Consider the following 56,281-nt stretch of genomic DNA (forward strand, 5'->3'; position numbering starts at 1 on the left):
ATGATTTTGAAGAAAAGAAGTTTTATTCGCTTTACGGTCATTTAAGTAAAGCTTCGTTAGAGGGTCTTGCTCCCGGGAGACCCGTAAAGAAAGGCGAAAAAATTGCGGAATTGGGGACGCCTGAAGAAAACGGTGATTACGCGCCACATTTACATTTTCAGATTATAGAAGATTTAAGCGAAAAAATTGGAGATTTTCCCGGGGTAACTTCCAGAAGGGAGCTTGATTTTTACCTGCAAAACTGCCCCGATCCCAATTATTTACTGAAATTAAGAAATTCCTAATTACTTTTTTCTTAAAATTAAAGCGACTATTGCTGAGGTTACAACTCCCATCATTAGTGCACCGGCTATAGATTGTACGATGTATGAGCTTAAATTAAAATAGGCTTCAGCGTCTTCACGTTTCATAGCATTTCTTTCCACGCTGCTTTCTATGGCATTTTCAAAAAAACCAGGGGAGATAAGATAGTGAGTAATTACTTGGCCAATTGGGGATAACAGTGCGATAACGATACTTAAAATTACTCCGGAAACGAATCCCTGTTTCCAGCTCATTTTTCCACGGAAAAAATTCTTTCTTTTATCGTGAATAGCAAATAGATAAATGGCAATCGCGACTATGCCGAAAAGGTTGCTGTAGATTGGATGTTTGTCAATTAAAACATCGTGCCAGCCCATGAGTTTCTCAAAATACATCCAAAGTAAGGAAGCCGCGAAGAAAATTACTCCCCACTTTATTTCTATCTGGTAGTTTCTCATTTTTTGATCGGTTTGTTGGAAAGCTAATTTACTCAAAAAAAGAAAGGGCTGTCTAAAAGCTCCATTATTTTGGAATTTAGACAGCCCTTTTTATAAGGATTTAAACTGGATTATTGATTTACAACCACCCAATCTCCTTTTTCAATAAGCGGGATTGCTTGCTTGTATTTAAGGGTTTTATTTTCACCGCTCATCACATTTTTAATAGTCACTTTATCATTACGACCAATCTTTGGTTGATCCCTCGTAATGGTTTCAGTCACCTGTGGGCGACGTTGCTGTTGGGTATTTCCGGCAGCGCGGCTTTGAGCAGCTCTTTCGTCTATATTAGGAATTTCTTCCTTCTGGGTTTCTACTTTCTCTTTTCTACGTTGTCTCGCTTCCTGGATATTTGAAACATTTCCTTCCGGAATTTCACCTTTGAAAAGAAAAGAAATCACATCACGGTTTACCTGGTCCAGCATAGATTTAAACAATTCAAAAGCTTCAAATTTATAGATCAATAAAGGATCTTTTTGCTCGTGAACCGCCAACTGAACGCTCTGTTTCAACTCATCCATCTTACGAAGGTGGGTTTTCCAGGCATCATCAATAATGGCAAGACTTATATTTTTCTCGAAATCTTTTACCAATTGAACACCTTCGGTTTCGTAAGCTTTTTCAAGATTAGTAACTACCTGAAGCGTTTTTTGACCGTCTGAAAATGGAACTGAAATTCTTTCAAAATTGTTACTTTCGTCTTCATAAACTTGCTTAATTACTGGGAAAGCCCTGGAAGCGCTGTGCTTCATCTTTTCCTGGTAATGCTGGTAGGCTTCTTTATAAACGATTCCGGAAATTTTTTGCACTCCCATTTTCTCAAAATCCTCCTCAGAAACCGGAGCACTCATGGAGAAATACCTGATCAGTTCAAATTCAAAGTTTTTATAATCCTGGGCAATTTTATTGTTTTCGGTAATCGCTTCAGAAGTATCAAAGATCATATTGGCGATATCAACCTTAAGCCTGTCGCCAAATAATGCGTGGTATCGACGTTTGTAAATCACTTCCCGCTGGGCGTTCATTACATCATCATATTCCAGCAAACGCTTTCTAATTCCAAAGTTATTTTCCTCAACTTTTTTCTGGGCACGCTCAATAGATTTTGAGATCATAGAATGCTGAATTACTTCACCTTCTTCCAGCCCCATTTTATCCATTAATTTCGCGATTCTTTCCGATCCGAATAAACGCATCAGGTTGTCCTCAAGCGACACATAGAACTGGGAGCTTCCCGGATCTCCTTGACGACCGGCACGACCTCTTAACTGCCGGTCTACACGGCGTGAATCGTGACGCTCTGTCCCTACAATAGCTAAACCACCTGCTTCTTTAACTTCTTTGCTTAATTTAATATCGGTACCACGACCTGCCATGTTGGTGGCGATGGTCACAATACCCGATTTACCTGCTTCAGCCACAATATCGGCTTCTCTTTTATGCAGTTTCGCATTAAGTACGTTATGTGGAACATTCCGCAATTTCAGCATTCGGGAAAGTAATTCTGAAATTTCTACCGAAGTTGTACCAATAAGTACCGGCCTCCCGGCATTAGAAAGATCGGTTACGTGGTCTATCACCGCGTTATATTTTTCCCGTTTGGTTTTGTAAACCAAATCGTCTTTATCGTTTCTTGCAATGGGGCGGTTGGTAGGAATTTCTACCACATCCAGTTTGTAAATTTCCCAGAATTCTCCTGCTTCAGTAACCGCAGTACCGGTCATACCCGATAATTTACCATACATTCTAAAGTAATTTTGAAGGGTTACCGTAGCAAAAGTTTGGGTGGCATCTTCAATTTTTACGTTTTCCTTGGCTTCAATTGCCTGGTGTAAACCATCACTGTAACGGCGCCCGTCCATAATACGGCCGGTTTGCTCGTCTACAATCTTAACTTTATTGTCTATTACCACATATTCGTCATCTTTTTCGAATAGGGTATAAGCTTTAAGCAACTGGCGTAGGGTGTGAATACGTTCACTTTTTACACTGTAATCTCTAAAAAGTTCTTCTTTTTTCTCAGCTTCTTCTTCTTTGGGAAGACCTTCTTTTTCAATCTTGGCGATTTCCATTCCCATTTCGGGCATTACAAAGAAATCGGTATCCCCATCGGCTGAAAGGAACTCAATACCTTTATCGGTAAGATCTATCTGGTTGCTTTTTTCTTCAATAGTGAAATAAAGATCCGCGTCGACCTTAGGCATTTCGCGGTTATTATCCTGCATATAATGATTTTCAGTCTTTTGCAGTAACTGTTTTATACCTTCTTCACTTAAGAATTTTATTAAAGCTTTATTCTTCGGAAGTCCGCGGTAAACTCTAAGCAATAAGAATGCTCCATCTTTGGTATTTCCTTCTTTAATAAGTTTTTTAGCTTCAGCCAGAACTTTTGTAAGATGTTTACGCTGGAGTTCTACAATATTTGAAATTGCAGGTTTTAGCTCATTAAATTCGTGAACATCTCCTTTTGGAATTGGCCCTGAAATAATAAGCGGTGTACGGGCATCATCAATTAATACCGAATCCACCTCATCTACGATCGCGAAGTTATGAGGACGCTGTACTAAATCGTTAGGAGCGTGCGACATATTATCACGTAAATAATCGAAACCGAATTCATTATTGGTTCCGTAAGTGATATCAGCATTGTAAGCTTTTCTTCTTGATGCAGAGTTCGGCCGGTGATAATCTATACAATCTACACTTAAGCCGTGGAATTCAAAAATAGGGGCCATCCAGGCGCTATCCCGTTTTGCCAGGTAATCGTTTACCGTTACCAGGTGAACGCCGTTTCCGGTAAGTGCGTTAAGATACATTGGTAAGGTTGCCACAAGGGTTTTACCTTCACCGGTTTGCATCTCTGCGATTTTGCCCTGGTGCATTGCCACACCACCAATAAGCTGAACATCGTAATGAATCATATCCCAGGTAACCGGTTTCCCGGCAGCATCCCAAGAGTTATTCCAGATGGCGTGATCTCCTTCAAGATTTACATAATCTTTTTCAGCAGAAATCTCACGATCAAATTCTGATGCGGTAACCTTAATTTGTTCGTTATGGAAAAAGCGTTTTGCGGTTTCTTTTACGGTAGCAAAAGCTTCGGGTAGAATATCGTTGAGAACCCCTTCAGATATTTCGTAAGATTTAGCTTTTAGCGCATCAATTTCAGCGTAAATATCTTCTTTTCGGGTAATATCGTCACTGGCATCAGCCTCGGCTTCCAGCTCTTCAATTTGTTTGTTTATATCTTTTAAAGCTTCAGCGATCTTCGCCTTAAAGCTTGCAGTTTTTGCCCTTAGTTCGTCTATAGACAGGGCTTCAAACTCACCTTCCAGCGCCTTTATCTTTTCAACTATGGGTTGTATTTCCTTGACGTCTTTTTTAGATTTATCGCCAACAAATACTTTTAATACAGAATTTAAAAAACTCATAATAGTTTTTGTTTAATACGGGGTTCAAATGTACGCAAAAAAAAAGCCTCACTTTGGAGACTTTTTTCTATTTTTTGCGTGTTGTTATTTAATATTCATCCTCATTCCAAAGATAATCTTCATCAGTTGGATAATCGGGCCAAATTTCCTCAATAGAATCATACGAATCTCCTTCATCTTCAATCGCCTGCAGGTTTTCTACTACTTCTAGTGGAGCTCCTGTTCTAATGGCGTAATCAATTAATTCGTCTTTAGTTGCAGGCCAGGGTGCATCACTTAAATAAGATGCTAATTCTAAAGTCCAATACATGGGTTGCTCAGGTTTATTATTTTTGCAAAAATAAATTTTTTGTGGTAATAGCCAAGAAAAAAATCTATTATTTAATCAATACCGTTAAGAACATACGCTAAAATTATAGATTTTACTGTATAATCCTTGCTTAAGCCTTAAAAAGGAATTAAGATTTTTCTGGAATCCATTTCACCTCTTCGGCCTCTAGTTTTTTAGACAACATCCGTGCCAGCACAAATAGGTAGTCAGAAAGTCTATTAAGATATTGTAAAACCTTATCATCAAAAGCTTCAATTTCGTGTAAAGCGGTTGCAAGTCGCTCTGCGCGGCGGCAAACGCAACGAGCTATGTGACAGAATGACACGCTTTGATGCCCTCCCGGAAGCACAAAATGGGTCATTGGAGGAAGATCCTCATTCATTTTATCTATTTCTTTTTCCAGCATTTCTATATCTTCTGCAGAAATTTTGGGGATGTTTAAGCGCTCTTTACCGTTCTTTAATTTCTGTTTTTCTGGGTCTGTAGCTAGGGTAGAACCAATGGTAAAAAGTCTATCCTGAATTCTGCTTAAAACCTTTCTTGAATGTTCGCCGGTATCCTGATCTCGCACAAGCCCAATGTGGGAGTTAAGTTCGTCTACAGTGCCGTAACTTTCTATGCGAATATGGTGTTTGGGAACCCGGGTGCCTCCAAAAAGGGCAGTAGTACCTTTATCACCGGTTTTGGTATAAATCTTCATATAAATGTTTGTTTTTCAATAATACATTTTTGGGTTTGCCCCAAAGTAGATTACTTAAGACTTTGCAGTCATAATGCAAGCAATTTACCTTTCAAAGGTACAAAATGAAGAATTAAGCCTGTAAAAAGTGAAGATTAGAAATTAAATATGAGTTTCTGACTTTTCCTCTCTTCGGCGCTCCATGTATCGCCTTCTAAAATTTCTGTTCTTACGAGCCTTTCGGTTCTTTTTTGCCCGGCGGGAATTCCAAATAAAATACACGAGAAAAGCCGCAATAAGTGCGAAGTAAATCCAGGTTTCCTGGTCAAACTCAAACATGATAAGTTGTTAATTTTTTACAAGATAAGAAATTCTTGTTTTTTCTCCTAAAGTGAGCGTAATAATCCAATAGGCTTAAACATAATAAGACCCTCTGAAAAGTTCCAAATTTCGTCAAATTGATTTAATTCCGAATTAAAAAAACAGGATGAAATTTATGAGCTATTCAGAAAGTCTCTTAAAATTTATTTTTTCTCGATAATCGAGATTTAAATACTTCAAGGCTTGCCTCGAAAATTAAACAATGGTTCTCAATGAATGCCTCGTGAACTTGTTTGTAGGTATCTTACATTCAGATAATTAAAGTCCGAAACTTACCGATAAAATCACTTTGGAAAGGTCTCTATCTATATTGGCCGTATTAGTTAAGCCGGTTTCGTAAAGCCTTGCATTTTCCTCGTAATTCGCGTTAGTGTAGGCAAGGTCTAACTTCATACTTCCAAAATCGTAACCAATACCACCAGAGTAGCCGGTTAAATCGCCCACAGTAGACTCATCAGCATAAGGGCTTTGTTCAAAACGATAACCACCTCTTAAACTCCAGTTATTAATTCTATATTCTCCACCTAATCTAAAGGTAGAAGCAGCCTGAAGTTCTTCTGAGATTAGGCTATTCTGAAAATCGAATTCAGGATCATCTGTAGGTCTAAACTCAGTAGCAGAATAATCTTTATAAGAATAATCAAAACTAATTAAACCTTTAGTGCCAAATAACACGGCAAGGCTACCAGTAAGTTTACTGGGAGTTTTAAGATTATAATCAGGGTAAAGATTCAAGACGTTGGGATCTACAATTACGCGCTCATTAGCGTCGTTATTTGTTTCAAGATATTGGGTGGCTTCTTCTACAATATTAAACCAGGTAGGAGAATGGTAAGATGCTCCAACTCTAAAACGGTTACTTACTTTTGCAATGGCTCCCAATTGAAAAGAAAAACCGTCTCCGGTTGTACTTAGGTTATTATTAAAAATCACCTGATTAGTACCACTGCCTGAGTTACTATTATTTTCTCTAAACCTTGTAGTACGATCATAATTCAAGAAATGGGTATTTAAGTTAGCGCCCAGGTATAAGAAATCTTTAAACTGCGTGCCGAAGTTGAAAGAAAATTTTCCGTTTAAACCTGTAGCCACAGAGCGATATTCCTGGTTAAAATTACCCGGGCTTATAAACGAATTATATTCGGTATTATCTGGTGAATCTTCTGCTTGATCTATAACATAACCCTGATATCCTAAAAAGGCCTGTTGTGCTCTAAAACCTTCGTTTTCTCCGAGGTAAGAATAAAGATCAGAGATACTTTCGTCTTCACGGGTTTGTAGCAAGTCTAAGGGTATGCCGTTAGCATAATTTAGAAAGTACTGGTCTATAGAAGTTTGGCTGGTTCCTGTAGCCAGGAAAGTATCGTCAAAATTATTTGTCTGACTATAATTTAAGCCTAAACTGAATTTTCTCCAGGGGCTTTCACTTCTGGTGTCAAAAACAAGTACTCCACCGGCCTGATTAAAATTAAAATCTGAATTTTCATTAGTAGTACCTGTTCCAAAATAATCTACATTTTTATTAGTAGAACGATGGGAAAATGTCATCGTTCCAAAAGAATTAAGGAAGACGGCAGAACTGGCCGGGTTTACAGTAATGGCTGATAAATCTCCTCCCAGTGCACCAAAAGCACCGCTAAGGGCCTGGAACCTTGCGGTCCCGTTCAACTCTTCAGAACTGTATCTATAAGCATCGGTAATATTCTGGGCCTGGGCGCCTCCTGCTATAAAAAGGACGCTCATTATTATAAATATCTTTTTCATAAACTATTTTTAATTCCTTTTACGGTTTTTTTCCAGCCTTTAGACCGGCTGTATAATTAATGATTTCAGAAAAAACCTTACAGCGGATGACTGTAAGGTTGATTCAATAATTTTTTAAAATACTTTCAAACCAGAAGTAGATTATTATCCTCTACCGCCTCCTCTAGATGAGGAAGAACGACCTCCACCTGAACTTCTTGTTCCAGAACTTCTTGAACTACTAGAGCTACTGCGAACAGTACCACTACTTCTTGAAGAACTATTAGAAGATCTATTATAAGTAGAGTTAGATCTTGAACTTCTATTAGACCTGTTTATAGCCGAATTTCTTCGGGTAGAAGAAGTGTTGACTCTCGCTGGTTCGCTTCTTCTGTTAGATCGTGAATAAATATTTGAATTATCAGAATTACTTCTGGTATAACTTCTGGTTCTTGAAGCATTCTCATTGCTTCTAATATTTCTGATGCTTCTGGAGTAAGAAGATTCATTACTTCTTAAGCGGGAAACATTGTCTCTTGAATTAGTGCCATAATCTGAATAGCTGGCCCTTCTACCACTATTATAAGCTACATCTCTGTAATTATTACGATGGCCATAATATGGGTTGTTTACAAAACCTCTTCCCCAGTGGCCGTTATAAAATCCACCGAAGCCGCCATATCCAAATCCGTAGCCAAAGCGATTACCCCAGCCCCATCCAGGGCCGTATGCAAAACCGCCACCCCATGGGCCAAAACCAGCACCCCAGTATCCAGGGCCGTAAAATGGATCCCACATAAATGGATCATAATAACCTCCAAACCCGTAACCGTATCCAAAACGATTCCATCTCCATGGATTGTAAAATCCACCGTGGAAACCGGTGTTGTAAATATTTATGGTATATTGATCTGGATCTTCACCCCAGGGAGCTCTTCCGCCAACATAAGCTTGTTGGTCTTCATAATAAATTTCATCCTCTCCACCTTCAGCAGAAGAGTAAGATTCTACATCGGTAAAGATGATATTATCGGCCATCTGGCCGTAAAATTCTGATTTTTCTGAAAAAAGGTTCTTATAATATGAATTTCCCTGATCCTGATTATTATTAGCATATTGGGATGGCTCTTCAGCAGTTGATTGCTGTTGGTTAGAATCACCATAGATCCCATCCTCATAACCAGAATACTGGTAAGAACCGCAAGATGCTAACAATAGCAAGAACATAGGAGCAACAAACAGAATTGCTTTCTTGTGTAAGTCGTAATTGCGTATCATTAGCTTAGTATTTTATTGTTGAACATTACAAAAATAGTTAGTTTTGCGCTAACTAAACCTGCATTTAGATTGTGTTTAACAAAATACAAGATTTATGCCAAATTCAGAGAATGAGTAAAAAGTTAACCAAAAGAAGCGAAGATTATTCAAAATGGTACAACGAATTGGTGGTAAAAGCCGATTTAGCTGAAAATTCCGCAGTGCGGGGTTGTATGGTTATTAAACCTTACGGATTCGCCATTTGGGAAAAAATGCAGGCCCAGCTTGATAAAATGTTCAAGGAAACCGGCCACCAAAATGCTTATTTTCCGCTTTTTGTTCCTAAGCATCTCTTTGAAGCTGAAGAAAAAAATGCCGAAGGTTTCGCGAAAGAATGTGCCGTGGTTACTCATTACAGGCTTAAGACAGATCCTAACGATAAATCTAAATTAATAGTAGATCCTGATGCTAAACTGGAAGAGGAACTTGTAGTGAGACCAACCTCTGAAGCTATTATATGGAATACTTACAAAAACTGGATTCAATCTTACAGAGATCTTCCTATTAAAATCAACCAATGGGCCAATGTGGTTCGCTGGGAAATGCGAACCCGTTTGTTTTTAAGAACATCAGAATTTCTCTGGCAGGAAGGGCATACTGCTCACGCCACCAAACAGGAAGCCCTGGAGGAAACTGAATTAATGAATAATATTTATGCCGAATTTGCCGAGAAATTTATGGCAATGCCGGTTATAAAGGGAAGTAAAACCGAAAGTGAGCGCTTTGCCGGGGCTGTAGAAACTTATTGCATTGAAGCAATGATGCAGGACGGGAAAGCACTGCAAGCAGGAACTTCTCACTTTTTAGGTCAGAACTTTGCAAAAGCTTTTGATGTAAAATTTACTTCTAAAGAAGGGAAATTAGAAAATGTATGGGCAACTTCCTGGGGTGTTTCGACACGGTTAATGGGAGCACTTATTATGACGCATAGTGATGATAACGGTTTAGTGCTTCCTCCAAATTTAGCGCCTACTCAGGTAGTAATTGTTCCTATATATAAAGGAGAAGAACAATTAGAAGAAATTTCTAAAGTAGCCAACAAACTGGCTGATGATCTAAAAGAAGCTGGTATTTCGGTGAAATACGATGATAGAGATACCCAAAAACCAGGTTGGAAGTTTGCTCAATACGAATTACAGGGAGTTCCGGTAAGATTAGCTATCGGGCCAAAGGATATAGAAAAAGGAAGTGTTGAACTTGCAAGGAGAGATACGCTTACCAAAGAATTTATAAGTCAGGCTGAAGTAGTGGAGAAAGTGAAGCACCTTATGGTGGAAATGCAGGAAACTTTATATGAGATAGCTTTCAATTTTAGAAACGATCATATCACCGAAGTAGATTCTTTTGATGAATTTAAAAAAGTTTTAAAAGAAAAAGGAGGATTTATTTCTGCGCATTGGGATGGAACTCCAGAGACAGAAAACAAGATAAAAGGGCTTACCAAAGCTACAATTCGCTGTATACCATTTAATTCCGAAAAAGAGTCGGGAAGCTGTGTACTTACAGGGAAACCGTCTGAGCAAAGGGTACTTTTTGCGAAGGCTTATTAAATTTTAAATTTTTTTTGTGGAACTCTTGCGGCATTCAAAAATAGTTGTATTTTTGCATCCGCATTGAAACAAAAAAATGGTCCGTTCGTCTAGGGGTTAGGACGCCAGGTTTTCATCCTGGTAACAGGGGTTCGATTCCCCTACGGACTACAAAAGAACACAGGTTTTAGTTTTGTGTTTTTAAAGTCCTGAAAAGGCAATTTGAAATAAATTAATGGTCCGTTCGTCTAGGGGTTAGGACGCCAGGTTTTCATCCTGGTAACAGGGGTTCGATTCCCCTACGGACTACTTTTAAAAAATAATTAAAGCAATTTTGTAATGGCAAATCACAAGTCAGCATTGAAGAGGATTCGTAGCAATGAGACCAAACGTCTTAGAAACCGCTACCAGCATAAAACTACCAGAAACGCAATTAAAAAGTTGAAGGAGTCTGAGAAGAAAGAAGCTGAAGCTCTTTTGCCTTCTGTTATCTCTATGGTAGATAAATTGGCAAAGAAAAATATTATACATGATAATAAAGCTGCGAACTTAAAATCGCAACTTGCAAAGCACGTAGCTGCGCTTTAATAAATATTACAGTGTTCAATTATAAAAAAATGCTTTCTGCGTTTGCGGAAAGCATTTTTTTATTTTCAATAGTTTTTTGGTTTAAAAAACCGAAAGACCGGTTAGGGAAGTAAGGCGTTCTAAAGCTTTCATTCCTAATTCTGAATTTCCTTTTTCATTTAAAATGGGACTCCAAACCGCAACAGAATATTGGTCTGGATGAATGGCAACAATGCCTCCGCCAACCCCACTTTTTCCGGGTAATCCTACTTCAAAACTAAATTCCCCGGCTTCATCATAGAAACCACAGGTTTGCATTAAAGAATTAATCCTTTTTACCGAGGTAGGAGTTAAAATTTCTTCATCCGTACTTAATATTTTACCCTTATTGGCGAAAATCATAAAGGCCTGGGCTAATTGTTTGCAAGACATTGCCAGCGAACAGAGATGAAAGTAAAAATCTACAATGGGCTCTACTTCACATTTAATATTTCCAAGCGCTTTCATATAATTTACCAGGGCAACATTTCTATAACCCGTAGAACGTTCTGAAGCTGCAATTTTGGGATCAAAATTAATGCTGTTGTCTTCGGTAATTTTTCTGACAAAATCCAATAATTCCTGTTTTGGATCTTCTAATTGATCTACCAGGATATCTGAAATCACCAATGCCCCGGCGTTAATAAAGGGATTACGTGGTACACCGCTTTCGTATTCTAACTGACTTAAAGAATTAAAAGGGTCTCCAGAGGGTTCTACATCTACCCGGTCCCAGAGATCTTCTCCCATAATACGCATAGCCATAGAAAGGCTAAAAACCTTAGAAATACTCTGAATTGAAAAGAGTTCTTCGCTATCTCCAAAACTAAAATGTTGCCGGTCTCCACAGTAAACGTGCATCCCAAATTTACGCGGATCTATTTTTGCAAGCTCCGGAATATAGGAGGCCACCTTCCCCGTTACATCCCGGTAACTCAACTCATCGTTTATGGTATTTAGTATACTTTGGTAATCCATATTAGTTTAATTCGCTTAAGTCTGAATTGGTTTCTATCTCGAAAGGTAATTTTTCTGATTTAAAAATACGAGCGCTCAAGCTACCTTTTAACTCAATTTTATTATCCGAAACCAATATCCAGCTGCCTTCCCTAAGTCCAATTACCGGTTGTGTATTTATGGTATGAAATTCTTTTATACGGGTTTCCCGGGTTTCTCCTTTATGTGTTGAATTTGTATCGGGATCTAAATAATGTGGATTAATATTAAAAGGAACCACTCCCAAAGTTTTAAAACTCGGTGGATAAACTATGGGCATATCATTGGTGGTTTGCATCGTTAAGCCTGCAATATTAGTACCTGCACTGGTACCCATATAAGCTGCTCCATTTTGAATACTTTCTTTAAGCGGTTGTATTAGCTTATTTCTGTACAGTTCAGAAACTAATAGAAAAGTATTACCACCACCGGTAAAAATTCCTTTAGCTGAAGTTATTGCTTCACGCATATTATCAAACTCGTGAATTCCGCGAAGCGTAATTCCGGCTTTATTGAAAGCTTCTGAAGCTTTTTTAGTGTATTTATCGTGAGAAATTCCGCCGGGACGGGCAAAAGGAATAAAAATTACTTCTTCGGTATTGCTGAAAAACGTTTTTAGTTCCGGAATTAGGTATTCCAGGTATTCCTGCCCGTGTAAAGTTGAGGTGCTGGCTAATAATGCTTTGCTCATATTTAAATAATTTTTTGTGCTGCGAGTATAATATTTATTGACTTAAAATTAGTCTAAATAGGGGTTTTAACAAAAGTTTACAAGCTGCTGTACTATAAATAAGGAGTAAGAATTGTTACTTTATTAGTAGGAAAACCACAACTATGTTAAAGAATACATTTTTTATTATTTTTATTTTATTCAGCAGTATTTTAATCGCCCAGGAAAAGGAACGCACCCTGGTGAATGGTAAAATCATTGTTCCCGAAGAAGATACTCCAGAGGGAATGACCATTTTTAACCAGAACACATCACGCGGTACCATAGCCAATCCCGACGGGGAATTTAAATTGAGTGTTGGGCTTAATGACACGGTAGTATTTTCTTCCATTCAATTTGAAGAATTCAGAGTGGTGGTAGAAGAAGGCGTTGTCAACTCCGGAGAGATGAATGTTTTTCTTACCGAATCTGTTACCGAATTACCGGAAGTACTTTTATCTGATAATCAACTCTCCGGAGATATTAGGGTAGATGTAGCGAGGATTGAAGTTAGTGATCCCGATGTTCCCCGGTATTCTGCAGCCGATTTAGAGGCGATGAATGTTAGAAGACAACCCGATTCCTTGATGGGCCCGGGGAGAAATGCTGCCCTTGCCGCTGGAAATACGAGGCTCGTAAACGGACTCAACTTTGTGAATATTTTTAAATTCCTTGTGGGCGCCGAACTTGAAAATAATCCTTTTACAAAACAGGAGCTGGACGAGAAATTACGGGATCTGTATGACGATGAATTTTTTAGGACTAACCTGGATATTGAAAAAGACAAAATAAATGACTTTATTTACTACGTCACAGATCACGGTTTGGATAATGACTTGCTGGAAGATGGAAATGAACTAAGCCTGATTGAATTTTTAATAGAAAAAAGTGAAGAATATAAAGCATTTCATGAAAGGGAATAACTTTTAAAATCATCATCAATCATCAGTAATCATCATCAACATCAATCAATGAAATATTTTTTATCTGTTTTATCGTTTTGTTGCGTGCTTGCGGTAAACGCCCAGGAAAAAAAGCAGCTCAGTGGTAAAATTAAAGCCGACAGTATTGAAGCTCCTATTCATATTATCAATTTAACGAAGGAGAAAGGGAGTGTAACCGATAAAAAGGGAAATTTTGAAATTGAAGTGTCAGAAAACGATTTACTGCTAATTTCTTCGGTACAATTTCAGCGAAAAGAAATTAAGATCACTTCTAAAATTCTTAAAGAAGAAGCACTAATTATAGAATTACTCCCTGCAATAACCGAATTGGAGCAAGTTCGGATTCATAATCTTAGTGGAAACCTGGGAGAAGATATTGCCAATATTAAGGTAATAGCTATGCCGGTTATTAGTGTACCGCCTTCCCCTTCTAATGTGCTACCAAGAGGCACTCCAAACGCAGCATTTAATGCCAGTCAAACTCAGGCGCCGGCCGGTATGAATATTTTAGGTTTGGTAGGATTAATTTCGGGGAAACCAAATTTTGGATCATTAGGCGGCAAATCTGTACCTCCTGTTAAACGTGAAAGGGAGGTAGTTAATAGCCTTCGTAACAAATTTGACGATTACTTTTTTACCAATCATTTAAAAATTGATTCTACTCATATAATGAATTTCCTGACATATATTTTTGAAAATGGTTTTCAGGAAAAATTATTAAAAGAAGAACGCGCTTTAGAGCTTGTAGTTTTTTTGGAAAAGAAAAGCGAAGCTTATCGCAAATTTATTAACGAATAGATGAAAAGCAGCTTTTTTCTTATTTGTACGCTGATATTTTCATCTCACTTATTTTCCCAACAACGTATATTACTGAAGGGGGAAATTCTGGCGGACTCTATTGAAGCTCCCATTCATATTATAAATATTACTGCTGAAAAAGGAACGGTCACCGAAGCAAGTGGTGAATTTTCGGTAGAAGTAAAACAAAATGACTTACTATTATTTTCATCGGTGCAATTTCAGAAAAAAGAAATTTTAATTACTGCTGAAATTTTATCTTCCGAAGTTTTAAAAGTTGAATTGCAAAAAGACCTTACAGAATTAGACGAAGTTAGGCTACACCAATTAAGCGGAAACCTTGCAAATGATATTAATGATATTAAAACCTTTGATCCAGGAATTATTGGTTATGCCCTTTCAGATAAAGAACCTTTAAGTGTGGAGGAGCGAAAACTGTTTGCAATTACCAGACCCGATGATCCTGTGGGAACGCTTTACGGGATCATTTCAGGGCAAAAAAAAATGTATGAAAAAGCGATAAAAAATAACAGGTTAAGTGCATTGGTTTATAAAGCCAGGGAATTTATCCCTGATGAATATTTTACCGAAACTTTACTATTACCCCAGCATAAAATTATGGATTTTCTTTACTATTGTAGTTTAAAGCCAGATTTTAAAGAACTGGTCAATAAAAATGATCCCCTGGTTTTAATAGAATATCTTAAAGGAATGATCATTGAATATAATGAGTTTATCGAGGAATAAATGGGTTTTTCTGGTAGTGTTGGGGATGATAACTGTTTCAGTTTTTTCGCAAGAGAAAGAAGTGTTATCAGGCCAGATTATTACAGATGAAACTCTTTCTTCTCCCGTTCATATTATTAATGTTACCCGTCGAAAAGGCGGTGTAAGTGAACTTTCGGGTTATTTTTCCGTCGAAGTAAATATTGGAGATTCTTTGGTGTTTTCTTCAGTTCAATATAAAAAAGAGACTTTGGTAGTAACTCGCCAGACTCTTCAGGATAACAATTTCACCATTAAGCTAAAGGAAGATCTGACGGAATTAGATGAAGTAAAACTTCATAAATTATCCGGAAATTTAGCAAATGATATTTCAGGAATTAAAACATTTAATAAATTCGATTTAAATGCTCCAATGCGCAGAAAACCTCCTCCATCTCAGGTTGAGAGGCAATTATATACAGCTACAACAGGTCCCGGTGGTACCAGGCTTAGCGTTTTGGGTGTATTGACCGGGACTATACCTTTAGATCCGGTTATAAATGCCATTAGTGGCAGGACGGCAAGACTAAAGAAGATAAAGGCAAAGAACGAATTTAAATTTATTATTGAAAAAGCCATTTATTTAATTCCTGAAAATACTCTAATTGAAGACTTCGAAATAGAGGAAACTGAGGTGATGATTTTTGTGTATTATTGTGCTGAAAATTATGATTTGGAAATTCTTCTGGATAATCCTTTAGAATTATATGAATTTTTTAAATCCAAATCCATTGAATTTAATGCTTTAGGTGCTTTGGATTAATATTTGTTAGAGAAGAGAAAAAGATTAATGAAAAAAATAAGCCTGATCCTGGCCAGCTTTTTTTTGCTTTCGGCATTTAAATCTGGCGCTCACGAGTTTTACCTAAGTGTTACAGAGATTGAATACAACAATGAAGAGCAAAGTCTGCAAATTATTACCCGCGTTTTTATAGACGATTTTCAGAAGGTTTTAAATGAACGTTATGATGCCGATATTCAGCTTTCTGAAGAAGCAGAAGAGGGCGCGGTTACTGAATATATTTCTAAATATCTTAATCAAAAATTAAGATTGAAAACCAATGGTGAAGAGCTTCAGCTTAATTATTTGGGAAAAGAATACGATGCCGATCAACTAGTGCTTTATATTGAAGTTGAAAACGTAGCTTCTTTTAACCAAATTGAAGTCACCAACGAGATTTTAACCGATTTGTTTGATGACCAGAAAAACGTGGTGCACGTAAAAGTAAATAACAAAACCAAAAGTTTATTACTTATGCGTCAACAGGAAACAGAAAAACTCACTTTTCCTTAAGGAAAACCTGATTAAAATATTTATTTTTAGCAATTTTTAAATTAAAACATAATTAATGAACAAATTAAGACTCTTAAGTTTCGCTTTTGTGATGCTTTTTGTAAGTGGTGTTCAGGCCCAGGAATCGGAAGCCGAAGAGCAGCAACCAAAACAGGAAGGTCACGAGAATAACAATAAGTTTAAACAACTTTACGAGACTTTCGCAACTCCCAATCAGTACCGAACCGGTGCCGGAGCTCCCGGGGAAGCTTATTATCAAAACCAGGCTGATTATAAAATGGATATCGTTTTAGACGATAAAAATACCCGTTTAGATGGTGAGGCCGAGGTTACTTATTATAATAATTCTCCCGACAAATTAGAATATTTATGGGTGCAATTAGACCAGAATGTACGAAAAAAAGATGCACCGGCTTTAGAGCGAAATCCTAGTGGAATGAGTCCCGTGACTACTCCGCAGCGATTTGTAAATCAGCATATGGAAGAGTCTTTTGACGGCGGTTTCAATATTGTAGGTTTAACTCATAATGGCGATAAATTAAATTACACCATAAATCAAACGATGTTAAGAATAGATTTAGAAAAGGCTTTAGAGCCCGGTGAATCTTTTCAGTTTGAAATGAAATGGTGGTATAATATCAATAACCATATTACCGATAGGGCGAGAAGTGGTTACGAGCATTTCCCAAAAGACGGGAACAATGCTTATGTAATTGCACAATTCTTCCCAAGAATGGCGGTTTATAACGATGTTGAAGGTTGGCAAAATATGCAATTTTGGGGTAGTGGTGAGTTTGCCCTTCCTTTTGGTGACTACGAAGTAGATATTACCGTTCCTGCCGATCATATTATGGAGGCTACAGGAGAACTTCAAAACCGCAAGGATGTTTATACCAAAGAAATGATGAGCCGCTATGAGCAGGCTAAAAAGTCTTACGATGAGCCTGTAATAGTTAGAACTCAGGCTGAAGCCGAAGAAGCCGAAAAGTCTTTTTCTAACAAAACCAAAACCTGGAAATATAAAGCCGAAATGGTTAGGGATTTTGGATTCTCTACTTCAAGAAAATTTATTCTTGATATGATGGCTACAGATGTTGGTGGAAAAGATGTAATGGCGGTTTCTTTATACCCCAAAGAAGGAAATCCACTTTGGGAAGAATGGTCTACAAAAGCCGTGGCCAGTACCTTAAAATCTTATTCAGATCAAACTTTTCAATATCCATATCATAAAGCGGTTTCAGTTCACGCTAGAAACCAGGGAATGGAATATCCTATGATTTGCTGGAATTATGGCCGTCCCGATGAAGATGGAACCTATTCAGATCGTGTGAAATTCGGGATGATAAGCGTTATTATTCATGAAATTGGACATAACTTCTTCCCGATGATCGTAAACAGTGACGAACGTCAATGGGGTTGGATGGACGAAGGTTTAAATACCTTTAGCCAATATCTTGCCGAGCAGGATTTCGGAAAGAAATATCCAGAAGCTATCGTTCCTCTGGAACAGTATCCTTCAAGAAGAGGAATTCCGGCGAAAATTGTTCCTTATATGAAAGGAAATCAAAAATATATTGCCCCAATTATGTCTAATCCAGAGAATGTTTACCAGTTAGGAAATAACGCCTACGGGAAACCGGCAACCGCCTTAAATATTCTCAGGGAAACTGTAATGGGTCACGATCTTTTTGATCACGCATATAAAACCTTTGCTCACCGTTGGATGTTTAAGCACCCAACGCCAGAGGATTTCTTCAGAACTATTGAAGATGCTTCAGCAGTAGATTTAGACTGGTTTTGGAGAGGTTGGTTTTATACAACGCATAATGTAGATATGGGAATTAAAGAAGTTCAAAAGCTTTATATTACCGATAATGCCACTAAAGAAGGAAAAGAATTCCTTGAGCGTTACGGTGCAGATCCCGAAGAAATTGATGCAATTTACGTAGTGGAAGAGGAAAGCGAAGAATTTGATGAAAATTTAAAAGGAAAACCAGTTTTAGAGAATTCGCCTACTTTAAAAGAGTATGTGATGGATAATTTTCCTGAAGAAGAAAGAGCTAAACTGAAAGATCCTAAATATTTCTACCAGGTAACATTTGAAAAACCGGGAGGAATCCCAATGCCATTAATCGTAGAATTCACTTATGCCGATGGTTCTACAGAAATGAAAAGATATCCCGTACAGCTTTGGAGAATGAATGATGAGATGGCTACAAAAGCAATCGCCACCAGTAAGGAAATCGTAAAAATGGTGGTAGATCCAAATCTTGAAACCGCTGATGTTGATGTAAGCAACAATACCTGGCCTAAAGAAGAAACCACCAGTAAATTTGAAGAATTCAAGGAAAGCCTTGGAAATTAAAATCTAAAATAAATTTAGCCGACTTTAACGAGTCGGCTTTTTTTATACTTAAATTTGTGGCTATATTTGTTTTGCTATGAACATCATACCTCTTTTTATTAGTGGTGCCGAAATTGCCTTTATCCTGTTTATTCTGGTGATGGTTTTTGGTGCCGATAAGATTCCCGATATTGCCCGTGGTATGGGTAAAGGGATGAAAATGCTTCGTAACGCCTCTAACGATATTAAAACCGAAATTCAGAAAAGTGCCGAAAAACAAGGCATTGATACCGATATTTCTAAAGATGTGAGAGGTGAGATTGATAAGGTGAAAGAAGATATAGATGAAATTACCGGTTCAGTAAAACGTAGATTTTAATCACATTTTATGTTAGAACAGCTAAAACAATGGGATCGCGAGCTGTTTGTTTATCTCAACGGACTGGGAATTGAAACCTACGATAATTTCTGGATTACCGTAACTACCATTCAAAACTGGATTCCGCTTTACGTAACTTTCTTTATTATTTATTTTCTGGCTTTTCACTGGAAAAAAGCACTTTTTACAAGTTTGTTTATTTTGGCCACAGCGCTTTCTACTTATGGTTTTACCAATGTTGTGAAGAACTTTTTTTTACGTCTCAGGCCTAATAACGAACCCGAAATAGCCGATATTATTAGAATCCTGCAAACGCCAGATAATTATAGTTTTTTCTCTGGTCATTCCGCGGTATCTATGGCTGCAGCACTTTTTTTAATTCTTTCTTTAAAAGATAAATATCCCTGGATTTGGGCAGTACTCATTTGGCCGCTCTTATTTATGCTAAGCCGCATTTACGTGGGAGTTCATTACCCGGGAGACGTGCTGGTTGGTGCAGCAGTTGGTGTTATTTTCGCAATTATTTTCTTCTTGTTGTATCAACGTTCGGGAAAACGCTTTATTTAACCCGCGTTAAAGTTAATCCGTCACGAATAGGTAAGATCACGGTTTCTACGCGTTCATCTTCGGCCAGCATTTTATTGTATTTTAAAAGTGCTCGCGTAGATTCATCTTCGGGTTTGACCGGTTCTACAACTTTTCCGCTCCATAAAACATTATCTGATAATATTACTCCTCCGGGAATCATTTTCCCAATAATTAAATCGAAATAAGCGGGATAATTAGGTTTATCGGCATCAATAAAAACTAAATCGAATTTCGCATCTATTTCAGGAATTATCTCCCGCGCATCGCCAATATATTGCTTAATCTGATTTTTATATTCTGAAGCCTGAAAATATTTCTGCTGAAAATCGTATAATTCTTCATTAATATCTATAGTGTGTAATATTCCATCTTTCGTCAAACCTTCTGCAAGACATAAAGCCGAATACCCGGTATACGTTCCAATTTCCAGGATTGATTTTGGAGCTATTATTTTTGAAATCAGGCTTAAAATTCTTCCCTGGTAATTTCCGCTTAACATTCGCGGTTGCAATACTTTTTGATTTGTTTCCCGGTTAAGTTTCGCTAAAAACTCGGGTTCTTTAACTGAATGTTCTAAAATATACTGGTCTATGGCTTCAGGAAGAAAATGCATAAGATTTAATTTTCACCAAATTTAGAGAATTTAATGTTTCTGAAATAATAGCTTTCAGCACAAATACAGAATGGTTTAAGTTGAAGCGATTTCTGTCAATAAATTGTATTTTTACTTTCAAATAAACCACACATGCAATTTCAGAATACACTAGAATATGCCCGGGAACTGGATTTTCAGGATAAAATATCATCATACCGCGACCAATTTATTTTTCCGCAGCACGAAGGGAAAAATGTGATTTATTTCACCGGAAATTCTTTGGGGCTGCAACCAAAAACAGCAAAAAAATATGTAGACGAAATAATGACCGATTGGGCAAATCTTGCTGTGGAAGGTCATTTTTATGCCGAAAAACCCTGGTGGGATTATCACGAAAGGTTTTCAGCAAAACTAGCGAAAGTTGTAGGTGCTAAGACTACTGAAGTTACGGTAATGAATACGCTTACTGTAAACCTACATTTGTTGATGGTTTCTTTTTACAGGCCAAAGGGAAAGCGCTATAAAATTATTTGTGAAGAAAAAGCCTTTCCCAGCGACCAGTATATGATCTCGAGCCAGGTGCGTTTTCACGGTTATGATCCAAAGAATGCTATTGTTGAAATTAAAAGGCGCGAAGGTGAAAATAATTTTAGAACCGAAGATATTATAGCGAAGGTCAATGAAGTAGGTGATGAGTGCGCTTTGGTTTTAATCGGCGGTGTAAATTACTATACCGGGCAGGTACTGGAGATGGAAAAAATCACAAAAGAAGGTCGAAAAATTGGCGCATTTGTAGGGTGGGATCTTGCCCACGCAGCCGGAAATATTGAGCTTAAACTTAGTGACTGGAATGTTGATTTTGCTGCCTGGTGCAGTTATAAATATATGAATAGTGGGCCCGGTAATGCTTCAGGATGTTTTATTAATGAGAAGTATCACAACCAAAAAGACATTCCGCGTTTTGAGGGCTGGTGGGGACATAACAAGGAACGTCGTTTCTTAATGGAACCCGAATTTCAACCCGAAAAAGGTGCCGATGCCTGGCAAATATCTAATGCCCCGGTTTTGGCACTAGCGCCATATTTGGCTTCCTTGGAAATGTTTGATGAAGTTGGTATGCCGGCTTTAATTGAAAAACGAAATAAGATCGTTGCCTACCTGGAATTTGTTTTACACGAAATTGACAAAGAAGTAGATAGCAGTTTTGAAATTATTACTCCTTCTAATCAGGAAGAACGCGGTACCCAGCTTTCGGTATTTTTACACGGGGAAGGAAGGGAATTATTTAATTATTTAATGGAAAACGGCGTAGTAACTGACTGGCGAGAACCGAATGTAATCAGGCTGGCTCCAGCACCATTTTATTGTTCTTTTGAGGATATGTACCAATTTGGACAAGTTCTGAAGAGAGGAATTCTTGAATAGCGAGAAGAGAAGATAGAGAAAAGAAAAATGAATAATATCATTATATAATTTGAAACTTTTTAGAATGAAAAAACTTATATCTACAATCTTTATGACGGTTTTATGTGTTGCCCTAAGTCGAGCGCAAGAGGTTGAAATCGATACGAAACTTGAGCAAAAACTAAAAGAACTAACCGAATCGTTTAAAGGTGATGTTGGTGTTTATGTAAAACACTTAAAAACAGGAAAAGAAGCGACGATAAACGCCGATACTATTTTCCCTACTGCCAGTATTGTAAAAGTACCTATCCTCCTAAAGATTTTTGATAAAATTGAGAATGGAGAATTAAGCTATAAGGATTCGCTGGTTTATTCTGAAGATCGTATTTATGGTGGTTCGGGTTTGATGCAATTTTATAAAGACAGCACCACAACCGATCTTAGAACGCTGGTGGCTTTAATGATTAGTTACAGCGATAACGTCACATCACTCTGGAACCAGGAACTAGCAGGAGGCGGCAAAGCGATTAATGAGTTAATGGCTGAAATAGGCCTGGAGCATACCCGCGTAAATTCCAGAACAGTGGGTCGCGATAAAGACTGGGAAAAATATGGATGGGGGCAAACTACTCCGCGAGAGATGGCTTCAATTTTAGAAAAAATTAGAAATCGTGAACTGGTAAGTGCTGCGGCGAGTGGCGAAATGTACAGGTTGCTCGGTAATTCTTTTTACCAGGATTATGCTTTATCTCAAGTTCCGCCATACGTGCAGGCCGCGGCAAAGCAAGGAATGGTTAATAAATCCCGTTCTGAGCTTTTTATGGTGAATGCCCCTTCCGGAGATTATGTGTGTTATATAGCAACCAAAAATAATGAAGACGATTCCTGGGATGAGAATAATGAAGCCTGGCAATTACAAAAGGAAATTTCAGCCTTGCTATGGAATTATTTTGAACCCAGCTCTAAATGGAAACCGGCAGAAGGAGCCGAAGAGATTCTTAGTGGATTAAAATATTAATATCTCGTTCAGAAAAATAAAAAAAGCCACGAATGCACTAATTATTACTGAATTCGTGGCTTAAATATTTATTTCAAGAGGTTACTTTACCTCAATATCGGTAAAAAACAATTCAAAACTTCCATCGGGAGATTTATGGGATTTTGAAATTTTTAAACCCTGGAAATCTTCAAAATCTTCCCAGGTAGTTGGCATTTCCCGCTGCCCATCTGCCGATTTGTAGATCCATTCTTCCAGTAAGTAATCATCGTTATAATAAACAACATAAGTATCACCGGGAGTGTAACCGCCTTCATCTTTGTAAGACACTTCAAGATATTTCATCTCTTCTTTACTAATCGGTGCTATACCGGTTTTTTCTTCTGAAATTTCAGCATCGCTCCAAACCATCTGGAAGGGAAATAAGAACCAGTAAGAGTCGTTGATAAACTTCTGGTCTATATCTTTATCGTCTTCCGCAATATTGTCGGTTCTGGTGTAATTCCGGCTAATATCACCTTCAGTAAGCCTAATCTCATCGGTTTGAGGTTTCCAGGTCCATTCGCGGCTGGTTCTGAGAGAATCTTCAACCCTCACATTAAATGTGAATTGAATTTCTTCAACCTCATCAAAATTATTTAATCCGTGGGCTTCAGCGATTTGTTGTGCAATGCTTTTTTCGGCTTCAGTTTCAACTTCCTGCCCGATTTTGGTTTCGTTATTTTTGCAGCTAATAAATGCTGAAAATAGAAAAGTAAAAAGTAGTAATTTTTTCATGGTGTTGGTTTTCCATTAAAGATACAAAAAACTGCGTTTATATAGCATTAATGCTCATTCCGCCATCTGCAACAATATTTTGTCCGGTTATGTAAGAAGATTTGTCCATTGCCAGAAAGGCAACGATAGAAGCCATTTCTTGAGCTTCAGCCACTCGTTTTAAGGGCGTTCTTTTTATAATAGGATCCATTCTGTCACTTTCACTTAAAAGTCCTTTGGTAAGTGGCGTAACCGTAAACCAGGGCGAAACTGCGTTTACGCGAATTCCATCTGCTGCCCATTCTACCGCAAGACTTCTTGTTTGTTGTAATAAACCCGCTTTAGACATTGCATAAGGTGTTCCGGTACCAACATCCTGCATTGCTGCCGATGAAGCTACATTTACAATTTTTGCATTTCCGCTTTGTTGGAGCAGGGCGTGAAGTTTTCGGCTTAATTCAAAAGGGGCGCTAAGATTAATCTCCATTACTTTTCTAAATTCTTCTTCAGAATAGTCATTTGCTTTTTTCCGAATATTGATGCCGGCATTGTTTACAAGAATATCCAGTCTTCCCCATTGATTTTCTATGAAATCATGCACTTTTTGGCGATCTTCTGCCACGGAAACATCAGCTACGAGGCCGTAGAATTTTTTATCGTATTCTTTCAATTCCTCTAACACAAGGTCAATATCTTTTTGTGTTCTGGAAGTAAAAAGTACTTCTGCTCCCAATCTTAGATATTCCAGAACCGTGGCTTTTCCTATTCCTTTGGTGCCACCGGTAACCAGTGCATATTTATTATTTAAGTTCCACATAGTAATTTTTTATTTTTTGAAGATAAGATTTAGAAGATAAAAGCGTTTAAGCTTGAGGTGTGGAAAAGAAAAAACCCTTTGATGTTCTCAAAGGGTTTTGGCTTCGATTAAATTATTTATTACAGACGGCGTCCGGTTAATAATTTATACAAAATAAGGATTACAGCTATTACAATTAGAATGTGGATAATGCTTCCCAAATCTGGAAATGCAAAATAGCCAACAAGCCATCCTATTACTAATAATACTACGATAAGCCATATTAAATCTCTCATACTGGTTGGTTTTTTGTAGCTATGCTACGTTGGTTAATTGTTTATACAAGTTAATAAATAAATTCGTGTTTTTAAAAGGCTGAAAAGTATAAAATTTTGGTTTACAGTCTTCTACCGGTTGCTAAACGATATAAAATACCAATTATAGCAAGAACTAATAAAATATGGATTAGGTTTCCTACAGCCTCTCCAAAACCAAAATATCCTATAAGCCATCCTATAATCAGGATTACTACAATAAGCCAAATTAAATCTCTCATATTATAAGTTTAATAATTAGCTATGAACGAATTTATAGAATATGTTAGTTGAAAGAATAGCTTTTAACGAGTGTTTAACTCAAATGTTAAATTTTTTGAGGAATATAAATTTCTACAGCCAGTCTATCGCAAAACTCTGATTAAAATTGTTTAATCTTCTTTCTTAAAAAACGATTTGATTTCCTGTCCCGGCCTGGCATAATGAAAACGATCCAGTAGACTGGGAAGTGTATAACCGTCTAGACCATTTATGGCCACCGTCTCTGCATCGTCCAATCTTAACCAGCCATCTGGAGCCTGTATGCCTTCATCAAAATAAATATGTTTGATGGCTCCAATAAGCATCACAGTATTATTTTCTTTGATGTAATATTCATTTACATATTCACATCCTAATTTTACCTTAGACTGCTTTACATAGGGCGCATAAAAATTATCCAGGTACTCTTCTTCTAGCCCGGTTTGCTGAAATTCAGAAATTTCCTCATCATATTTGGCAGCGGTTTGGTGGGCGCTTTCTATCATATTTTTTTGAATATGATTTACCGTAAAATATTTATTCTCTTTAATGTTTTTATATGTATTTCGCGCAACTTCCTTAGTGGGTCGGGTAATAAAACCAAGTAATGCAGGATTACTGCCCAAATGAGTAACCGAACTAAAAACCGCCACATTCACCCCTTTTTTCTCTGATTTTGTGGCGATAAGGTTAGCCGATTTATAACCGGTAACACTATTAATAAGATTTAGACGGAAAAGTTTTTCCATTTCCGCGATTTCTTCTGAAGTAATATGTTGCATAAATAGATTTAATAAAAAAGATGACTAAAAATAAAAATACCTGTTAGTGTCAAAATTTATATTTTAGTCATCTTAAGACTATACTTAACTTATTAGCTTTCTTAAAAGTTGATTAGTCTTGATTTTCCAGTTTATTAATTCTCATTTCATATTCTTCCATAGCTTCACGAACAGCATCTACATTATCTGAAGATTTTTGATGAGCATCATTCATTGCTTTCTCTAGTTCCTTATCGGGATGTTGAAACAAATCTGTAATCACATGATTTATCTTATCAATAATGCTTTCCTGGCTATTTTTAATATCTTCCAATTTGTTTAATGTAGACCTCATTTGCTCAATTTTCGACTCATCCATAGTTGTTACTTTTTATAGGGTTGATAAATAAAATTACTTCTTTCCAAATACAACTAAAGTTGAATTAACCTGTTTTTAAGGACATTTTATCTAAAATTATGAATTTTCCTATTTAGATTTTTCAGCATCGTAACTCGGGTAATCGGTGTAACCTTTTGGGCCGGGTGTATAGAAAGTATCTTCATCCCACTCGGCAATCGGTGCATCTATTGCAAAACGGACTGGTAAATCGGGATTAGAAATAAAGAGTTTAGCGAATGAAACCATATCGGCATTTCCTTCCTCAATAACTTTATTTCCCGATTCCTGATCAAACCCCGCATTGATTATTAATTTTCCTTTATAAATTGGGCGGTAATGTTTAGCAATATTGGGTTCCAGATAATCTATTTCACTGACATCCGTAAAAGGTTCAGAAAGGTGTAAATAAGCCAGATCGTAAGCATTTAATTTTTCAATTACATGATCAAAAGTGGCAATTGATTCTTCTGAAGCTTTAATTCCGAAGGCATCGTTCAGGGAAGGATTTAATCTTACACCAATACGGTTTTCCGGCCAAACTTCACTTATGGCCTCAAGAATATCAAAAAAGAAACGTGCCCTGTTTTCTATACTTCCGCCGTAATCATCAGTTCTAATATTCGCATTTTTATTGAGGAATTGATGAATTAAATATCCGTTGGAGCCGTGAATCTCAACCCCGTCAAAACCGGCGCGCTTTGCATTTTCTGCGGCGTGTTTAAAATCCAGCACGGTTTGTTTAATATCGGCCACACTCATAGCCTGTGGTTCTACAGTATCTTCAAAACCATCTGGGGTGTAAGCTTGCGTGTTGGGGTTTACGGCGCTTGGTGCCAAAGGTTTCTCACCATCGTGAAATTTAGGATGTGAAATTCGGCCACAATGCCATAATTGTAAAAATATCTTTCCATCATTTTCATGAACTGCTTCAGTTACTTTCCCCCATCCTTTTACCTGGTTTTCAGTATAAATCCCCGGCGTATTTATGTATCCCACCGCGGCATCTGAAATTTGCGAACCTTCAGAAATTATTAGTCCGGCGCCGGCGCGTTGCGCATAATATTCAGCGTGTAATTCGGTTGGTGCATTATCTTTATTAGCGGCGCGATTGCGAGTCATTGGCGCCATAATCACCCGGTTTTTCAATTCAAAATCTCCAATGTTAACCGATTTTAATAAGGCTTGAGTGTTATTCATAATAAATAAATTTTAATATTAAATGTAAGGGAAGCATAGTGCAGATGCTGTTAATTAAATGATAAATAGATTTTTCTTAAATAGACGAGAAAGCTTTAAATTCAGTATAAATAAGTATTTTCGTAACTTAAAATTGCATTTTCTATTAACTCTGTTCTAGAGAATGTACAGCAAGACTTTATGCAAACACCCAAAAAAATCGCCATTGTTGGCTCAGGATTGGTTGGATCTTTACTCGCTATTTTTCTTAGAAAAGCCGGACATGAAGTTGAGGTTTTTGACCGCAGGAAAGATATTAGAAACGTAGAATTCTCCGGACGGTCTATAAATTTAGCCATGTCTAATCGTGGTTGGAAGTCTTTGAGGGCTGCCGGCATTGAAGATGAAATTAAAAAACTGGCCCTTCCTTTAGATAAAAGGGCTATGCACGTTAATGATAAACCAGTCTATTTTCAAAAATACGGAAAAGAGGAGGAAGCGATCTATTCTATTTCCCGTGGGGTTTTAAACCGAAAAATGATCACTCTGGCCGAAGACGCCGGTACAACTTTTAGGTTTGAAGAGAAAGTTTGGGATATAGATTTAGCTGAAGCCAAATTGTATACCGGCGAGAGTGAAAAAGGGGAGTGGAAGGAATATCAATTTGATCTTATTTTTGGCGCCGACGGGGCTTTTTCCAGGGTTAGACATAAAATGCAAAGACAAAGCAGGTTTAATTATTCGCAGCATTTTATAAATGTTGGTTATAAAGAATTAAGCATTGCGCCCAACCCAGATGGCAGCCATAAATTGGATAATGCCTCTTTTCACATCTGGCCGCGCGGGGAGTTTATGCTTATTGCCATGCCTAATTTAGATGGAAGTTTTACCTGCACTTTATTTATGCCTTTTGAAGGTGAAAATTCTTTTGAAAGCATAAAGACCGAAACCGATGCCGACCTATTTTTTCAGAAACATTTCCCAGATATAAACCAGGAGATTGAAAATTTAAAAAAGGATTTCTTTAAAAACCCTACCAGCAGTATGGTTACCATTAAATGTTATCCCTGGTCGTATTGGGAGAAAGTGACTTTGGTGGGTGATTCGGCACACGCCATTGTACCATTTTACGGGCAAGGAATGAATGCAGGTTTTGAAGATATTTTGGTATTAAGCCAAAAAATGAAAAAACACGGAGATGATTGGGAAAGCATTTTTGAAGAATACCAAAAGGCCCGAAAACCGAATACTGATGCTATTGCAGAACTTAGCTACCGTAATTTTATAGAAATGAGTAGCAAAACTGCAGATACTGATTTCTTACTGCGAAAAAAAATTGAAAACTGGTTCTCTACCAAACATCCTGAAACCTGGGTGCCTTTATATTCCCGGGTTACTTTTTCAGATAAACCTTATGCTGAAGCTCTAGCAATTGGGGATTATCAACGTAAAATTATGGATGAGGTAATGGAAATTCCGGGAATTGAGAGGAAATGGGATTCTCTAGAAGTTGAAAACAAAATTCTTAAGCTTCTGGATAACAAACCGGCTTTTTCAGTCTAATTTTTCATCAAATTCTGGTTCAATATTTAGGCTTTCATAAACGCCTTCCATGGTTCTGTGATCTTCGGTTAGAACAACCAGCATATCATCGGCTTCAATAACTGTATTCCCATTTGGAGTGATAAATTGATCGTCTCTTGAGATCATTGCGATAATCGCTTTTTTGGGGAATTGTAATTCTACAATCCTTTTCCCTACCGAGTGGTTTTGCTCCGGTATATTGATTTCCCTTAAAAAAGATTTAGCACCATCGGCCATAAATGCATCTACCGGCGATTTTTGTTTGGCTTTCATCGGTAAAGCTACGTGCAACCAACGCGCCACTACAGATAATGTGGTTCCCTGGATTAATACCGAAGTTAGCGAGACAAAAAATACAATATTAAAGATCATATCTGCCTTTTCAATTCCCGCTAGCAGCGGATAAGTCGCGAATACAATAGGCACAGCGCCCCTTAGGCCAACCCAAGAAATATACCAGCGCCGGCGCATCTTCATTTTAAAGAAAATTAAGCTTAAAAATACGCCCAGGGGCCTTGCAATAAAGATTAAAAAGACTGAAATAAAAATTCCCACGCCAATAACCGGAACAATATGCGACGGATAAACCAGCAATCCTAAGGTAAGGAACAACACAATTTGCATTAACCACGCGAGCCCATCAAACATTCGCATGATGGTCTTTTTGTGGATGATGTTGTGGTTTCCAAGATAAACCCCGCTTAAGTAAACGGCTAAAAATCCGTTTCCACCTAAGGCATCAGTCGCAGAAAATACAATAAACATTAAGGCGATAGCGAGAACCGGATACAAACCTTCAAAATCTAATTTTATGCGGTTAATCACCAATTTACTCAACTTTCCGAAGATAAATCCCAGGGCGGCACCAATTAAAATTTGCTGAAGAAACAGTGGGATAATACTATAAATACTTTGATCCTGGTTTACAACCAAACCTAAAAAGGCAATGGTAAGGAAATAGGCCATAGGATCGTTACTACCACTTTCCAGCTCCAGGGTGGGCCGTAAATTAGATTTTAAGGCAAGGTTTTTAGCTCTTAAAATTGAAAATACCGCCGCGGCATCTGTAGAAGATACAATAGCTCCAAGGAGTAAGCCTTCGTAAATGGTAAAATCCGTAATATACCAAACAAATACTCCAACACTTACCGCAGTGAATAAAACTCCAAGAATGGAAAGTGAAATACCCTGCCACATCACCGGTTTTATGGTTTTCCAACTGGTATCGAGTCCACCGGAGAATAATATAAAATTAAGGGCAACAATTCCTATGAATTGTGCGAGTTGAGGATCGTTAAAATAAATTCCGCCAATTCCTTCTGAGCCTGATAGGATTCCAACCGCAAGGAAAAGTACTAATGTGGGTACACCAAAACGATAAGATGTTTTCCCGGCCAGGATACTAATGAATAACAACAGAGAGCCTATTAAGAGAATGTTTTCTATCGTTATGCTCATTGGTTATCTGTTATTTTAATCAGTTTGCGAGATTTATAAATATCTTGTGCTTCGAAATTTTTAAGCTGAAAATTAAGTGGTACGTCCTAAAATTTTCTGCCGTAAAAATACATATTCGACCATATTAAATAAAGCCGAATATATTTAAAAAACGTTTAGATAAATTAAAACGAGATTTAATGCGAATTATCTTTTAAAATTTCGGGAAATTTTTCTTTGAAACGATTTAATCTTGGAATAGATACCTTTTGAATATAAGGATTGTTAGGGTTATTCTTTTCGTAATTCTGGTGATAATCTTCAGCTACCCAAAATTTCTGAAAAGGTAAAATTTCAGCAGCAATAGGTTCTTCATAATCCTGAGCTACTTCATTTTTCACCTTGTTTATAATATTTTTTTGCTCCTTGTTTTGGTAAAAAACAATAGAACGATATTGTGAACCAATATCTGGCCCCTGGCCGTTTACCTGGGTTGGATCTTGTGAACCAAAATAAACCTCTACCAAAGTTTCAAAATTTACTACTTCGGGGTTGTAAATAACTTCTACAGCTTCCGCATGACCGGTTTTACCTGTATTGCTGGATTCGTAAGTTGGATTTTTTGTATGCCCTCCGGAATATCCCGAAACAGCTTCCTTTACACCTTCGATACTTTCGTAAACTGCTTCAACACACCAAAAGCATCCGCTGGCAAAGTAGGCTTTTTTATAACCATTTTCTGCCGGTACTACCACAGGATCAGCATTGGCAATTTCGGGTTTGGTAACGGTTTTCTGCTGGGCGTTATTTCCGCAGGAAATTAATAGGAATATAAATGTAGAGAAGAAAAATCGTTTCATTAATTTATTGTTTTTTGTAGGTTCCTTCAAGTGTTTTTTTGCCGTAAATGGCGTAATCTACCGCCAGTACACCATCTATATAAAAACCTTTCCAATCTAATTCCATATTGCCATTTTCTCCCGGCCTTAGCACGGCGATGGGATTATTAGTATCAAAATCTTCCCAGGGAAGATCTTCATTGGTGTTTTTATTAGATGGGCTTACGTAAAATATATTGACCGAATTTCCGGTTTTTGCGTATCTCGCATTTATATACATTTCATCTTCTGAAAGGCATAATTCTGTATTCTTATTCATATCTAATTCTAAACAATAGCAGCTACAATTTGCATCCCTTTCATCTACTTTTACATAAGTAGTGCCGGGCGTTATTTTTGAAGAAGATGTTTCGGTTTCATTATTTTCGCTGTCGGGTGCTTCCAGAGTTTCTTTTTCATTATAATCTGAATTTTCTGAAGTAGACTTTTCAGTATTTTTCTCTGGAGTGTTTTTATTTTCAGTTTGTTCAGTTTCAAAATCAGGTTCGCGTTCCTGATTTTTATCTTCGTTTTTACAGGATACTAACACTAAAATTAGGCAAAGTAGGCTTGCATAATATCTCATAATTAAGGGTTTTAGTTAGTAGAAATAAAGGTAGCTTTAATATAGATTAAAAATGTGAAAAGCTTGTTAATCAATAGAAAACCTCGAATTTCCGGGTCATTTGAGGTGTATAAATCATTATAAAATTTTAAAAGAATAATTTATTAAATGAATTTTATATAAATTAACAAATTTTAATAGATTTACATAATAATCAGGTGTTTGTCGCTATAAATTAATAGCAACTGTTTAAAATTTATAAAAAAGAAAAACAATCTAAGAACTAAGTGAATATCCAGTGCAAATTTGCTGATTTAGAATAAAAAAAAATAACCAATTTAACACCAAAATCGAAATGAAAAAAATTACAAAATCACTTTTAGGTATTTTTTTACTTGCAGTTACCCTACATTCCTGCAGTACAGAATCCGAAGAAAATCCGGCTGCTTCCCAGGAACTGGAACAGGAATTGGCATTAGAAAATGGCGGAGTTCTTAAAATACAATCAGCTACTTATATTTTTAAGAACACCGGTGAAACCGCGAAATTTATTAGCCAGGACAGGGATTTTAATTTTAAATTCGTGAACGAATTATCATTTGAAGCCAATCAACAGAACAAACACGCTGTAGAAGGGCTTAAGATAACCAATCCTGAAACCGAAGAGTATTTAATATTTTCACATTTTGAAGAATTAAAGAATGGTTTCGTAAAATTTGATGCCGAATTAAGTACGGGTGAAGTGCTTAGATCAGTGATGTATAAGACCGGTAATTCTAATGCTTCTTCAAACAAATGGCACGATGAACCGGTTATTGGAGTAACTACTCCGGTTATAGGAGCTATGATAGAATTCTCCCAGGAAGAACAATTAAGGAATTGCAGAGCTGCCTTGCAAGTTTGTGCTAATACCAACGGAGTCCCTACGGTTGCTTTAACTAACGGAAAAGGTTGGTTTACGTCAATTGAATCTTGCGCTTTAGAGTGCCACGATTAAATCAAATTCAGCCAATTATCAACAAATAAAAAAGCCTCCCAATTGAGGCTTTTTTATTGTATTACTTTTCTGCTGATTAAACCTTAGCGAAAAGATTTTGCATTTTTTCCTGTTCTTCTTTTGCAAGTTCTTCGTCTACCAGGATTCTACCGCTATGCTCATCGGTAATAATCTTTTTTCTACCGGCAATTTCCATAATTACCTGTGGCGGGATGGTAAAGTAAGAACCTCCGGACGCACCACGTTCAACGGGTACAATAGCAAGTCCGTTTTTAACGTTGCTTCTAATTCTTTTATAAGCATTTACAAGTCGATCTTCAATATTCTTCTCGAATTCTGCAGATTTCTTGATTAGTGCCTGCTCTTCTTTTTCAGTTTCGGCAAGAATCTCGTTAAGTTCGCTTTTCTTGTGCTCAAGGTGTTTTTTCCTTTCATCAAGGCGCTCTTTAGTTTGCTCGATAACCTCTTTTTTCTGTTCAATTTGAGCGCGGTATTCTTTAATGTGTTTTTCTGCAAGTTCTATTTCCAGTTCCTGGAATTCAACCTCTTTGCTAAGCGCATTAAATTCGCGGTTGTTACGCACGTTTTTTTGCTGCTCAGCATACTTTTTCATGGTCACTTTAGACTCATCAATAAGATTCTTCTTGCTCTTTATATCGTTCTCGATTACCTCAATATCGGCATCCATTTTATCCAAACGCTTGCTCAATCCGGCTACTTCATCCTCCAAATCTTCCACCTCCAGCGGAAGCTCACCGCGTACGTTCCTTATTTCGTCAATTCTGGAATCAACCAGTTGAAGGTCGTACAACGCTCTTAACTTGTCTTCTACAGTAACATCGTTCTTTTTTGCCATAGTTATATATACTTGATTGGATTGGTGTTTGTCTCTGCTAAAATAAGTGCAAAATTACTAATTTTTTTTGTAAGATAAGAATGTAATAAATCTTTTGTGTATTGCTCACTTTCGTAGTGGCCAATATCGGCTAAAATGAAGCTATTATTCCCTTTGTAAAAGTCGTGATATTTTAGATCGGCAGTAAGATAAATATCGGCCCCAGCGGCTTTTGCATTATTAATGGCGAAACCTCCACTACCGCCCAGAACGGCTACTTTTCTAATAGGTTTGCCGCGTAACTCAGAGTGCTTAATACACCCACAATTGAACTCAGTTTTTATGCGTTTTAGAAAACTTTTTTCGTCTTCAGGAGTTTCTAATTCACCAATCATTCCCATTCCCAAATGCTGATTTTCATTCTCTAAAGCGCTTACTTCATAAGCTACTTCTTCATAAAGATGAGAACTAAAAAGTGCGTGGAGCAGCTTTTTTTCAATATCAGAAGGATAAATAAGACTAATTTGTGTCTCTTCTTCCAGGTGAATTTTCCCTCGTTTTCCAATTACGGGATTGGCCTCTTCATTAGGCTTAAAACTGCCTTCTCCTTTTAAGTTAAAGCTGCAATTATCGTAATTTCCAATACTTCCACCACCGGCTTCAAAAAGGGCTTTTCTAACACCTGCTGCCTGCTTATTTGGAACAAATGTGGTAAGTTTTTTTATGCTGCCTTTCCGCGGAATTAAAATCTTCCTTTTTTTAAGTCCTATCTTTTCGCAAATCATATCGTTCACCCCTTTAAACTGATTATCTAAAGCAGTGTGAATAGCATAAATCGCGATATCGTTTTTAATCGCTTTAATTACCGTTTTTTCAACGTAATCTTTCCCGGTAAGTTTTTTTAAGCCTGAAAAAATAATAGGATGAAAGCTAATAATCAGGTTACAGTTTTTCTCAATAGCTTCATCTACCACAGTTTCTAAAGTGTCTAAAGTAATAAGCGCCGCGGTTACAGTCGCATTTTTATCGCCCACCAAAAGACCTACATTATCAAAATCCTCGGCGTAAGTGTGTGGTGCAAATTCTTCAATTATATCTATAACTTCTTTTACAAGCATCTTGTTTTTCGGTTTTTATAAACTTAGCAGGCTGCTTTTTCTTAATTTCGTAGTAGTTGTAATTTTAGCCCAACTTCAAATATAATTATTATAGCCTGCCCTGTATGAAGATTTTACGAAAAATGCTACTTCCCTTTGCTTTATTGTACGGATTTGTAACCTGGAGCAGGAATTTGTTTTATAACTCCGGAATACTGAAATCTAAATCTTATAATGTACCGGTGATTTGCGTGGGAAACCTTAATACGGGAGGAACGGGAAAATCCCCAATGATAGAATATTTGCTGAAACTTTTACTACCTGATTTTAAAGTTGCAACCCTTAGCAGAGGTTATAAACGAACCAGTAAAGGTTATAAATTATTAAACGGAAACGAAACTGCAGCTGAAGTAGGTGATGAGCCACTTCAATTTAAAAGAAAGTTTAAAAATGCACTTATTGCAGTAGATGTTGACAGACAGAATGGAACTGTAAAACTTCAGCAGGAAAGCGCTGAAATTATTTTATTAGACGATGCTTTTCAGCATAGAAAAGTAAAGGCAGGGTTAAATATTTTACTCACTGCTTATGGCGATCTCTATGTAAACGATTTTATGCTGCCCACAGGAAATTTGCGGGAACCAACGTTGGGTGCAGAACGCGCAAAAATAGTAGTTGTCACCAAATGTCCTCCAAATCTTACCAAAGCTGAAATGGAATTGGCTAAAGGAAAACTTAAATTACAGAATTATCAACAACTCTATTTTAGTTTTATAGAATACGACGAAGAAATTTTTTCTGAAGCTACCACAGCTAAATTAAGCAGTTTAAAAGATAAAAAATTCACTCTCATTACTGGAATAGCGAATCCTAAGCCACTCATTAATTATCTGGAAGGAAATGGACTTGATTTTGAACATCTCGCATTTAAAGATCATCATAATTTTACCACTACTGAAATAACCCGGCTACAAAAGGAAACATTGCTTTTAACTACCGAAAAGGATTATGTGCGATTACGAGAGAATTTTAAAGATGGGCAGCTATTTTATTTACCGGTGAAAACTGCTTTTTTAAACAATGAGGAAGCATTTAAACAGAAAATTTTGAGTTTTGTGCATAAAAAATGAGGTGAATTCACACCTCATTTTTTACTTTGGCTAATTCAAACTATATATGTTTTCTCTTCGATATATAATTCAATTAAGCCTGAATTTACAAAGCACGTGTCAAATGATTAAACGGCACTTTCCCTAATAGCTAATTGCCTGTTAATTTTAAGGAAGAACTCTTCAGTTTTATAGGGTTTGGGGATTATGTCACTAAAGCCATTTAAGAAGAATTCATCAAGGTTTTCGTCTAAGGTTACTGCGGTTAGCGCAACTATAGGAATTTCAGGATTAAATTTCCTGATCTCTTTTGTAGCTTCTATACCGCTAATTCCCGGCATATGGATATCCATTAAAATTATATCGAATTCCTTTTCTTTGGTTTTTTCTATCGCGATAGTTCCGTTATCGGCTACCTCACAAGTTACCCCTTGTTTTTCTAAAATCTTCCGGGTAATCATTTGGTTAATCTTATTATCTTCAACAATAAGAATATGTTTTCCTTCTAATTTATCTTCTAAGGGTTCAACTTCAATTCTAGGGCTGTTGTTCAGTTTATTTTCAACTTCTTTCGCTTCAAATTTTAATTGAAATGCAAATTTAGAACCTTTGCCCAGTTCACTATCCAGCTTTATTTCACTACCAAGCAATGTAAGTAAGTTCTTTACAATAGAAAGTCCCAAACCTGTCCCCCCAAATTTTCGGTTAATTTGAGTAGATCCTTGTGTGAAATTCTCAAAAATGGCTTGCTGTTTTTCTTTACTTATGCCTTCGCCATTATCTTTTATTTCAAAATCCAGTAGCACAAAATTCCCTTCACGGCTGTTCATAGAAACATTGATCCATATATCGCCGTCTTCAGTAAATTTTATAGAATTCCCAATAAGATTTATAAGAATCTGGGAAATTTTAAGCGGATCTCCTTTTAATTCCTGCGGAATAGAATCATCGTAATTAAAATGAATTTTAGTATTCTTCTCGTCCGCTGAATTTTTTAGAGCCACTAAAACGTCAGAAATTCGTTTTTTGAGATCAAAAGAAGCTTCCATAATCTCAACTTTGTTGGCTTCTAATTTGTTTAGATCTAAAATATTATTGATAAGCGAAAGCAAATATTCCCCGGAAAATTTAAGCGAATTAAGATGTTCTTTTTGATTTTCGGTAGGGCTTTCCTCCAGTAATAGATGGGTGAGGCCGGTTACCGCATATAAAGGTGTTCTTAACTCGTGGGTAATGGTAGACAGAAATTGCGCTTTTGCCAGCGAAGCTTTTTCAGCGTTTTCCTTGGCTTTTGTTAATTCGGCGTTTTTCTTTTGCAGCAACTCATTAGCGCGTGCTCGCAAATTGTTATTCTTATATAGAGAAAGAGTTAGAAGTGATAAAATTGTAATAAGTGCCACACTTAAAATGGTGGTAAGTTTATTCACCTTTAAATTTCTTTCCTGTTCTGCGTTTTGTAAGCTTAATTCATTTAGGCTACTTTGTAATGCATCTACACCGTACCTGGCATTAACCTGCTCAGCTAGTACTGCATTATTCATAGCAATTATAGAGTCTTTACGGGCAAAACTTTTTTGAAGATATGCTAATGAAGATTCAAAGTCTCCGGTTTCTTCATATAGCTTACTCATTAGTTTATTTGCAGACATAATCATCCCGCCAAAATTTTGAGCATACGCAATGTCTAAAACGCGTTTAATATTTTCTTCGGCTAATTGGTAATTTTTCAAATCTAAATGAGCACGGGCAATATAATAATATAGACGCGAAAGTTCGTAAACTTTATTGGTATCTGAAAGTCTGGTTCTTGCCTGCTGAAGTAGGTTTAATGCCTTTCTCGGTTCATTTTCAGTATTAAGGATTATTATGGCGCGGTTTAAATCTACGATACCAAGATATACCTCATTATCGAGTTTTAAATATATTTCTTCGGCGAGATTCAGGTAGCGATTGGCTCTTGGTTTTTCTAACTGTGCCATCAAGATTTTCGCAAAGTTTACATAACTATACGCCAAACCATTTTGATCGTCAATATCTCTTTGAATAGAAATGGCTCGTTGCAGTTCGGTAATCGCTTTATCAAAATCGTGTCTTAAGTAATAAAGTTTTGCAAGAATGCTGCTGGAAAGCGCAATAGCACGCTTATCGTTTATTGATTTTGAAAGTTCCAGGGAAGAATTTAACTGCGCAATAGCGTTGTCAAAGTCTAACATATTTACCGAAACTTCGGCATCGTTGAGTAATTGTTGAATTCTCTCGTTGGTTATTTGAGAATCTTCGGTTTCATCTTGCTGAATTGCATAAGTGAGCGAGCACCAACATGCGAGGAATAGTATAAGAGTAAAGTTCTTCATTCGGGAAATTCAGCTAAAAGCTTAATTGAGCTAAATATAGTTATTTATCATTAACGATAGAAATTAAATCGACAAGACGACTGGAATACCCGATCTCATTATCATACCAACCTATAATCTTAATTAATTTCCCGCCAATTACCGAAGTCATTAGTGCATCAAAAATACACGAGTGCGGATTGTTGTTAATGTCAATAGACACTATTGGATCTTCGGTATAACTTAAGATACCCTTTAAGGAAGTTTCTGAAGCCTTTTTGAAAATCGTATTTATTTCCTCGATATTGGTTTCTTTACTTACATTAATCGTCATATCGGTTAAAGAACCATTCGGTACGGGAACTCTAATTCCGCAACCTCCAATAACATTGCTAATATCGGGGAAAATGCCGGTTAAGGCTTTTGCTGCTCCTGTAGTTGTAGGAATTATTGATTGTGTTGCTGCCCGGCTTCTTCGTAAGTCGCGGTGCGGTTTATCGTGCAAACTCTGGTCTGAAGTATAAGAATGTATCGTAGTAATATAAGCTTGTTCTACCTTAAAGTTTTCGTGAATAAGCTTTAGCATTGGCGCTGCGTTATTAGTTGTGCAGCTGGCGTTGGAAATTACCTTTTCAGTGCCGTCTAAAATATGCTCATTTACTCCTAAAACCACCATTTTAATCTGGTCGTCTTCCGGGGGAACAGATAAAATTACTTTCTTTGCTCCATTTTCAATATGATGCTGAAGATCTTTATAGGTTTTAAATTTCCCTGTGGCTTCTATTACTGTATCAATGTTGAATTTATTCCAATCAATTTCTTTAGGATGGGCAAAGTTTAAAAGTGGAATCGATTTCCCATTTACCACAATATTATTTCCTTCTGAAGAAATTTCAGCTTGGGAAACACCGTGAATACTATCGTATTTTAATATGTGAGCAAGGGTTTTTGCATCGGCCAGGTCGTTTATTGCAACAACATTGATGCTTTTATTATCGATTAAAAGTCTAAAGAGATTACGCCCAATACGGCCAAAACCGTTTATGGCAACATTGATGCTTTTATTCATTTATTTCAGAAAAAAACTTAGTCGATATGTTTGTGAGCTTTGTAAGAAGAACGTACTAAAGCGCTGCTTTCTACGTGACGAAATCCAAGGTCAAGGCCAATAGCTTCGTATTTCTTAAACTGGTCTGGCGTAATAAATTGCTTTACCGGTAAGTGCTTTTTGCTGGGCTGTAAATACTGGCCAATGGTTACCACATCTACATCTACACTTCTAAGATCGTGCAGGGTTTGGATAACTTCATCTTCCTTTTCCCCAAGGCCAAGCATAATTCCGGATTTGGTTCGGTTAATCCCCTGTTGTTTTAAGTAACGAAGCACTTCAAGACTACGATCGTACTTAGCCTGGATTCTAACTTCACGGGTTAGCCTCTTCACGGTTTCCATATTATGGGAAACAACTTCTGGCATAACTTCAACAATTCGGTCTATATTGCGCTCATTTCCCTGGAAATCAGGAACAAGTGTTTCTAAAGTTGTTTCAGGATTCATTCGGCGAATGGCCTTTACCGTTTCCGCCCAAATAATAGATCCCATATCTTTAAGATCGTCTCGGTCTACACTTGTTACCACGGCGTGCTTAATGCCCATAATTTTAATAGAACGAGCTACTTTTTCTGGCTCATCCCAGTCAACCGTTTCAGGTCGGCCGGTTTTTACGCCACAAAATCCGCAGGAACGGGTACAAACATTACCCAAAATCATAAAAGTAGCGGTGCCTTCGCTCCAACATTCACCCATATTAGGGCAACTACCCGAGGTGCAAATGGTATGCAAATCATATTTGTCTACCAGACTGCGAAGTTCGGTGTATTTTTTTCCGGTTGGAAGTTTTACCCTTAACCATTTTGGTTTGGCTTTCGGCTTTTCTTTAACTGGGCTTATAGTGTCTGTACTCATAGCAAAAATCTAGGTTTCAAAGATACAATAATCTATCGAACTGCATAAATTAGACTGTTAAGTCAGCGATAACTTAAACTGATTTTCTGGCTTCAATAATTTCAGCAAGTAACTTTTTAGCTCTCAGTAGTTTAACTTTTACATTGTTCATTGGTTCATCCAGGCTTTGGGCGATTTCTTTATAAGATTTTTCCTGAAAATACCTAAGATTGATCACTTCCTGATAATGTGGCTTCAATTGTTTAATATCGGTAAGCAGTTGCGCCAAATGCTGCTCGCTAATTAATTTATCTTCAATAGAGGGCGTTTCATCAGCAATGCGATAAACTTTATCATTTTCATCTGAAGTTGTTCGAGACCGGATAGAAGATTTTTGCTTCCGAAGCATATCTACGTGAATATTCTTTGAGATGGCAATAAGCCAGGTGCTAAAAGAATAATCTTCATCAAAAGTGTGAATTTTATTAAAAGCCTTGGAAAAAGTTTGAATGGTAATATCTTCAGATTCGTAGGCGTTTCCGGTTTTTTTAAGCTGAAATCCGTAAACGTTATCCCAAAATGTATCAAGCAAATAATTAAAAGCCGACTGACTCCCTTTTTTGGCAGCTTTAATTTTGGTAAGTAGCAATTCGTGATTTATTTCCAATGCGTAGGTTTTGAAACGCTGTTTGCTATAAATATGCCAAATTGGGTAAATATTAAAAATACTTCTAAAAACGGAAATAACCAAACTACATCTGTCTCCTGAAGTTTTTGTGCCGATTTAGCATAAACCACCGCCTGTACCATGAATATAAATCCCGCAACTCCTAAAACTAGTTCCCACTGAAATTGAATTATTAATAATGCAGCCAATAGGATCCAGAAAAAGAATCGGGAGGCATAAAAAAGGCCCAATAAAACTTTGTCCTTTGTTTTGTAAAATCCGGCTACTGAAGCGTGCCTTCTTTTTTGTTGAAACCAGGATTTTAGATCAGTTTTTGGGACACTTCTCGTGCTGGCTTCGGGGTGATGACAAATAAAAGTGTTGTCTTCGTTGCCTCCTTCATTTACAAAAAGATCATCGTCACCGGAGCGTAGGTGCAGATGATTGGCAAATCCTTTTTGCTCATAAAACTGCCTGGAGGTATAAGCGAGATTTCTGCCCACACCCATATACGGATTTCCTAATTTTGCATAAGAAAAATATTGAATAGCGGTAAGCAAAGTTTCAAAACGAATCAGTTTGTTGAGTAATGACTTGCTGTTTTTAAAATAACCACCGTAGCCTAAAACAATTGCTTTTTCTTCCTGAAAGCCGGCAGCCATATGAGAGATCCAGTTTCGGCTTTGCGGAGCACAATCAGCGTCAGTGAAAATTAAATATGGATTTTTTGCTTTTTTAATCCCAAGGGTAAGAGCATACTTTTTATTGGCCCAAAAAGCTTCATTATTTTGAACATCCACCAACTTCACCCTGCCATCTAAAGCCTGAAAATTTTCAATAACTTCTAAAGTTTCATCTTGAGAAGCATCATTGATAACAATTACTTCAAAATCGGGATAATCCTGATCCAGAATAGGAGGGAGGAAGTTTTTAAGGTTTTCGGCTTCATTTTTTGCACAGACTATAACCGAAACCGGCAGATTTAACTTACCGGGATTTTTAGTTTTATCATTTGCAAATGCGAAAAAAGCCAGGTAATAGGCCAGGATAATTAAGGAAAATAATAAGAAAAACCCCAGTAAAAGTGTTGCCATTTAGTCTAATTAGCCGCTTTCTTTTCTTCTCCAGAGCAATCAGACATTTCATCGGGCAATTTTCCGCAGAAACTGCAGGCTTCGCCATCTTTATTTAAAAAAGGACTTTGGCTTGCGCAGGTTCCTGCAAATTTACCGTCTTTCTTACCCCATATTTTTATGGCAATTCCGGCAAAAGCCAGTCCTAAAAGTACTATTGTTATTAAAAATAATTGCATAGCTGTATTTTTTCTAAAACCTCCTTTTTAAAAGCAGGTCTTTATTTTAATAATTCCCCTAAAATCATCGGGCATATTACTACTGCAAAAATAACAATAAAATGACGTTTGGGAAAATTAGAGCGCATATTAGTATAAGCTTTACATACTTTAACTAAAATTTAATCGTAAAACCCTCAAAATGTCGGGATTAGGGAATAAATTAGTTCGATTAAACTACTAAAAACTACATTTATGAAAACTAAGATTTTAATAACTCTTCTGGCAGCTTTAGCTTTCAGTTTTACTTCTTGTGAAGATACTAAGAAGAAAGAAGAAGAAAATGCTAAAATGGAGCAGCAGGAAGCCGAGCGCCAGGCTGAAATGGCTGCTGAAGAAGAGCGTATGGAAATGGAATCTAACAGTATTGCGGCTAAAGCAATGGAGACAGATTCTTTAAGTACTCTGGTTAGTGCACTACAAAATGCTGATTTAGCCGATACTTTTACTGAAGATGAAGGTCCTTATACGGTTTTTGCACCTACAAATAGTGCTTTTGAAAAAGTTGACCAGGCTACTATGGACGAATTGATGAAGAGTGAAAACAAGGACCAGTTGGCCACCGTCTTAAAATATCACGTTGTAGATGATGAAATCACTGCTTCAGATTTAAGCCAAATGATTGAAGATGGAGAGGGCGAAGCAAGCTTTTCTACTATGGATGGTGCAGAACTTAAAGTGATGATGGAAGGTGACAATATTGTTCTACAGGACGAAAATGGAAATAAAGCTACTATTATCGCTACAGATATTGAAGCCTCTAATGGAATGGTTCACCTTATAGACGGTGTGGTAATGAGGAAAAAAGATTCTTAGTTAAGAATAGATTAATAGATTGATTTCAAGTAAATCTGCCGGTAATATTTATCGGTGGATTTTTTTTTGAAACTGTTTTAAAAAGAAAAGCTTCATTTTCTTTGAGGAAAATGAAGCTCTCTCTAAAAAAGACAATAAAGTCCTTTTTAGATTCAATATTTCCTACGCTGGCATTAACCAGATCAGGTTTTACGGGTATATCTCAGCCAAAGCACCCCGATATTGATATTATAAATATAGGATTATTTTGAATCCCAAACTGCTAATTTTAAGCTAAATAAAAGAAGATTTTTGTAGGCGGAACGTTAAATGTTTTCCAACAGGAATTTAAAATACATTAACCTCGGGTTCAAGTTTTATCTTGTATTTTTTATAAATTTTATCTTGAATTTCTTTAGAAAGGGCCAAAATTTCTTCTCCTGTGGCGTTTCCATAATTTACCAAAACAAGCGCCTGGTTTTTATGAACACCCGCATCTCCCTGCCGATAACCTTTTAACCCAGCCTGGTCTATTAACCAACCAGCAGGAATTTTTATATTATTTGCCTGCAAGGCATAAAAAGGTATTTCAGGAAATTTTTTTTGAAGATTTTTAAATTCAGATTCCTTAATAACCGGATTTTTAAAAAAGCTACCGCTGTTTCCTAATTCCCTGGGATCGGGTAATTTTTGCTGCCTAATACTTATTACCGCATCAGAAACATCTTTAATGCCAGGTTTTTTGATCTGGTTTTTATCCAGTTCAGCCTGGATGGCGCCATACTCGGTACTTAATTGATGGTCTTTTTTATTCAGTCTAAAATTTACCGAAGTGATAATATATTCCCCTTTCAGCTTATTTTTAAATACAGAGTTGCGATAATCAAATTCGCATTGTTCCCGGCTAAAAGTTTTAATTTCAAGCGTTTGTATTCGCATAGCCTCGCAAGATTCAAAAGTATCTTTGAGTTCCACCCCGTATGCGCCGATATTTTGAACAGGAGCGGTGCCAACATTTCCGGGGATTAGCGATAGGTTTTCTAATCCGCCATAATCCTTTTCTATGCAATAAAGCACAAATTGATGCCAGTTTTCACCGGCACCAACTTTTAAAATTACTTCATCCCGGCTTTCAGAAATAAGTTCAATTCCTTTTATGCCAATATGAATAACAGTTTTGTCTATATTTTGCGTGAGCAGCATATTGCTGCCACCGCCAAGTACAAAAATTTCAGAAGCATAGGTTTGCTGTAAAACATCACGTAATTCTTCAGTAGAATGTACCGAAACGAATTTCCTGGCATTTACATCTACTCCAAAAGTATTGTGTTCTTTCAGCGAAAAATTTTCAGCAACCTGCATAGCCTATTTGTTATATTCTTCCAGGGCTATTTTAAGAATTTCTATGGCTTTTTCCAGGTTTTCTTTCTTTAAAACATAAGCAATTCGCACCTGGTTCATTCCGGTATTTGGTGTAGAGTAGAAGCCGTTAGCAGGTGCTACCATTACGGTTTCTCCGTTATGCTGAAAATCTTCCAGCAACCACTGTGCAAATTTATCCGCGTTTTCAATAGGCAATTCTGCAATGCAATAAAATGCACCTTTTGGTTTTGCTACTTTTACTCCGGGGATTTTTTCTAGACCTTCTATTAAAAGATTTCTTCGCTCAGTATATTCCTTATTTACTTCTTCAAAATATTGGTCTGGCGTATCCAGTGCAGCTTCAGCAGCAATTTGAGCAAAAGTAGGCGGGCTTAACCTTGCCTGTGCGAATTTCATGGCGGCCGCCATTACTTCCTTATTCTTTGTAACCAGGCAGCCTATTCTGGCACCACACATACTATAACGTTTAGAAACAGAATCTACCATGATAGCGTTTTGCTCCAGGTCGGGAATACTCATAATTGAATGGTGTTTTACGCCATCGTAAGCGAATTCGCGGTAAACTTCATCTGCAACAATAAACAGGTCGTGTTTTATTGCTAAATCTGCAAGCTGTTGAATTTCCTCACGTGTATAAAGGTAACCGGTTGGATTTCCAGGATTACAAATTAAAATTGCCTTAGTTTTATCGGTAATTAAATTTTCAAATTCTGAAATTGCAGGAAGTGAAAAATTATCATCAATAGATCCTTTGATAGGAATAATTTGAACTCCTGAAGCGGTAGCAAATCCGTTATAATTCGCATAAAAAGGTTCAGGAATAATTACTTCATCTCCGGGATCGGTAATACTTCCCATGGCAAATAACAAAGCTTCTGAACCTCCGGTGGTAATAATAATATCTTCAGCATCTACCGGGATATCATTCTTACGGTAATATTTAGCTAATTTGGTTCGGTAAGATTCAAAACCTGCAGAATGACTGTAAGAAAGAACATCTATATTGTTATTCTTAACAGCATCCAGAGCTGCTTTAGGTGTTTCAATATCCGGTTGTCCAATATTTAACTGATAGATTATTTTTCCTTTTTTTATAGCTGCTTCAGCAAAAGGAACTAATTTTCTTATCGGAGATTCGGGCATATTGCGCCCTTTGTTTGAAATACTTGGCATGAGATTGTTTTTAATACTGTGCAAAAATGCGAAATTCCTGTAAGATTCTATGCCTATTTTTCGTTATAATTGGCCTAAACTAAATTTGCATTTTTAAGTTGAATTGTACATTTCTAAGCGTAAAAAAACCGTTTGAAATATATTTTATGAACGCCATCCTGTCCTATAGTTTCGGGACAACTTGACGGAAATAAACCTTTCAAACGGCCTTTTCTAATTCTTCATCTTAAAAATTAACGGCTGCTATCGTCTTCGATAACTCTACCTTTAATTTTAAGCGATTTTGTAGCTTCTTCGGCATTAGAATAAACGGTAACCGTTTTTCTAATTGGACCCACAAGTTTGGTGTTATATTTTACCTGAATTTCACCGGTTTCTCCCGGTTGTATTGGTTCTTCCGGCTTTTTAGGGATGGTACACCCGCAACTTGAAGTTACATTAGCAATAACCAGGGGAGCGTTACCGGTATTGGTAAACTCAAAAACCCTTACGCCGTCACTTCCCTTCTTTATTTCGCCATAATCAATAGTTTCACTCTTGAATTCTATTTTGGCTGTTTCCTGTGCCATTGCAGTACCTAAACCGGCAACAACAAAAATGGCAATAGCGATTAACTTTTTCATAATTTCTGGTTTTTAATAAACGAAAGGTAAAGATAAGCTGAAATGATGTACACTCAAAATTTTAATCAAATCAACTTCTTTTATAATCCTTCAGTTATAATTACTTTTGCTTTATTTTTCAAAAACCAGACCAATATGGCAATTGCTTCCCAATACGATTCAAAAAAAGTAGAAGATAAATGGTATAACTACTGGATGGAAAACAAGTTTTTTCATTCAGAAGTAGACGAGAGAGAACCTTACACCATTGTGATACCGCCACCAAACGTGACCGGGGTTTTGCATATGGGTCATATGCTGAATAATACCATTCAGGATGTTTTAGTGAGACGCGCCAGGTTAAAAGGTTTCAATGCCTGCTGGGTACCGGGAACAGATCACGCTTCTATTGCAACTGAAGCAAAAGTGGTAGCAAAATTAAAGGCTGAAGGAATTGATAAAAACGATCTTAGCCGTGAGGAATTTCTACAACACGCCTGGGACTGGACACATAAGCACGGCGGGATAATCCTGGAACAATTAAAAAAGTTGGGCGCTTCCTGCGACTGGGACCGCACCAAGTTTACGATGGATGATAATATGTCAGCTTCGGTAATTAAGGTTTTTGTTGATCTATATGAAAAAGGCCTTATTTACCGTGGGTACCGAATGGTAAATTGGGATCCGGTGGCAAAAACTACACTTTCTGATGAAGAAGTAATTCACCTGGAAAAACAAGGAAATCTTTATTACCTGAATTATAAGGTAGAAGGAACCGAAGATGTTTTAACCATTGCAACTACGCGACCCGAAACAATCCTGGGAGATACCGCGATTTGTATTAATCCAAATGACGAGCGTTTTACACACTTAAAAGGTAAAAAAGCGATAGTGCCAATTTGCAATCGAGTTATACCAATTATAGAAGATGAATATGTAGATGTAGAATTTGGTACCGGTTGTTTAAAAGTTACTCCCGCACACGACGAGAACGATAAAATGCTGGGCGATAAGCACAATCTTGAGGTAATAGATATTCTTAACGATGATGCCAGCCTTAATGCTTACGGGATGCATTACGAAGGTAAAGACAGGTTCCAGGCAAGAATAGAAATTGTTGAAGAATTAAAAGAAATGGGTGTGCTAACCAAAGTTGAGGAGCATACCAATAAAGTGGGAACCAGTGAGCGGACCGGTGCGGTGATAGAACCAAAGCTAAGCGATCAGTGGTTTTTGAAAATGAAAGATATGGCCAAACCGGCAATTGATGCCGTGGTTGGAGACGAAATTAATCTTGTTCCCGATAAATTTTTGAATACTTACAAGCACTGGATGGAAAATGTGCGTGACTGGAATATCTCACGCCAGCTTTTATGGGGGCAGCAGATTCCCGCTTATTTCTACGGAAGCGGAAAAGAGGATTTTGTAGTTGCTGAAACTTCTGAAGAAGCTTTGGAAAAAGCCAGAAAAAAATCAGGAAATGCAAGTTTAAAAGCTGAAGAATTAATTCAGGATAAAGATGCCTTGGATACATGGTTTTCGTCCTGGTTATGGCCAATGAGCGTTTTCAACGGAATCCTGGAACCTGAAAATGAAGAAATCAATTATTACTATCCTACCAACGATCTTGTAACTGCTCCTGAAATCTTATTTTTCTGGGTTGCACGTATGATTATGGCGGGCTATGAATATAGAGGCGAAAGACCTTTTAGAAATGTTTACTTAACCGGAATAGTTCGTGATAAACAACGAAGAAAAATGTCTAAATCGCTTGGGAATTCTCCAGATCCGCTTGGGTTAATTGAACAATATGGTGCTGATGGGGTTCGTGTGGGTATGTTATTGAGCTCTCCCGCCGGAAACGATTTGATGTTTGAAGAAGATCTTTGTAAGCAGGGTAGTGCCTTTTCAAATAAAATATGGAACGCTTTCAGGCTGGTTAAAGGTTGGGAAATTTCCGAAGAAAAAGAGCAGGACGAAACTTCAAAAATCGCGTTAGATTGGTACACTGCAAGATTTAGAAAAACTCTGGCTGAAATTGAAGATCATTACTCGAAATACCGAATGAGTGATGCTTTAATGAGTACTTATAAACTAATTTGGGACGATTACTGCTCGTGGTTCCTGGAAATGGTGAAACCCCCTTACGGGCAGCCTATTGATGCTAAAACTTATAAAGCAGTAATTGAAATATTGGAGGATAATTTAAAAATTCTTCACCCGTTTATGCCTTTTGTAACCGAAGAGATCTGGCAGGAAATTACCGAAAGAACTCCTTCAGAAGCTTTGATAATAGCAAAATGGCCGGAACTTAAGGAATTCAATGACGAGATAATTAGTGAGTTTGGTTTGGCTTCAGAAGTTATTGCCGGAATCAGAAAAATTAGGAAAGAGAAAAATATTTCATTTAAAAATACCATAGATCTTATGGTGATGAACAATGAAAATGTTTCAGAATTATTTGATCCTGTGATCTTAAAAATGGGAAATATTAATGAATTCGGTTATGTAGACAAGCAGGTGGAAGGTGCGCTTTCTTTCCGAGTAAAATCTAATGAATATTTTATTCCTATTGCAGGCTCTATAGATGTGGAAGCTGAAGTTAAAAAGCTGGAAGAAGAATTAAAGTACAATCAAGGCTTTTTGAATTCCGTGGAAAAGAAACTTTCTAATGAGCGTTTTGTAAATAACGCCCCGGAAAAAGTGGTTGCTATAGAAAAAGCGAAAAAGGCAGATGCTGAAGCTAAAATTGAAGCGATTAAAGCCAGCTTAAAAAGTTTAAAATAAAATTAAGGGAGATTTTGGCGAGGTAGCTATGGGGTTACTTCGCCAATATGTTCTTCTACAAGTTCTACATATTTTTCGCGAGCTTCCTGCTTGCTTAAATTTTTCACCTGTAATAAAGCGTTTATTTTAAAAGCATTTCTAAGATCTCCTTCGTTAGTAGGGGGAATGTAGAATCCGTTTACCTGGGTGGCTTTCTTGTAATAGGCGTAAAAGTGAAGCATAACATCTGGCGCAAATTTTTGATTGGTTTTGCTGGCCATGTCATAGGCTTTTAGAAATTTTTCATCTGTTGTTTCAGGCATAACGTACTGCTTATTCATCAATTTTGGCTATAACACTTAGCCCACCTTTTACCTTCTGGTTAAGTTTCACCGAAATTGGTGTATTTAAAGGTAAAAATACATCTACCCTGGAACCGAATTTTATAAATCCGCTATCGCTACCTTGAATTACTTCATTGCCAACTTCAGCATAGTTTACAATTCTTTTTGCCATTGCACCGGCAATTTGCCTGTATAAAACTTCCCCGGCCTTTTCATTTGCAACCACAACTGTTGTTCTTTCGTTCTCCTCACTGGATTTTGGGTGCCAGGCAACCAAAAATTTTCCAGGATGGTATTTGCTGTATTTTACTTTTCCGCCAATAGGATGTCTTGTTACGTGCACATTTATGGGCGACATAAAAATAGAAACCTGCAAGCGTTTGTCTTTAAAGTATTCTTTTTCTTCTACTTCTTCTATGGCTACTACTTTGCCGTCTACCGGGGCAACTACGTGTGCATCGTTTAAAACTGTATTCCGTTTAGGATTTCTAAAGAATTGAATAATTAGAAAAAACAGTATTATGGTGGCTACCAGGATAGCAAATTTTATCCAGTATGTATTTATTAACGAATACGATACCACGTTTATTGTAATAAGCAGCAAAGCTGCCCACCCCATAATTTTGTAACCTTCTTTATGAAACATAATCTAGAATATATAGATAAGCATATACAAATGGACTCGAAAAAATAATACTGTCTAACCTGTCAAACAAGCCACCGTGTCCTGGCATTAAGGTACCGCTGTCTTTTACACCGGCCTGCCGTTTAAATTTTGATTGAATAAGATCTCCAAGTGTTCCAAAAACACTAAGTATAATAGCCATTCCCAACCAAATAGGGAAGGTGAGGAACTGGGTGTAATAAAAAATAAAAAAACTGGCTACACCGCTAAAAATCACTCCGCCCAGGAAACCTTCTACAGTTTTATTGGGAGAAATACGTTCGAAGAGTTTTCTACTTCCAAAATTCTTACCAACAATATAAGCAAATGTATCATTAGTCCAAATCAGGATAAAAATCCCTACTACCAGTTTGGGAATAAAAACGCCTTCTATGGTAGGAATAAGGGTTAGAAAAATTACCGAAGAAATTAGGTAGAAGATTATAATAATGTACTTTTTCTTTTCAAAAACTGGTATTTTTCTCACTACCAGTAAATCTTTTACCAAAAATAAGTTTACAAATATGGTAATGAAAAGCAGCAGGATAGTAGCATCCTGATTAAATTTTAAATAGCTGAAAAGATAAAAAAGTAAGGCCTGTACAGCGTAAAGTGCATAACTTTTTAAATGCAGAAGCTTTTGCATTTCAACAAGACAAACGAGCCCTAAGAGGTAAAATAAGCTGATAAAAATTAATTCTGAAGAAAGTATAGAAGCCACCAATATGGATACGTACAACAATCCTGAAATAGTTCTAATAATAGCTTCCCTCATGTGTTATAAATCTTCCAGCAGGAGCAAATATAGGTTTTTTGTGCTACTTCCATAGCTCATAAAATCTCCTTCTTTTTGCGTTTCAAAATTTTTGATGGTAGTAATATTAGAAGGAATTCGCTGTTTGTTTCTAAATTTAATGCCGCGAAGGCCTTCGCCAATAGTATCTATTAACTGGCTTGTAGAAGAAATAATAACAAAATTATCGGGTAAATCGTTGAGTTTGCATTCTTTAATCTGGTTAGAAGAAATAAGGATAGATCCGTCGTTTGCTACCAGGTATTCACAGGTAGAAAGAAAGAACGGAGCCGTACCAGACCTGGTAAAATTAAGGTTGAAACCTTTAAATTTATCCTGAAGATTGGGATCAAGGCAAAAACATTCCTTTTCATACCAATCGTTTTCAAGTAAAATATTATCAAAGGCCTCCTGCATTTCTTTAGTGTCTTCACAATAGAGAAATTTTCCACCGTTATTTTTAAAATTGAGCATAAAACGCTCGTCGGTAGGCAGTTTTACCTCTGGCATGTATTTTCCCCGCTCAGCTTTTTCAGGAGAGTCCTGTTTTTTGTCTGATTTAGATTTAGGGTTAAGAAATCTTCTAAATAGACTCATAGAGTTTTGGGTGTGGTTCTCAACGTCATTTTAACCAAAGGTAAAAAATCTTAATTTAACACTTAGGCAAATTAAGATTTTTTAAACCGTGGTTGTGAACTATTTATTAACTGAATTATCTTCAGTTATCGTGTTCTCTTCAGAATCACTTCCGGGGGCAGGATTTTGTTCTTTTGTTTCAGCAGCTTTTTCTTGAATTTTAGGAGTTTCTTTCTTTCCTAAAACTTCAGTTTTTTCCTGATCTTTATCATAAGGTCTTTTTCCGAAGATAGTTTCCAAATCGTCTTTAAAAATAACCTCTTTATCAAGGAGAATATCGGCTAACTGTCCCAGTTTATCTTTGTGCTCGGTAAGTAAATCTATAGCACGCTTATACTGAGTCTCAATTAAATTTGAAATTTCTTTATCAATAAGCTCAGATGTACTTTCACTATAAGGTTTGGTGAAATTATATTCACTCTGGCCGGAAGAATCGTAATAAGTAAGGTTACCAACTTTATCATTCAACCCATAAATAGTAACCATGGCTTTAGCTTGTTTGGTCACTTTTTCAAGATCACTTAAGGCTCCGGTTGAAATCTTATCAAAAACCACTTTCTCTGCTGCACGGCCACCTAGGGCAGCACACATTTCATCCAGCATTTGCTCTGGTCTTACAATAAGTCGCTCTTCAGGCAAATACCAGGCAGCACCAAGTGATTGTCCACGAGGAACAATAGTTACTTTAACCAGCGGTGCAGCGTGCTCTAACATCCAGCTTACAGTCGCGTGACCGGCTTCGTGGTAGGCAATTGCTTTTTTCTCGTCTGGAGTAATAATTTTGTTCTTTTTCTCAAGTCCGCCAACAATACGGTCTACGGCATCAAGGAAATCCTGTTTTCCTACTGCTTTATTACCTTTACGAGCGGCAATAAGTGCAGCTTCGTTACAAACATTGGCAATATCTGCTCCCGAGAATCCGGGGGTTTGTTTTGCTAAAAATTCAGTATCAAGTTCCTCGGCTACTTTTTTAAGTGGCTTGAGGTGAACTTCAAAAATTTCTTTTCTTTCATTTAAGTCGGGAAGATCAACATAAATCTGTCGGTCAAACCTTCCGGCACGCATTAGTGCTTTATCCAGTACATCGGCACGGTTGGTCGCGGCAACAACTATAACGTTAGTGTTGGTTCCAAAACCATCCATTTCTGTTAATAACTGGTTTAAGGTATTTTCACGTTCATCGTTAGAACCTGAGAAATTACTTTTTCCTCGGGCACGGCCAATGGCATCAATTTCATCAATAAAGATAATTGAAGGTGATTTCTCTTTGGCTTGCTTAAATAAGTCACGAACCCTGGAAGCACCAACTCCTACAAACATCTCTACGAAATCTGATCCGGAAAGAGAGAAAAAAGGTACTTTGGCTTCTCCGGCAACGGCTTTAGCCAGTAAGGTTTTACCGGTTCCAGGAGGGCCTACAAGTAAGGCTCCTTTAGGAATTTTACCACCTAAGGAAGTATATTTATCGGGATGTTTAAGGAAATCTACAATCTCCTGAACTTCTTCTTTTGCGCCTTCCAAACCGGCAACATCTTTAAAAGAAGTTTTTACATCAGTATTCTGGTCAAATAATTTCGCTTTTGATTTTCCAATATTGAAAATTTGGCCTCCTGCACCACCACCGGCACCTGAGCTCATTTTTTTCATTATAAAAATCCAAACTCCAATAATCAGGATAAACGGTAATAATGCCCAGAAAATCTCACTCATTACGTTACTTTGCGTATCGTAAACCACAGTGGTATCCAGGTTATTTTCAGCCTTTATTTCCTTGATATCGTCTTCAAGGTTTTGTAAATCACCAAACTCAAAACTATAGGCCGGGGTTTCGCCACCGGTGTTAAAAAGCTCGGGATCGTTGGCTTGTTTATGAATGTCTTTTTGCGCTGCATCTTCTGTAAGGTAAACTTTAGCCTGTTTGCGGTTTACAATCTCTACCTTTTTTACGTCACCGTCTCGAAGATACGTTAGAAATTCAGCCGGATTGGTTTGAGCTGGTTCACTAAAACCGCCTCCACTAAAGAAATTAATTCCTATAAATATAATGATTATAGCGGCATAGATCCAGTAAGCATTAAATTTAGGCTTCTTGGGATCTGTATTTTTTTTGGGTTGCTGTTTCGCCATTCTTGGTAATTCTAAATTAAATAATTAGTAATTGGTTTCTATGGAAGTGATTTTTGCATCACCCCAAAGACTTTCAATATCATAAAACTCTCTAATATGCTTTTGGAAAACGTGAACAACCACGTTTACATAATCTAAAAGTACCCACTCTGCATTTTCTCCGCCTTCTACGTGCCAGGGTTTGTCTTTAAGAGCCTTACTTACAGTTTTTTGGATGGAATTCACAATGGCGTTTACCTGTGTGTTGGAAGTCCCGTTGCAGATTATAAAATAATCACATACGGTATTTTCTATTTGCCTAAGGTCAAGAATATCAATGTCGTTACCTTTTACTTCTTCAATTCCTTTAATTATATGCGCAATAAGTTGATCGTTGTTCGCTTCTTTTTTTGCCATTAAAATTAATTATTTTCGCAAAGTTATTACTTTTTAGCTGTTTATAGGCTTAGTTTACATAACATTTAACGCCCGTTTCATTTCTTACTATTAGTATGCGTATAATCAAAGTTAATGCCACCAATTCTACCAACGAATTTGCCCGTGAACTCTACCGTGGCAAAACTTCCTTTGAACCAATATGTGTAGTGGCTTACGAGCAAACCAAAGGGCGTGGCCAGCGCGGCTCTGGCTGGGTTTCAAATTCGGGGGAGAACCTTACTTTTAGCGTTTTATATCCAAAAATTAAAGTTGGGGTAAACCATCAGTTTTTGATGAGCGCCACCGTTTCCCTGGCAATTATTGAAGTGCTCAATAAATTTAATGTGCCTGCATTAAAAGTAAAATGGCCTAACGACATAATGTCAGCACGCTATAAAATTAGCGGAATTCTTATTGAAAACATCCTGAAAAATAATGAAATAGCGGCCTCAATAATTGGAGTGGGATTAAATGTGAATCAAACTGAATTTCCCGATCTTCCACAGGCCTCTTCGTTAAAACTGGTTACCGGAGTTCATTTTAACCTGGATGAAATATTAAAAAGAATTACAGATGAATTGGAAGAAAAATTAACTCAAATTAATGCCGAAGTAGAAACCTCAATTTTAGAGAAATATGCAAAGAATATGTTTAGACGGGATGCAGTGTCTACTTTTCAACTACCAGATGAAACGTATCTCACCGGAATTATTCGAGGTGTCACCACTTCAGGTAGGTTGAATTTAGAAATAGAAGATTCGGTTTTTAAAACCTTTGATTTAAAAGAAATTAAATTGATGTATTAATAAACTGTTTGAATAAACTTTAATTTCAACTTAGAACCTGAAACAAATTCAGGTTGACGACACTAGAACATTCAAACAGCCTTTTAAATTTTAAAGCTTCCCAATATTTTCGGCTAAAGTATTTATGAATTTGGTCAATGGTTTTTTAACCATCATCGCCATCATCGCATTAAACGCACCGTTGAATTCCATTTGTACTTCACTTTGATTCTCGCTTGAAGCCGAAATATGCGCTTTTAATTTAAAATCAAATTTATCTGAGGTAGAACCTAAAACAACCAATTCCGGTTCTATGGTTTCCTGGATTTCCAATTTTATTACCGGCATTCCTTTAAGACCAAAAACAAAGGTTTTTTCATCTCTAACTTCAAATACTTCTTTGCTTTCCGGCATTAATTGTTCGTAATTCTCAACCTTGGTTAAAAAATTGAACATTTCCTGCTGACTTTTATCTGCAGTAACTTTTGGACTTTCTATATTCATTATTTATTTTTTCCAGTTTGCGGGATCCTGACGCCATTCTCTTAACATTCCGGCTTCAGTTGCATTAATATAATTGGTGCGTTGTGCGGTTTCCAATAAAAAATCGTAATCGCTAAGCGTATGTAATTCTATTCCTTCTTTTTCAAAGTTTTCATCGGCAGTTTTAAAACCGTAAGTAAATATGGCCAACATTCCTTTTACATTGGCTTTAGCTTCTTTTAGAGCTTTTACAGCGTTTAAACTGCTGTTTCCGGTGCTAATTAAATCTTCAATTACTACCACGGTCTGGCCTTCAGAAAGATTGCCTTCAATCTGGTTTTTCCGTCCGTGACTTTTGGCTTCAGGCCTAACATAAATAAACGGAAGGCTTAAAATCTCGGCTACTAGCATCCCAATACCAATGGCGCCTGTGGCTACCGCTGCAATAACATCGGGTTTCCCATAAAGCTCTTCAATTTGGCGTGCAAACTGTTCCCTTATGTGATTTCTAATTGGCGGATAGGAGAGAACTATTCGGTTATCGCAGTATATTGGCGATTTCCAACCGCTGGCCCATGTAAATGGTTCTTGTGCATCTAATTTTATTGCTTTAATTTGCAATAACAGTTCAGCAGTTGTTCTGGCTGTTTCTTTATTTAAAATCATACTGCAAATGTATAAAGTTTTTGTAAATGATATTCCCTTAATTCTCTCTACAAAGAAAGATTTTGGCGAAAATTATGTATCCCTGCCAATTAAGAAGGTTAGAATTAAGCGGATAATAAAAAAAATTAGTAAAGGTGAATTGCTTTATGTGAATCTTTATCACGAAAAAGAAGAAAAACTGCTGAAGCATTTGTTTAAAAAGCTACGCGTGGTTACCGCTGCCGGCGGAATGGTTTTAAACGATAAAGATGAAATTCTCTTTATCTACCGAAAAAAACGTTGGGATCTTCCAAAAGGGAAAACCGAAAAAAATGAAACTATTGAAGCTTCGGCAATTCGGGAAGTAGAAGAAGAAACCGGTGTTGAAGGTTTACAAGTGACCAAATTTCTTCAGAAAACTTATCATATTTTTAAACGGAAAGGACGTTACCGACTTAAAGTTACGCATTGGTACGAGATGCGTACTTCTTATGAAGGCGAACTGCGGCCCGAAACTAAAGAAGGGATTGAAAAGGCTAAATGGAAAGATTTAAAGAAAAGCCAGAAAGCGCTTCAGAAATCTTATGCGAATATTAAACTTCTTTTTTCTGAAAAATACTTAGCGCGGCAATCTGAAGATAGGGTAGCGTAAATGCGCCGTTTCATAATGCTTAGATTGTTTATGCAGCCAGGCTAATTGATTGTACGGGCTGTTGGAAAATTGAGCATCAGTGCGTTTCTTTTCCTCAAATTGTTCTTTTAATTCAGGGTTTTCTT

The 56,281-nt window shown here is 37.1% G+C and carries 59 protein-coding genes, 2 tRNA genes and 1 riboswitch (2 of these 62 only partly in view); of the genes, 22 read left to right on the forward strand and 39 right to left on the reverse strand.

The window, feature by feature from the left end:
- Positions 1-284, forward strand: the 3' portion of a protein-coding gene (locus B5X53_RS03400; RefSeq protein WP_079711845.1) for a peptidoglycan DD-metalloendopeptidase family protein. 418 nt of this gene lie to the left of the window's left edge; only the last 284 of its 702 coding nucleotides appear in the window; the start codon falls outside the window, past its left edge; it ends in the stop codon at positions 282-284.
- Here B5X53_RS03400 and B5X53_RS03405 read toward each other — a convergent pair whose 3' ends face one another.
- From B5X53_RS03405 to B5X53_RS03430, 6 genes are all read right to left on the reverse strand, one after another.
- Positions 285-761, reverse strand: coding sequence for a DUF4199 domain-containing protein (locus B5X53_RS03405; protein ID WP_079712073.1), 477 nt, complete (start codon positions 759-761; stop codon positions 285-287). It lies immediately after the preceding gene.
- A 110-nt stretch (positions 762-871) separates the two neighbouring features.
- On the reverse strand, positions 872-4,231 hold the full coding sequence (gene secA, locus B5X53_RS03410) for a preprotein translocase subunit SecA (protein WP_079711846.1): 3,360 nt from the start codon (positions 4,229-4,231) through the stop codon (positions 872-874).
- An 88-nt stretch (positions 4,232-4,319) separates the two neighbouring features.
- On the reverse strand, positions 4,320-4,541 hold the full coding sequence (locus B5X53_RS03415) for a DUF2795 domain-containing protein (protein WP_008272287.1): 222 nt from the start codon (positions 4,539-4,541) through the stop codon (positions 4,320-4,322).
- Between the two features lie 148 nt (positions 4,542-4,689).
- Positions 4,690-5,262: a cob(I)yrinic acid a,c-diamide adenosyltransferase gene (locus B5X53_RS03420; protein ID WP_079711847.1), complete on the reverse strand. Its 573-nt coding sequence runs from the start codon at positions 5,260-5,262 to the stop codon at positions 4,690-4,692.
- 618 nt (positions 5,263-5,880) lie between these two features.
- Entirely contained in the window at positions 5,881-7,386 is a 1,506-nt protein-coding gene (locus tag B5X53_RS03425) for an OmpP1/FadL family transporter (RefSeq protein ID WP_079711848.1), read from the reverse strand.
- A gap of 144 nt (positions 7,387-7,530) precedes the next feature.
- Positions 7,531-8,643: a hypothetical protein gene (locus tag B5X53_RS03430; RefSeq protein WP_101023077.1), complete on the reverse strand. Its 1,113-nt coding sequence runs from the start codon at positions 8,641-8,643 to the stop codon at positions 7,531-7,533.
- A gap of 110 nt (positions 8,644-8,753) precedes the next feature.
- Between B5X53_RS03430 and proS the strand changes: the two genes are divergently transcribed.
- The 4 genes from proS (at position 8,754) to rpsT (ending at position 10,799) form a co-directional block, all read left to right on the forward strand.
- The gene (proS, locus tag B5X53_RS03435; protein ID WP_079711850.1) at positions 8,754-10,232 is read left to right on the forward strand and encodes a proline--tRNA ligase; all 1,479 of its coding nucleotides are present in this window, start codon (positions 8,754-8,756) and stop codon (positions 10,230-10,232) included.
- A 78-nt stretch (positions 10,233-10,310) separates the two neighbouring features.
- Positions 10,311-10,382 (forward strand) — tRNA-Glu (locus B5X53_RS03440).
- Between the two features lie 66 nt (positions 10,383-10,448).
- A tRNA-Glu gene (locus B5X53_RS03445) sits at positions 10,449-10,520 on the forward strand.
- Positions 10,521-10,550: 30 nt separating this feature from the next.
- Positions 10,551-10,799 (forward strand): 30S ribosomal protein S20, encoded by a 249-nt coding sequence (gene rpsT / locus B5X53_RS03450; protein ID WP_075326189.1) that lies wholly within the window; start codon positions 10,551-10,553, stop codon positions 10,797-10,799.
- A gap of 81 nt (positions 10,800-10,880) precedes the next feature.
- Here rpsT and B5X53_RS03455 read toward each other — a convergent pair whose 3' ends face one another.
- On the reverse strand, positions 10,881-11,795 hold the full coding sequence (locus B5X53_RS03455; protein WP_079711851.1) for a glutaminase: 915 nt from the start codon (positions 11,793-11,795) through the stop codon (positions 10,881-10,883).
- A 1-nt stretch (position 11,796) separates the two neighbouring features.
- On the reverse strand, positions 11,797-12,504 hold the full coding sequence (gene pepE / locus B5X53_RS03460) for a dipeptidase PepE (RefSeq protein WP_079711852.1): 708 nt from the start codon (positions 12,502-12,504) through the stop codon (positions 11,797-11,799).
- Between the two features lie 143 nt (positions 12,505-12,647).
- Between pepE and B5X53_RS03465 the strand changes: the two genes are divergently transcribed.
- The 8 genes from B5X53_RS03465 (at position 12,648) to B5X53_RS03500 (ending at position 19,613) form a co-directional block, all read left to right on the forward strand.
- Positions 12,648-13,445 (forward strand): peptidase associated/transthyretin-like domain-containing protein, encoded by a 798-nt coding sequence (locus B5X53_RS03465; RefSeq protein ID WP_079711853.1) that lies wholly within the window; start codon positions 12,648-12,650, stop codon positions 13,443-13,445.
- A gap of 48 nt (positions 13,446-13,493) precedes the next feature.
- Positions 13,494-14,264, forward strand: a complete 771-nt coding sequence (locus tag B5X53_RS03470) for a carboxypeptidase-like regulatory domain-containing protein (RefSeq protein ID WP_143533233.1) — start codon at positions 13,494-13,496, stop codon at positions 14,262-14,264.
- On the forward strand, positions 14,265-15,011 hold the full coding sequence (locus B5X53_RS03475) for a carboxypeptidase-like regulatory domain-containing protein (protein WP_079711855.1): 747 nt from the start codon (positions 14,265-14,267) through the stop codon (positions 15,009-15,011). It begins immediately after the preceding gene.
- Positions 14,992-15,792 (forward strand): carboxypeptidase-like regulatory domain-containing protein, encoded by an 801-nt coding sequence (locus B5X53_RS03480; RefSeq protein ID WP_079711856.1) that lies wholly within the window; start codon positions 14,992-14,994, stop codon positions 15,790-15,792. The genes B5X53_RS03475 and B5X53_RS03480 overlap by 20 nt, the downstream gene beginning before the upstream one ends.
- 27 nt (positions 15,793-15,819) lie before the next feature.
- The gene (locus B5X53_RS03485; RefSeq protein ID WP_079711857.1) at positions 15,820-16,323 is read left to right on the forward strand and encodes a DUF6702 family protein; all 504 of its coding nucleotides are present in this window, start codon (positions 15,820-15,822) and stop codon (positions 16,321-16,323) included.
- A 55-nt stretch (positions 16,324-16,378) separates the two neighbouring features.
- Positions 16,379-18,688, forward strand: a complete 2,310-nt coding sequence (locus B5X53_RS03490) for a M1 family metallopeptidase (RefSeq protein WP_079711858.1) — start codon at positions 16,379-16,381, stop codon at positions 18,686-18,688.
- 76 nt (positions 18,689-18,764) lie between these two features.
- Positions 18,765-19,046 carry a Sec-independent protein translocase subunit TatA/TatB gene (locus B5X53_RS03495; protein WP_075326198.1) on the forward strand — a complete coding sequence of 94 codons (282 nt, stop codon included), beginning with the start codon at positions 18,765-18,767 and terminating at the stop codon, positions 19,044-19,046.
- Positions 19,047-19,055: 9 nt separating this feature from the next.
- The gene (locus tag B5X53_RS03500) at positions 19,056-19,613 is read left to right on the forward strand and encodes a phosphatase PAP2 family protein (protein ID WP_079711859.1); all 558 of its coding nucleotides are present in this window, start codon (positions 19,056-19,058) and stop codon (positions 19,611-19,613) included.
- Here B5X53_RS03500 and B5X53_RS03505 read toward each other — a convergent pair.
- The gene (locus B5X53_RS03505) at positions 19,606-20,247 is read right to left on the reverse strand and encodes an O-methyltransferase (protein ID WP_079711860.1); all 642 of its coding nucleotides are present in this window, start codon (positions 20,245-20,247) and stop codon (positions 19,606-19,608) included. The genes B5X53_RS03500 and B5X53_RS03505 overlap by 8 nt on opposite strands.
- A 132-nt stretch (positions 20,248-20,379) precedes the next feature.
- Here B5X53_RS03505 and kynU point away from each other — a divergent pair, with 132 nt between their 5' ends.
- Together kynU and B5X53_RS03515 are read left to right on the forward strand one after the other, a co-directional pair.
- Complete coding sequence (gene kynU / locus B5X53_RS03510) at positions 20,380-21,654, forward strand: kynureninase (protein ID WP_079711861.1); 1,275 nt, start codon at positions 20,380-20,382, stop codon at positions 21,652-21,654.
- A 64-nt stretch (positions 21,655-21,718) separates the two neighbouring features.
- Positions 21,719-22,651, forward strand: a complete 933-nt coding sequence (locus B5X53_RS03515; protein WP_079711862.1) for a serine hydrolase — start codon at positions 21,719-21,721, stop codon at positions 22,649-22,651.
- An 81-nt stretch (positions 22,652-22,732) separates the two neighbouring features.
- Here the strand turns inward: B5X53_RS03515 and B5X53_RS03520 are convergent, their stop codons facing one another.
- From B5X53_RS03520 to B5X53_RS03540, 7 genes are all read right to left on the reverse strand, one after another.
- On the reverse strand, positions 22,733-23,407 hold the full coding sequence (locus B5X53_RS03520; RefSeq protein ID WP_079711863.1) for a hypothetical protein: 675 nt from the start codon (positions 23,405-23,407) through the stop codon (positions 22,733-22,735).
- Between the two features lie 37 nt (positions 23,408-23,444).
- Complete coding sequence (locus B5X53_RS03525) at positions 23,445-24,203, reverse strand: SDR family oxidoreductase (protein ID WP_079711864.1); 759 nt, start codon at positions 24,201-24,203, stop codon at positions 23,445-23,447.
- 119 nt (positions 24,204-24,322) lie between these two features.
- A complete protein-coding gene (locus B5X53_RS18840; RefSeq protein WP_143533234.1) occupies positions 24,323-24,478 on the reverse strand; it encodes a lmo0937 family membrane protein in 156 nt (51 codons plus the stop codon).
- Between the two features lie 101 nt (positions 24,479-24,579).
- Entirely contained in the window at positions 24,580-24,738 is a 159-nt protein-coding gene (locus B5X53_RS18845; RefSeq protein ID WP_143083605.1) for a lmo0937 family membrane protein, read from the reverse strand.
- A gap of 150 nt (positions 24,739-24,888) precedes the next feature.
- On the reverse strand, positions 24,889-25,539 hold the full coding sequence (locus B5X53_RS03530) for a flavin reductase family protein (RefSeq protein WP_079711865.1): 651 nt from the start codon (positions 25,537-25,539) through the stop codon (positions 24,889-24,891).
- Positions 25,540-25,651: 112 nt separating this feature from the next.
- Positions 25,652-25,897 (reverse strand): hypothetical protein, encoded by a 246-nt coding sequence (locus B5X53_RS03535; protein WP_079711866.1) that lies wholly within the window; start codon positions 25,895-25,897, stop codon positions 25,652-25,654.
- Positions 25,898-26,005: 108 nt separating this feature from the next.
- On the reverse strand, positions 26,006-27,115 hold the full coding sequence (locus tag B5X53_RS03540; protein ID WP_079711867.1) for an alkene reductase: 1,110 nt from the start codon (positions 27,113-27,115) through the stop codon (positions 26,006-26,008).
- A 180-nt stretch (positions 27,116-27,295) separates the two neighbouring features.
- On the opposite strand from B5X53_RS03540, the gene B5X53_RS03545 reads away from it, so the two are divergent.
- Positions 27,296-28,657 (forward strand): FAD-dependent oxidoreductase, encoded by a 1,362-nt coding sequence (locus B5X53_RS03545; RefSeq protein ID WP_079711868.1) that lies wholly within the window; start codon positions 27,296-27,298, stop codon positions 28,655-28,657.
- Here the strand turns inward: B5X53_RS03545 and B5X53_RS03550 are convergent.
- The 3 genes from B5X53_RS03550 to B5X53_RS03560 all read right to left on the reverse strand — a co-directional run bounded on the left by B5X53_RS03550 (position 28,649) and on the right by B5X53_RS03560 (position 31,579).
- Positions 28,649-30,136: a potassium/proton antiporter gene (locus B5X53_RS03550; RefSeq protein ID WP_079711869.1), complete on the reverse strand. Its 1,488-nt coding sequence runs from the start codon at positions 30,134-30,136 to the stop codon at positions 28,649-28,651. The two genes, B5X53_RS03545 and B5X53_RS03550, sit on opposite strands and share 9 nt — an antisense overlap.
- Positions 30,137-30,312: 176 nt before the next feature.
- A complete protein-coding gene (msrA, locus tag B5X53_RS03555) occupies positions 30,313-30,975 on the reverse strand; it encodes a peptide-methionine (S)-S-oxide reductase MsrA (RefSeq protein ID WP_079712074.1) in 663 nt (220 codons plus the stop codon).
- A gap of 4 nt (positions 30,976-30,979) precedes the next feature.
- Positions 30,980-31,579 carry a hypothetical protein gene (locus B5X53_RS03560; protein WP_101023078.1) on the reverse strand — a complete coding sequence of 200 codons (600 nt, stop codon included), beginning with the start codon at positions 31,577-31,579 and terminating at the stop codon, positions 30,980-30,982.
- 334 nt (positions 31,580-31,913) lie between these two features.
- On the opposite strand from B5X53_RS03560, the gene B5X53_RS03565 reads away from it, so the two are divergent.
- Positions 31,914-32,555 (forward strand): hypothetical protein, encoded by a 642-nt coding sequence (locus B5X53_RS03565; RefSeq protein ID WP_079711871.1) that lies wholly within the window; start codon positions 31,914-31,916, stop codon positions 32,553-32,555.
- A 76-nt stretch (positions 32,556-32,631) separates the two neighbouring features.
- Here the strand turns inward: B5X53_RS03565 and B5X53_RS03570 are convergent, their stop codons facing one another.
- A complete protein-coding gene (locus B5X53_RS03570) occupies positions 32,632-33,411 on the reverse strand; it encodes a zinc ribbon domain-containing protein (protein ID WP_079711872.1) in 780 nt (259 codons plus the stop codon).
- 2 nt (positions 33,412-33,413) lie between these two features.
- Positions 33,414-34,508, reverse strand: a complete 1,095-nt coding sequence (locus B5X53_RS03575; protein ID WP_079711873.1) for a Nif3-like dinuclear metal center hexameric protein — start codon at positions 34,506-34,508, stop codon at positions 33,414-33,416.
- Between the two features lie 104 nt (positions 34,509-34,612).
- Here B5X53_RS03575 and lpxK point away from each other — a divergent pair, with 104 nt between their 5' ends.
- Complete coding sequence (lpxK, locus tag B5X53_RS03580) at positions 34,613-35,617, forward strand: tetraacyldisaccharide 4'-kinase (protein WP_079711874.1); 1,005 nt, start codon at positions 34,613-34,615, stop codon at positions 35,615-35,617.
- Between the two features lie 107 nt (positions 35,618-35,724).
- Here the strand turns inward: lpxK and B5X53_RS03585 are convergent, their stop codons facing one another.
- The 6 genes from B5X53_RS03585 to B5X53_RS03610 all read right to left on the reverse strand — a co-directional run bounded on the left by B5X53_RS03585 (position 35,725) and on the right by B5X53_RS03610 (position 41,852).
- Positions 35,725-37,950, reverse strand: a complete 2,226-nt coding sequence (locus tag B5X53_RS03585) for a response regulator (RefSeq protein ID WP_079711875.1) — start codon at positions 37,948-37,950, stop codon at positions 35,725-35,727.
- A gap of 40 nt (positions 37,951-37,990) precedes the next feature.
- The gene (gene gap / locus B5X53_RS03590) at positions 37,991-38,998 is read right to left on the reverse strand and encodes a type I glyceraldehyde-3-phosphate dehydrogenase (protein WP_079711876.1); all 1,008 of its coding nucleotides are present in this window, start codon (positions 38,996-38,998) and stop codon (positions 37,991-37,993) included.
- Between the two features lie 17 nt (positions 38,999-39,015).
- Entirely contained in the window at positions 39,016-39,894 is an 879-nt protein-coding gene (gene lipA, locus B5X53_RS03595) for a lipoyl synthase (protein WP_079711877.1), read from the reverse strand.
- 73 nt (positions 39,895-39,967) lie between these two features.
- Positions 39,968-40,540: an RNA polymerase sigma factor gene (locus B5X53_RS03600; RefSeq protein WP_079711878.1), complete on the reverse strand. Its 573-nt coding sequence runs from the start codon at positions 40,538-40,540 to the stop codon at positions 39,968-39,970.
- On the reverse strand, positions 40,531-41,634 hold the full coding sequence (locus B5X53_RS03605) for a glycosyltransferase (protein WP_079711879.1): 1,104 nt from the start codon (positions 41,632-41,634) through the stop codon (positions 40,531-40,533). Before B5X53_RS03605 ends, B5X53_RS03600 begins: the two co-directional genes overlap by 10 nt.
- A 5-nt stretch (positions 41,635-41,639) precedes the next feature.
- Positions 41,640-41,852, reverse strand: a complete 213-nt coding sequence (locus B5X53_RS03610) for a membrane or secreted protein (RefSeq protein WP_079711880.1) — start codon at positions 41,850-41,852, stop codon at positions 41,640-41,642.
- A gap of 234 nt (positions 41,853-42,086) precedes the next feature.
- Between B5X53_RS03610 and B5X53_RS03615 the strand changes: the two genes are divergently transcribed.
- Positions 42,087-42,707 (forward strand): fasciclin domain-containing protein, encoded by a 621-nt coding sequence (locus B5X53_RS03615; protein ID WP_079711881.1) that lies wholly within the window; start codon positions 42,087-42,089, stop codon positions 42,705-42,707.
- 142 nt (positions 42,708-42,849) lie between these two features.
- A riboswitch (TPP riboswitch) is annotated at positions 42,850-42,936 on the reverse strand.
- Positions 42,937-43,034: 98 nt separating this feature from the next.
- On the opposite strand, the gene murB is transcribed toward B5X53_RS03615, so the two are convergent.
- The 3 genes from murB to B5X53_RS03630 form a co-directional block, all read right to left on the reverse strand.
- Complete coding sequence (gene murB / locus B5X53_RS03620) at positions 43,035-44,048, reverse strand: UDP-N-acetylmuramate dehydrogenase (RefSeq protein ID WP_079711882.1); 1,014 nt, start codon at positions 44,046-44,048, stop codon at positions 43,035-43,037.
- Positions 44,049-44,051: 3 nt separating this feature from the next.
- Positions 44,052-45,242, reverse strand: coding sequence for a pyridoxal phosphate-dependent aminotransferase (locus B5X53_RS03625; RefSeq protein ID WP_079711883.1), 1,191 nt, complete (start codon positions 45,240-45,242; stop codon positions 44,052-44,054).
- Between the two features lie 233 nt (positions 45,243-45,475).
- Positions 45,476-45,865: a DUF1573 domain-containing protein gene (locus B5X53_RS03630; protein ID WP_079711884.1), complete on the reverse strand. Its 390-nt coding sequence runs from the start codon at positions 45,863-45,865 to the stop codon at positions 45,476-45,478.
- A gap of 135 nt (positions 45,866-46,000) precedes the next feature.
- Between B5X53_RS03630 and B5X53_RS03635 the strand changes: the two genes are divergently transcribed.
- The gene (locus tag B5X53_RS03635; protein ID WP_079712075.1) at positions 46,001-48,631 is read left to right on the forward strand and encodes a valine--tRNA ligase; all 2,631 of its coding nucleotides are present in this window, start codon (positions 46,001-46,003) and stop codon (positions 48,629-48,631) included.
- A gap of 26 nt (positions 48,632-48,657) precedes the next feature.
- On the opposite strand, the gene B5X53_RS03640 is transcribed toward B5X53_RS03635, so the two are convergent.
- From B5X53_RS03640 to rsfS, 6 genes are all read right to left on the reverse strand, one after another.
- Positions 48,658-48,951: an acyl-CoA-binding protein gene (locus B5X53_RS03640; protein WP_232764109.1), complete on the reverse strand. Its 294-nt coding sequence runs from the start codon at positions 48,949-48,951 to the stop codon at positions 48,658-48,660.
- Positions 48,944-49,600, reverse strand: coding sequence for a phosphatidylserine decarboxylase family protein (locus B5X53_RS03645; protein WP_079711885.1), 657 nt, complete (start codon positions 49,598-49,600; stop codon positions 48,944-48,946). The genes B5X53_RS03640 and B5X53_RS03645 overlap by 8 nt, the downstream gene beginning before the upstream one ends.
- Complete coding sequence (locus B5X53_RS03650) at positions 49,590-50,393, reverse strand: phosphatidate cytidylyltransferase (RefSeq protein WP_079711886.1); 804 nt, start codon at positions 50,391-50,393, stop codon at positions 49,590-49,592. Before B5X53_RS03650 ends, B5X53_RS03645 begins: the two co-directional genes overlap by 11 nt.
- A gap of 3 nt (positions 50,394-50,396) precedes the next feature.
- On the reverse strand, positions 50,397-51,008 hold the full coding sequence (locus B5X53_RS03655) for an LUD domain-containing protein (protein WP_079711887.1): 612 nt from the start codon (positions 51,006-51,008) through the stop codon (positions 50,397-50,399).
- A gap of 99 nt (positions 51,009-51,107) precedes the next feature.
- Positions 51,108-53,174: an ATP-dependent zinc metalloprotease FtsH gene (gene ftsH / locus B5X53_RS03660; RefSeq protein ID WP_079711888.1), complete on the reverse strand. Its 2,067-nt coding sequence runs from the start codon at positions 53,172-53,174 to the stop codon at positions 51,108-51,110.
- Between the two features lie 24 nt (positions 53,175-53,198).
- Entirely contained in the window at positions 53,199-53,570 is a 372-nt protein-coding gene (gene rsfS / locus B5X53_RS03665; RefSeq protein WP_075326231.1) for a ribosome silencing factor, read from the reverse strand.
- 95 nt (positions 53,571-53,665) lie between these two features.
- On the opposite strand from rsfS, the gene B5X53_RS03670 reads away from it, so the two are divergent.
- Positions 53,666-54,397, forward strand: coding sequence for a biotin--[acetyl-CoA-carboxylase] ligase (locus tag B5X53_RS03670; protein ID WP_079711889.1), 732 nt, complete (start codon positions 53,666-53,668; stop codon positions 54,395-54,397).
- 90 nt (positions 54,398-54,487) lie between these two features.
- Here B5X53_RS03670 and B5X53_RS03675 read toward each other — a convergent pair whose 3' ends face one another.
- A complete protein-coding gene (locus B5X53_RS03675; protein WP_079711890.1) occupies positions 54,488-54,880 on the reverse strand; it encodes an SRPBCC family protein in 393 nt (130 codons plus the stop codon).
- Positions 54,881-54,883: 3 nt separating this feature from the next.
- Entirely contained in the window at positions 54,884-55,525 is a 642-nt protein-coding gene (gene pyrE, locus B5X53_RS03680) for an orotate phosphoribosyltransferase (RefSeq protein WP_079711891.1), read from the reverse strand.
- 7 nt (positions 55,526-55,532) lie between these two features.
- On the opposite strand from pyrE, the gene B5X53_RS03685 reads away from it, so the two are divergent.
- Positions 55,533-56,156, forward strand: coding sequence for an NUDIX hydrolase (locus tag B5X53_RS03685; RefSeq protein WP_079711892.1), 624 nt, complete (start codon positions 55,533-55,535; stop codon positions 56,154-56,156).
- Here B5X53_RS03685 and B5X53_RS03690 read toward each other — a convergent pair.
- Positions 56,124-56,281, reverse strand: partial view of a hypothetical protein gene (locus B5X53_RS03690; protein WP_079711893.1) — the 3' end only. 1,594 nt of this gene lie beyond the right edge of the window; only the last 158 of its 1,752 coding nucleotides appear in the window; its start codon lies beyond the right edge, outside the window; the stop codon is at positions 56,124-56,126. The two genes, B5X53_RS03685 and B5X53_RS03690, sit on opposite strands and share 33 nt — an antisense overlap.

Source organism: Salegentibacter salinarum (genome assembly GCF_900168115.1).
In the GTDB taxonomy this organism is placed as follows: domain Bacteria; phylum Bacteroidota; class Bacteroidia; order Flavobacteriales; family Flavobacteriaceae; genus Salegentibacter; species Salegentibacter salinarum.

Bases quoted from the DNA above. Each gene is read 5' to 3' on its own strand.
- B5X53_RS03685 (WP_079711892.1), top strand. From the start codon at position 55,533: ATGTATAAAGTTTTTGTAAATGATATTCCCTTAATTCTCTCTACAAAG.
- B5X53_RS03615 (WP_079711881.1), top strand. From the start codon at position 42,087: ATGAAAACTAAGATTTTAATAACTCTTCTGGCAGCTTTAGCTTTCAGT.
- lipA (WP_079711877.1), bottom strand. From the start codon at position 39,894: ATGAGTACAGACACTATAAGCCCAGTTAAAGAAAAGCCGAAAGCCAAA.
- B5X53_RS03640 (WP_232764109.1), bottom strand. From the start codon at position 48,951: ATGAATAAGCAGTACGTTATGCCTGAAACAACAGATGAAAAATTTCTA.
- B5X53_RS03475 (WP_079711855.1), top strand. From the start codon at position 14,265: ATGAAAAGCAGCTTTTTTCTTATTTGTACGCTGATATTTTCATCTCAC.
- B5X53_RS03535 (WP_079711866.1), bottom strand. From the start codon at position 25,897: ATGGATGAGTCGAAAATTGAGCAAATGAGGTCTACATTAAACAAATTG.
- B5X53_RS03635 (WP_079712075.1), top strand. From the start codon at position 46,001: ATGGCAATTGCTTCCCAATACGATTCAAAAAAAGTAGAAGATAAATGG.
- B5X53_RS03670 (WP_079711889.1), top strand. From the start codon at position 53,666: ATGCGTATAATCAAAGTTAATGCCACCAATTCTACCAACGAATTTGCC.
- B5X53_RS03610 (WP_079711880.1), bottom strand. From the start codon at position 41,852: ATGCAATTATTTTTAATAACAATAGTACTTTTAGGACTGGCTTTTGCC.
- secA (WP_079711846.1), bottom strand. From the start codon at position 4,231: ATGAGTTTTTTAAATTCTGTATTAAAAGTATTTGTTGGCGATAAATCT.
- rpsT (WP_075326189.1), top strand. From the start codon at position 10,551: ATGGCAAATCACAAGTCAGCATTGAAGAGGATTCGTAGCAATGAGACC.
- B5X53_RS03490 (WP_079711858.1), top strand. From the start codon at position 16,379: ATGAACAAATTAAGACTCTTAAGTTTCGCTTTTGTGATGCTTTTTGTA.
- B5X53_RS03625 (WP_079711883.1), bottom strand. From the start codon at position 45,242: ATGCCAAGTATTTCAAACAAAGGGCGCAATATGCCCGAATCTCCGATA.
- B5X53_RS03570 (WP_079711872.1), bottom strand. From the start codon at position 33,411: ATGGCAAAAAAGAACGATGTTACTGTAGAAGACAAGTTAAGAGCGTTG.
- pepE (WP_079711852.1), bottom strand. From the start codon at position 12,504: ATGAGCAAAGCATTATTAGCCAGCACCTCAACTTTACACGGGCAGGAA.
- B5X53_RS03430 (WP_101023077.1), bottom strand. From the start codon at position 8,643: ATGATACGCAATTACGACTTACACAAGAAAGCAATTCTGTTTGTTGCT.
- B5X53_RS03465 (WP_079711853.1), top strand. From the start codon at position 12,648: ATGTTAAAGAATACATTTTTTATTATTTTTATTTTATTCAGCAGTATT.
- gap (WP_079711876.1), bottom strand. From the start codon at position 38,998: ATGAATAAAAGCATCAATGTTGCCATAAACGGTTTTGGCCGTATTGGG.
- msrA (WP_079712074.1), bottom strand. From the start codon at position 30,975: ATGAAACGATTTTTCTTCTCTACATTTATATTCCTATTAATTTCCTGC.
- B5X53_RS03405 (WP_079712073.1), bottom strand. From the start codon at position 761: ATGAGAAACTACCAGATAGAAATAAAGTGGGGAGTAATTTTCTTCGCG.
- B5X53_RS03495 (WP_075326198.1), top strand. From the start codon at position 18,765: ATGAACATCATACCTCTTTTTATTAGTGGTGCCGAAATTGCCTTTATC.
- B5X53_RS03675 (WP_079711890.1), bottom strand. From the start codon at position 54,880: ATGAATATAGAAAGTCCAAAAGTTACTGCAGATAAAAGTCAGCAGGAA.
- murB (WP_079711882.1), bottom strand. From the start codon at position 44,048: ATGCAGGTTGCTGAAAATTTTTCGCTGAAAGAACACAATACTTTTGGA.
- lpxK (WP_079711874.1), top strand. From the start codon at position 34,613: ATGAAGATTTTACGAAAAATGCTACTTCCCTTTGCTTTATTGTACGGA.
- B5X53_RS03425 (WP_079711848.1), bottom strand. From the start codon at position 7,386: ATGAAAAAGATATTTATAATAATGAGCGTCCTTTTTATAGCAGGAGGC.
- B5X53_RS18840 (WP_143533234.1), bottom strand. From the start codon at position 24,478: ATGAGAGATTTAATATGGCTTATCGTAGTATTATTAGTAATAGGATGG.
- B5X53_RS03455 (WP_079711851.1), bottom strand. From the start codon at position 11,795: ATGGATTACCAAAGTATACTAAATACCATAAACGATGAGTTGAGTTAC.
- B5X53_RS03520 (WP_079711863.1), bottom strand. From the start codon at position 23,407: ATGAAAAAATTACTACTTTTTACTTTTCTATTTTCAGCATTTATTAGC.
- B5X53_RS03560 (WP_101023078.1), bottom strand. From the start codon at position 31,579: ATGAGATATTATGCAAGCCTACTTTGCCTAATTTTAGTGTTAGTATCC.
- B5X53_RS03530 (WP_079711865.1), bottom strand. From the start codon at position 25,539: ATGCAACATATTACTTCAGAAGAAATCGCGGAAATGGAAAAACTTTTC.
- ftsH (WP_079711888.1), bottom strand. From the start codon at position 53,174: ATGGCGAAACAGCAACCCAAAAAAAATACAGATCCCAAGAAGCCTAAA.
- B5X53_RS03480 (WP_079711856.1), top strand. From the start codon at position 14,992: ATGAGTTTATCGAGGAATAAATGGGTTTTTCTGGTAGTGTTGGGGATG.
- B5X53_RS03550 (WP_079711869.1), bottom strand. From the start codon at position 30,136: ATGAGCATAACGATAGAAAACATTCTCTTAATAGGCTCTCTGTTGTTA.
- B5X53_RS03575 (WP_079711873.1), bottom strand. From the start codon at position 34,508: ATGCTTGTAAAAGAAGTTATAGATATAATTGAAGAATTTGCACCACAC.
- B5X53_RS18845 (WP_143083605.1), bottom strand. From the start codon at position 24,738: ATGAGAGATTTAATTTGGCTTATTGTAGTAATCCTGATTATAGGATGG.
- B5X53_RS03565 (WP_079711871.1), top strand. From the start codon at position 31,914: ATGAAAAAAATTACAAAATCACTTTTAGGTATTTTTTTACTTGCAGTT.
- B5X53_RS03470 (WP_143533233.1), top strand. From the start codon at position 13,494: ATGAAATATTTTTTATCTGTTTTATCGTTTTGTTGCGTGCTTGCGGTA.
- B5X53_RS03500 (WP_079711859.1), top strand. From the start codon at position 19,056: ATGTTAGAACAGCTAAAACAATGGGATCGCGAGCTGTTTGTTTATCTC.
- pyrE (WP_079711891.1), bottom strand. From the start codon at position 55,525: ATGATTTTAAATAAAGAAACAGCCAGAACAACTGCTGAACTGTTATTG.
- B5X53_RS03630 (WP_079711884.1), bottom strand. From the start codon at position 45,865: ATGAAAAAGTTAATCGCTATTGCCATTTTTGTTGTTGCCGGTTTAGGT.
- B5X53_RS03505 (WP_079711860.1), bottom strand. From the start codon at position 20,247: ATGCATTTTCTTCCTGAAGCCATAGACCAGTATATTTTAGAACATTCA.
- B5X53_RS03650 (WP_079711886.1), bottom strand. From the start codon at position 50,393: ATGAGGGAAGCTATTATTAGAACTATTTCAGGATTGTTGTACGTATCC.
- rsfS (WP_075326231.1), bottom strand. From the start codon at position 53,570: ATGGCAAAAAAAGAAGCGAACAACGATCAACTTATTGCGCATATAATT.
- B5X53_RS03420 (WP_079711847.1), bottom strand. From the start codon at position 5,262: ATGAAGATTTATACCAAAACCGGTGATAAAGGTACTACTGCCCTTTTT.
- B5X53_RS03540 (WP_079711867.1), bottom strand. From the start codon at position 27,115: ATGAATAACACTCAAGCCTTATTAAAATCGGTTAACATTGGAGATTTT.
- kynU (WP_079711861.1), top strand. From the start codon at position 20,380: ATGCAATTTCAGAATACACTAGAATATGCCCGGGAACTGGATTTTCAG.
- proS (WP_079711850.1), top strand. From the start codon at position 8,754: ATGAGTAAAAAGTTAACCAAAAGAAGCGAAGATTATTCAAAATGGTAC.
- B5X53_RS03415 (WP_008272287.1), bottom strand. From the start codon at position 4,541: ATGTATTGGACTTTAGAATTAGCATCTTATTTAAGTGATGCACCCTGG.
- B5X53_RS03585 (WP_079711875.1), bottom strand. From the start codon at position 37,950: ATGAAGAACTTTACTCTTATACTATTCCTCGCATGTTGGTGCTCGCTC.
- B5X53_RS03605 (WP_079711879.1), bottom strand. From the start codon at position 41,634: ATGGCAACACTTTTACTGGGGTTTTTCTTATTATTTTCCTTAATTATC.
- B5X53_RS03515 (WP_079711862.1), top strand. From the start codon at position 21,719: ATGAAAAAACTTATATCTACAATCTTTATGACGGTTTTATGTGTTGCC.
- B5X53_RS03545 (WP_079711868.1), top strand. From the start codon at position 27,296: ATGCAAACACCCAAAAAAATCGCCATTGTTGGCTCAGGATTGGTTGGA.
- B5X53_RS03645 (WP_079711885.1), bottom strand. From the start codon at position 49,600: ATGTTTCATAAAGAAGGTTACAAAATTATGGGGTGGGCAGCTTTGCTG.
- B5X53_RS03655 (WP_079711887.1), bottom strand. From the start codon at position 51,008: ATGAGTCTATTTAGAAGATTTCTTAACCCTAAATCTAAATCAGACAAA.
- B5X53_RS03525 (WP_079711864.1), bottom strand. From the start codon at position 24,203: ATGTGGAACTTAAATAATAAATATGCACTGGTTACCGGTGGCACCAAA.
- B5X53_RS03485 (WP_079711857.1), top strand. From the start codon at position 15,820: ATGAAAAAAATAAGCCTGATCCTGGCCAGCTTTTTTTTGCTTTCGGCA.